This window comes from Rivularia sp. UHCC 0363 (assembly GCF_034931125.1).
Classification (GTDB): Bacteria; Cyanobacteriota; Cyanobacteriia; order Cyanobacteriales; family Nostocaceae; genus Rivularia.
Window position 1 is genome coordinate 1 of the sequence record NZ_JAYGHM010000033.1, and the last position, 57,671, is coordinate 57,671.

The 57,671-nt window shown below is 37.5% G+C and carries 53 protein-coding genes (1 of these 53 running past the window's edge); 18 read left to right on the forward strand and 35 right to left on the reverse strand.

Annotation, left to right across the window (positions count from 1 at the left end; all coding sequences use genetic code 11):
- Positions 1 to 165 precede the first annotated feature (165 nt).
- On the forward strand, positions 166 to 513 hold the full coding sequence (locus VB797_RS18925; protein WP_323239276.1) for an STAS-like domain-containing protein: 348 nt from the start codon (positions 166 to 168) through the stop codon (positions 511 to 513).
- Positions 513 to 1,115: a hypothetical protein gene (locus VB797_RS18930; protein WP_323239277.1), complete on the forward strand. Its 603-nt coding sequence runs from the start codon at positions 513 to 515 to the stop codon at positions 1,113 to 1,115. Before VB797_RS18925 ends, VB797_RS18930 begins: the two co-directional genes overlap by 1 nt.
- 20 nt (positions 1,116 to 1,135) lie before the next feature.
- Here the strand turns inward: VB797_RS18930 and VB797_RS18935 are convergent, their stop codons facing one another.
- From VB797_RS18935 to gloA, 8 genes are all read right to left on the reverse strand, one after another.
- Positions 1,136 to 1,750: a type II toxin-antitoxin system PemK/MazF family toxin gene (locus VB797_RS18935; protein ID WP_323239278.1), complete on the reverse strand. Its 615-nt coding sequence runs from the start codon at positions 1,748 to 1,750 to the stop codon at positions 1,136 to 1,138.
- A gap of 9 nt (positions 1,751 to 1,759) precedes the next feature.
- On the reverse strand, positions 1,760 to 2,242 hold the full coding sequence (locus VB797_RS18940; RefSeq protein ID WP_323239279.1) for a type II toxin-antitoxin system antitoxin SocA domain-containing protein: 483 nt from the start codon (positions 2,240 to 2,242) through the stop codon (positions 1,760 to 1,762).
- Positions 2,243 to 2,248: 6 nt separating this feature from the next.
- Entirely contained in the window at positions 2,249 to 2,590 is a 342-nt protein-coding gene (locus tag VB797_RS18945; RefSeq protein ID WP_323239280.1) for a hypothetical protein, read from the reverse strand.
- Positions 2,591 to 2,798: 208 nt separating this feature from the next.
- Positions 2,799 to 3,449: a glutathione S-transferase family protein gene (locus VB797_RS18950; protein WP_323239281.1), complete on the reverse strand. Its 651-nt coding sequence runs from the start codon at positions 3,447 to 3,449 to the stop codon at positions 2,799 to 2,801.
- A 36-nt stretch (positions 3,450 to 3,485) separates the two neighbouring features.
- Positions 3,486 to 4,238, reverse strand: a complete 753-nt coding sequence (locus VB797_RS18955) for a glutathione S-transferase family protein (protein ID WP_323239282.1) — start codon at positions 4,236 to 4,238, stop codon at positions 3,486 to 3,488.
- Positions 4,239 to 4,340: 102 nt separating this feature from the next.
- Positions 4,341 to 5,153 (reverse strand): alpha/beta hydrolase, encoded by an 813-nt coding sequence (locus VB797_RS18960; protein ID WP_323239283.1) that lies wholly within the window; start codon positions 5,151 to 5,153, stop codon positions 4,341 to 4,343.
- 94 nt (positions 5,154 to 5,247) lie between these two features.
- A complete protein-coding gene (locus VB797_RS18965) occupies positions 5,248 to 5,841 on the reverse strand; it encodes a TetR/AcrR family transcriptional regulator (protein WP_323239357.1) in 594 nt (197 codons plus the stop codon).
- Between the two features lie 230 nt (positions 5,842 to 6,071).
- Positions 6,072 to 6,512, reverse strand: a complete 441-nt coding sequence (gloA, locus tag VB797_RS18970) for a lactoylglutathione lyase (protein WP_323239284.1) — start codon at positions 6,510 to 6,512, stop codon at positions 6,072 to 6,074.
- A 178-nt stretch (positions 6,513 to 6,690) separates the two neighbouring features.
- Here gloA and VB797_RS18975 point away from each other — a divergent pair, with 178 nt between their 5' ends.
- Complete coding sequence (locus VB797_RS18975) at positions 6,691 to 7,302, forward strand: class I SAM-dependent methyltransferase (protein ID WP_323239285.1); 612 nt, start codon at positions 6,691 to 6,693, stop codon at positions 7,300 to 7,302.
- 247 nt (positions 7,303 to 7,549) lie between these two features.
- Here the strand turns inward: VB797_RS18975 and VB797_RS18980 are convergent, their stop codons facing one another.
- From VB797_RS18980 to VB797_RS19000, 5 genes are all read right to left on the reverse strand, one after another.
- The gene (locus VB797_RS18980; RefSeq protein WP_323239286.1) at positions 7,550 to 8,536 is read right to left on the reverse strand and encodes an endonuclease/exonuclease/phosphatase family protein; all 987 of its coding nucleotides are present in this window, start codon (positions 8,534 to 8,536) and stop codon (positions 7,550 to 7,552) included.
- A 36-nt stretch (positions 8,537 to 8,572) separates the two neighbouring features.
- Positions 8,573 to 9,493, reverse strand: a complete 921-nt coding sequence (locus tag VB797_RS18985) for an alpha/beta fold hydrolase (protein ID WP_323239287.1) — start codon at positions 9,491 to 9,493, stop codon at positions 8,573 to 8,575.
- A 10-nt stretch (positions 9,494 to 9,503) separates the two neighbouring features.
- Complete coding sequence (locus VB797_RS18990) at positions 9,504 to 10,328, reverse strand: SDR family oxidoreductase (RefSeq protein WP_323239288.1); 825 nt, start codon at positions 10,326 to 10,328, stop codon at positions 9,504 to 9,506.
- 29 nt (positions 10,329 to 10,357) lie between these two features.
- On the reverse strand, positions 10,358 to 10,843 hold the full coding sequence (locus VB797_RS18995; RefSeq protein WP_323239289.1) for a glutathione peroxidase: 486 nt from the start codon (positions 10,841 to 10,843) through the stop codon (positions 10,358 to 10,360).
- Between the two features lie 455 nt (positions 10,844 to 11,298).
- Positions 11,299 to 11,994 carry a pentapeptide repeat-containing protein gene (locus VB797_RS19000; RefSeq protein WP_323239290.1) on the reverse strand — a complete coding sequence of 232 codons (696 nt, stop codon included), beginning with the start codon at positions 11,992 to 11,994 and terminating at the stop codon, positions 11,299 to 11,301.
- 344 nt (positions 11,995 to 12,338) lie between these two features.
- On the opposite strand from VB797_RS19000, the gene psaC reads away from it, so the two are divergent.
- Together psaC and glmS are read left to right on the forward strand one after the other, a co-directional pair.
- Positions 12,339 to 12,584: a photosystem I iron-sulfur center protein PsaC gene (gene psaC, locus VB797_RS19005; RefSeq protein ID WP_323239292.1), complete on the forward strand. Its 246-nt coding sequence runs from the start codon at positions 12,339 to 12,341 to the stop codon at positions 12,582 to 12,584.
- A 325-nt stretch (positions 12,585 to 12,909) separates the two neighbouring features.
- A complete protein-coding gene (gene glmS / locus VB797_RS19010; RefSeq protein WP_323239293.1) occupies positions 12,910 to 14,808 on the forward strand; it encodes a glutamine--fructose-6-phosphate transaminase (isomerizing) in 1,899 nt (632 codons plus the stop codon).
- 103 nt (positions 14,809 to 14,911) lie between these two features.
- Here glmS and VB797_RS19015 read toward each other — a convergent pair whose 3' ends face one another.
- Positions 14,912 to 16,078, reverse strand: a complete 1,167-nt coding sequence (locus VB797_RS19015) for a Fic family protein (protein WP_323239294.1) — start codon at positions 16,076 to 16,078, stop codon at positions 14,912 to 14,914.
- 342 nt (positions 16,079 to 16,420) lie between these two features.
- Between VB797_RS19015 and VB797_RS19020 the strand changes: the two genes are divergently transcribed.
- Positions 16,421 to 17,296, forward strand: a complete 876-nt coding sequence (locus VB797_RS19020) for a trypsin-like serine peptidase (RefSeq protein WP_323239295.1) — start codon at positions 16,421 to 16,423, stop codon at positions 17,294 to 17,296.
- Positions 17,297 to 17,370: 74 nt separating this feature from the next.
- Here VB797_RS19020 and VB797_RS19025 read toward each other — a convergent pair whose 3' ends face one another.
- Positions 17,371 to 18,015: a Uma2 family endonuclease gene (locus VB797_RS19025; RefSeq protein ID WP_323239296.1), complete on the reverse strand. Its 645-nt coding sequence runs from the start codon at positions 18,013 to 18,015 to the stop codon at positions 17,371 to 17,373.
- Between the two features lie 325 nt (positions 18,016 to 18,340).
- On the opposite strand from VB797_RS19025, the gene VB797_RS19030 reads away from it, so the two are divergent.
- Positions 18,341 to 18,910, forward strand: coding sequence for a hypothetical protein (locus VB797_RS19030; RefSeq protein WP_323239297.1), 570 nt, complete (start codon positions 18,341 to 18,343; stop codon positions 18,908 to 18,910).
- Between the two features lie 115 nt (positions 18,911 to 19,025).
- On the forward strand, positions 19,026 to 19,712 hold the full coding sequence (locus tag VB797_RS19035; RefSeq protein WP_323239298.1) for an HAD family hydrolase: 687 nt from the start codon (positions 19,026 to 19,028) through the stop codon (positions 19,710 to 19,712).
- Positions 19,713 to 19,818: 106 nt separating this feature from the next.
- On the opposite strand, the gene VB797_RS19040 is transcribed toward VB797_RS19035, so the two are convergent.
- Positions 19,819 to 20,445: a CPP1-like family protein gene (locus VB797_RS19040; RefSeq protein ID WP_323239299.1), complete on the reverse strand. Its 627-nt coding sequence runs from the start codon at positions 20,443 to 20,445 to the stop codon at positions 19,819 to 19,821.
- Positions 20,446 to 21,161: 716 nt separating this feature from the next.
- Between VB797_RS19040 and VB797_RS19045 the strand changes: the two genes are divergently transcribed.
- A complete protein-coding gene (locus tag VB797_RS19045; RefSeq protein WP_323239300.1) occupies positions 21,162 to 21,884 on the forward strand; it encodes a response regulator transcription factor in 723 nt (240 codons plus the stop codon).
- Positions 21,885 to 22,479: 595 nt separating this feature from the next.
- Here the strand turns inward: VB797_RS19045 and VB797_RS19050 are convergent.
- Complete coding sequence (locus VB797_RS19050) at positions 22,480 to 22,677, reverse strand: DUF2811 domain-containing protein (protein WP_323239301.1); 198 nt, start codon at positions 22,675 to 22,677, stop codon at positions 22,480 to 22,482.
- Positions 22,678 to 23,155: 478 nt separating this feature from the next.
- On the opposite strand from VB797_RS19050, the gene VB797_RS19055 reads away from it, so the two are divergent.
- Positions 23,156 to 24,409, forward strand: coding sequence for an MFS transporter (locus VB797_RS19055; protein ID WP_323239302.1), 1,254 nt, complete (start codon positions 23,156 to 23,158; stop codon positions 24,407 to 24,409).
- Between the two features lie 277 nt (positions 24,410 to 24,686).
- Here VB797_RS19055 and hisIE read toward each other — a convergent pair whose 3' ends face one another.
- Positions 24,687 to 25,334, reverse strand: a complete 648-nt coding sequence (gene hisIE, locus VB797_RS19060) for a bifunctional phosphoribosyl-AMP cyclohydrolase/phosphoribosyl-ATP diphosphatase HisIE (protein ID WP_323239303.1) — start codon at positions 25,332 to 25,334, stop codon at positions 24,687 to 24,689.
- Positions 25,335 to 25,486: 152 nt separating this feature from the next.
- Positions 25,487 to 25,621 carry a hypothetical protein gene (locus VB797_RS19065; RefSeq protein WP_323239304.1) on the reverse strand — a complete coding sequence of 45 codons (135 nt, stop codon included), beginning with the start codon at positions 25,619 to 25,621 and terminating at the stop codon, positions 25,487 to 25,489.
- Between the two features lie 119 nt (positions 25,622 to 25,740).
- Here VB797_RS19065 and hemL point away from each other — a divergent pair, with 119 nt between their 5' ends.
- Positions 25,741 to 27,039: a glutamate-1-semialdehyde 2,1-aminomutase gene (gene hemL, locus VB797_RS19070; RefSeq protein ID WP_323239305.1), complete on the forward strand. Its 1,299-nt coding sequence runs from the start codon at positions 25,741 to 25,743 to the stop codon at positions 27,037 to 27,039.
- Between the two features lie 87 nt (positions 27,040 to 27,126).
- On the opposite strand, the gene VB797_RS19075 is transcribed toward hemL, so the two are convergent.
- Positions 27,127 to 27,294 carry a metallothionein gene (locus VB797_RS19075; protein ID WP_323239306.1) on the reverse strand — a complete coding sequence of 56 codons (168 nt, stop codon included), beginning with the start codon at positions 27,292 to 27,294 and terminating at the stop codon, positions 27,127 to 27,129.
- A 575-nt stretch (positions 27,295 to 27,869) separates the two neighbouring features.
- On the opposite strand from VB797_RS19075, the gene VB797_RS19080 reads away from it, so the two are divergent.
- Positions 27,870 to 29,486 carry a serine/threonine-protein kinase gene (locus VB797_RS19080; protein WP_323239307.1) on the forward strand — a complete coding sequence of 539 codons (1,617 nt, stop codon included), beginning with the start codon at positions 27,870 to 27,872 and terminating at the stop codon, positions 29,484 to 29,486.
- Positions 29,487 to 30,356: 870 nt separating this feature from the next.
- Positions 30,357 to 31,118: an FHA domain-containing protein gene (locus VB797_RS19085; RefSeq protein WP_323239308.1), complete on the forward strand. Its 762-nt coding sequence runs from the start codon at positions 30,357 to 30,359 to the stop codon at positions 31,116 to 31,118.
- Positions 31,119 to 31,552: 434 nt separating this feature from the next.
- On the opposite strand, the gene recA is transcribed toward VB797_RS19085, so the two are convergent.
- The gene (gene recA, locus VB797_RS19090) at positions 31,553 to 32,644 is read right to left on the reverse strand and encodes a recombinase RecA (RefSeq protein ID WP_323239309.1); all 1,092 of its coding nucleotides are present in this window, start codon (positions 32,642 to 32,644) and stop codon (positions 31,553 to 31,555) included.
- A 704-nt stretch (positions 32,645 to 33,348) separates the two neighbouring features.
- On the opposite strand from recA, the gene VB797_RS19095 reads away from it, so the two are divergent.
- Positions 33,349 to 33,885, forward strand: coding sequence for a P-loop NTPase family protein (locus VB797_RS19095; protein ID WP_323239310.1), 537 nt, complete (start codon positions 33,349 to 33,351; stop codon positions 33,883 to 33,885).
- Between the two features lie 175 nt (positions 33,886 to 34,060).
- Here VB797_RS19095 and VB797_RS19100 read toward each other — a convergent pair whose 3' ends face one another.
- The 4 genes from VB797_RS19100 to VB797_RS19115 all read right to left on the reverse strand — a co-directional run bounded on the left by VB797_RS19100 (position 34,061) and on the right by VB797_RS19115 (position 37,455).
- Positions 34,061 to 34,525 carry a nucleoside 2-deoxyribosyltransferase gene (locus tag VB797_RS19100; protein WP_323239311.1) on the reverse strand — a complete coding sequence of 155 codons (465 nt, stop codon included), beginning with the start codon at positions 34,523 to 34,525 and terminating at the stop codon, positions 34,061 to 34,063.
- Positions 34,526 to 34,655: 130 nt separating this feature from the next.
- A complete protein-coding gene (locus VB797_RS19105) occupies positions 34,656 to 35,393 on the reverse strand; it encodes a dCTP deaminase domain-containing protein (RefSeq protein ID WP_323239312.1) in 738 nt (245 codons plus the stop codon).
- Between the two features lie 11 nt (positions 35,394 to 35,404).
- Entirely contained in the window at positions 35,405 to 35,956 is a 552-nt protein-coding gene (locus VB797_RS19110; protein ID WP_323239313.1) for a dCMP deaminase family protein, read from the reverse strand.
- Positions 35,956 to 37,455, reverse strand: coding sequence for a thymidylate synthase (locus VB797_RS19115; protein WP_323239314.1), 1,500 nt, complete (start codon positions 37,453 to 37,455; stop codon positions 35,956 to 35,958). Before VB797_RS19115 ends, VB797_RS19110 begins: the two co-directional genes overlap by 1 nt.
- Positions 37,456 to 37,788: 333 nt before the next feature.
- Here VB797_RS19115 and VB797_RS19120 point away from each other — a divergent pair, with 333 nt between their 5' ends.
- Positions 37,789 to 38,370: a thioredoxin family protein gene (locus tag VB797_RS19120; RefSeq protein WP_323239315.1), complete on the forward strand. Its 582-nt coding sequence runs from the start codon at positions 37,789 to 37,791 to the stop codon at positions 38,368 to 38,370.
- A 73-nt stretch (positions 38,371 to 38,443) separates the two neighbouring features.
- Here VB797_RS19120 and VB797_RS19125 read toward each other — a convergent pair whose 3' ends face one another.
- Positions 38,444 to 38,956, reverse strand: a complete 513-nt coding sequence (locus tag VB797_RS19125; RefSeq protein ID WP_323239316.1) for a hypothetical protein — start codon at positions 38,954 to 38,956, stop codon at positions 38,444 to 38,446.
- A 153-nt stretch (positions 38,957 to 39,109) separates the two neighbouring features.
- On the opposite strand from VB797_RS19125, the gene aroA reads away from it, so the two are divergent.
- Complete coding sequence (aroA, locus tag VB797_RS19130; RefSeq protein WP_323239317.1) at positions 39,110 to 40,453, forward strand: 3-phosphoshikimate 1-carboxyvinyltransferase; 1,344 nt, start codon at positions 39,110 to 39,112, stop codon at positions 40,451 to 40,453.
- Between the two features lie 71 nt (positions 40,454 to 40,524).
- Here aroA and VB797_RS19135 read toward each other — a convergent pair whose 3' ends face one another.
- The 5 genes from VB797_RS19135 to VB797_RS19155 all read right to left on the reverse strand — a co-directional run bounded on the left by VB797_RS19135 (position 40,525) and on the right by VB797_RS19155 (position 47,031).
- Positions 40,525 to 40,905 carry an endonuclease domain-containing protein gene (locus VB797_RS19135; protein WP_323239318.1) on the reverse strand — a complete coding sequence of 127 codons (381 nt, stop codon included), beginning with the start codon at positions 40,903 to 40,905 and terminating at the stop codon, positions 40,525 to 40,527.
- Positions 40,906 to 41,131: 226 nt separating this feature from the next.
- Positions 41,132 to 42,451, reverse strand: a complete 1,320-nt coding sequence (locus tag VB797_RS19140) for a CO2 hydration protein (RefSeq protein ID WP_323239319.1) — start codon at positions 42,449 to 42,451, stop codon at positions 41,132 to 41,134.
- A gap of 207 nt (positions 42,452 to 42,658) precedes the next feature.
- Positions 42,659 to 44,164: an NADH-quinone oxidoreductase subunit M gene (locus VB797_RS19145; protein WP_323239320.1), complete on the reverse strand. Its 1,506-nt coding sequence runs from the start codon at positions 44,162 to 44,164 to the stop codon at positions 42,659 to 42,661.
- A gap of 85 nt (positions 44,165 to 44,249) precedes the next feature.
- On the reverse strand, positions 44,250 to 46,115 hold the full coding sequence (locus tag VB797_RS19150; RefSeq protein ID WP_323239321.1) for an NAD(P)H-quinone oxidoreductase subunit F: 1,866 nt from the start codon (positions 46,113 to 46,115) through the stop codon (positions 44,250 to 44,252).
- A gap of 238 nt (positions 46,116 to 46,353) precedes the next feature.
- Complete coding sequence (locus tag VB797_RS19155) at positions 46,354 to 47,031, reverse strand: class I SAM-dependent methyltransferase (protein WP_323239322.1); 678 nt, start codon at positions 47,029 to 47,031, stop codon at positions 46,354 to 46,356.
- Between the two features lie 299 nt (positions 47,032 to 47,330).
- On the opposite strand from VB797_RS19155, the gene VB797_RS19160 reads away from it, so the two are divergent.
- Complete coding sequence (locus tag VB797_RS19160; protein WP_323239323.1) at positions 47,331 to 48,368, forward strand: agmatinase family protein; 1,038 nt, start codon at positions 47,331 to 47,333, stop codon at positions 48,366 to 48,368.
- A 161-nt stretch (positions 48,369 to 48,529) separates the two neighbouring features.
- Complete coding sequence (locus tag VB797_RS19165; protein ID WP_323239324.1) at positions 48,530 to 49,126, forward strand: Uma2 family endonuclease; 597 nt, start codon at positions 48,530 to 48,532, stop codon at positions 49,124 to 49,126.
- Here the strand turns inward: VB797_RS19165 and VB797_RS19170 are convergent.
- The 4 genes from VB797_RS19170 to VB797_RS19185 all read right to left on the reverse strand — a co-directional run.
- Positions 49,123 to 49,959: a M90 family metallopeptidase gene (locus tag VB797_RS19170; RefSeq protein ID WP_323239325.1), complete on the reverse strand. Its 837-nt coding sequence runs from the start codon at positions 49,957 to 49,959 to the stop codon at positions 49,123 to 49,125. The genes VB797_RS19165 and VB797_RS19170 overlap by 4 nt on opposite strands.
- Positions 49,960 to 50,118: 159 nt before the next feature.
- A complete protein-coding gene (locus tag VB797_RS19175) occupies positions 50,119 to 53,160 on the reverse strand; it encodes a hypothetical protein (RefSeq protein WP_323239326.1) in 3,042 nt (1,013 codons plus the stop codon).
- A 26-nt stretch (positions 53,161 to 53,186) separates the two neighbouring features.
- Positions 53,187 to 55,922: a tubulin-like doman-containing protein gene (locus VB797_RS19180; RefSeq protein ID WP_323239327.1), complete on the reverse strand. Its 2,736-nt coding sequence runs from the start codon at positions 55,920 to 55,922 to the stop codon at positions 53,187 to 53,189.
- Positions 55,923 to 55,942: 20 nt separating this feature from the next.
- Positions 55,943 to 57,671 carry the 3' portion of a vWA domain-containing protein gene (locus tag VB797_RS19185; protein WP_323239328.1) on the reverse strand. The gene runs 50 nt beyond the window's last position, so only the last 1,729 of its 1,779 coding nucleotides appear in the window; its start codon lies beyond the right edge, outside the window — the gene reads right to left on this strand; it ends in the stop codon at positions 55,943 to 55,945.

The following is a 57,671-nucleotide window of genomic DNA, read 5'->3' on the forward strand; positions in this document are numbered from 1 at the left end:
CATGATGGATATGTCATAATTGATCAACAACAAGAAACTTATAATAATTTGTCCAGTTTCTTCGGAGGTACGCTGGTTAACATCACACTTTCATGTGATGAGTCTTATTATTCGTTAACCTTTGAGCCAGATGACGAGCCATTATTTTAAGGGAAGATTTAGACGATGAAATACGAAATCCTCACCCTAATAGGCAAAAACTGCATTATACCTGAAGACGGTCAAAAGGTGTATGAATTGGCTCATGCAGAATTGTTAGCAGAGCAACCTATAGAATTAGACTTTGCTGAAGTCAAGATTTTTGCTTCCCCATTCTTTAATTTTGCGATTGGACAACTTTTAAAAGATATTCAACCAGAAAGCCTTAATCGTCTTCTAAAAATTACCAACTTGAATCCAGTTGGTAAGCAAATACTCAGACGAGTTATCGAGAATTCAAAGCTATATTATTCGGACGAAAATAACCGCAAAGCAGTAGACGAAGCGTTGAGCGAACAAGCTGAGAGTGCTTAATGATAAGCTATACAGTCAGAGCGAAAGTAGTTGATATTCGTTCTGATACACCTAAAAAAGAAGATAATTTTCTAGTAGATACTAATGTCTGGTACTGGCTTACTTATACTAAAGCCAGCACTCCTGCTTTATTACCTAAAATAACCCATTATTCTTCATATGTTTCCAAAGCATTGAATGCTGAATCATTTCTTTTGTACAATGCTCTTTCTTTGGCAGAGTTAGCGCATAATATTGAGAAAACGGAACGAAGAATATTCTCTTCAACAATAAATCCGAAAGAATATCGTCACAATCATTCAGCAGAAAGAACTACGGTTTTTAACGAATTAGAAGCAGCTTGGAGTCAGGTTACATCAATTGCGGTATGTACTGACATTTTAGTTAATGAAGCTACAGCAAAACTGGCTCTTAAAAGATTTGAAACTCAATTACTTGATGGCTACGACTTGCTCATATTAGAAGGAATGGACAAAGCAGGAGTGAAGCAAATAATTACTGATGATGGTGATTATGTGAACGTTTCAGGGATTACAGTCTTTACAGCTAACAATAGTGCGATCGCAGCTGCAACAAGTCAAGGAAAGCTATTAGTAAGGTAAAACTTAATCGTTCATTTTAATCAAAACTCAACATCATCAATCAGTACTTCCAAAGCCGACTCTCGATTATCCGCCGACAAATTATCAAATACTTGATTTAAAACTTCTGGGGACGCATTTTTTACAAACCAATCATCATTGGGATTTTCTGTAATTTCTAAAAAATATTTGAAACGTTCTTCTATAGCTTGCTTATCAGGTTTGTCTATTTGTCCAATTCTAGTTAACCAATCTCCTTTTACATTTTTAAAACAACTTGCATCAACAGTAAAAATGTGGTGAACTAAAGCAAAAGATTGTTTATCAAGTCCATTACTCTTTGTGGGATTAATTGGATAAACTGTTGGTAAGCCTTTATTCTTTTCTAAAATACTGAAAATTAAAGGAATTGCAGTAAAAGTATCTATATAGTTGACACCATTTTTAAATTTATCAGATGTCCAAATAATATAAGGCTGTTCTTTACGAAACACCATACTATAATTAATTATTTGCCTGCAAGAAGCTGTTTTACAGGAAATTTTATCTGCTTCTTCCAAATTATAAATGTGAATATGACCGAGTTTACAACGAAGAAATACGCGGTAGGGATTTATAAAATATATCCAACCTTGTCTAGGTTTGTTTCCAGCCACTTGATAATCCTAATCTAGTTCCTTTATTAATTTTTCTCTTTCTAGCTGTAGATTAAGCTTAACCTTTTCTTCTGGTTTATATTTCTCTTTAACTTCAACCATTGGAGCAGTACTATACACATAATCTAGCAACTGGTTAGTTTTATCTTGCCCAGAACCAGCCCATTCTCTTCTAATATTATCAAGCATTAATCTTAAGCTAACAGGTAATTGTAAATCATCGATATTTTCTACTTTGACACCAAGTTTAATAAACGTTGTACTACTTTCGTTTTCGATACTTATTTCTTTCCCATTCATCTTATCTAAAGTAGCATCTATATCCTCACGCCAAGGACTATATCTGTAATAGTACCAATTTAATTCTGTAAGTTGTTTGTCAGTCCATTTCACAGAATAAAGGTCAGCTAAATACAAAAACTTAATTAATTGCGTTTTAGTAATATACCCTTTTGTCCCGTAGACAAAGTATTTTATGAGTTTATCCAACATTGCTTTTTAATCTTCATCTTCTACGTTACGCTCTGCTCGGAGGTTATCAGCAATTTCAGCAAAATCTGCATCATCCTGAAACACACCTGCAAATTTTTTCCAGGGATTTTCTGTTTCAGCTTGAGGTAATTTAATTTCTACCGGAATAATTTCTGTTTTCTCAAAACGAGTTGATAAAAGTTTTTTCAATTCTTCTATAGCTTGCTCTTGAGTAGGTGCTTCAACCCGAATATTCGGAAATTCCACAACAGAAGCTATTATATTGCCTTGATTGCTATGTTCTAATAGGAAATGTAAATTCAAGTTTTCTAACTGAGGTTGGTTTGTGGTGGAGAAATTGAGAACCATAGCTTTCACTTGATCGGCTGTACTTTATAATATACTGCAATGCGACTCTTTACTTCTCCTCATCGGCTTTTCAATGGAGCATTTGCGAGACAAGCGATCGCTAATTCCATTTTAGATTTTAGATTTTAGATTTTGCGTTATTCCCTTAAATCTAGAGACGCGATATATCGCGTCTCTACACAGTATTCCGAACATAACTGGGGTTGGGTTATGGTTTTATTTTGCGCTTACGCATTATCATTAAAACCCGTCTGAATTGTTCAAATTCTTCTGCACTAAGTTCCGTTTTTTGCCATGATGGACGTTGTGTTAAACGTTGAAACCAGTTATTCAAATTGGGATAACTACTAAAATTAATTCCCAAATAGGGTAAAAATGAAATATCTGTCCCAGCAATAATATCTGCCAAGCTTAAATTATCGCCACCAAAGTAAGAATTATTTTTTAAGTTATCGGCGAAAAATTCTAATATTTTTTCTACCTGTTGTTTGGCTTCAAGAAATGAAGGTGAATTTTGATTTTCTAAAATAAGAGGTAGCACTTTCGGAACCAATTCATTTGTCGAAACCATTTGCACCATTCTTACCGTCGCTAAAGCTTGAGTTTCTTTTGGTAATAGTGGGGGATGCGGATATTTTGTTTCTAAATATTCTAAAATAGCGATGGATTCTACCATCCGAAAACCATCATCAACTATCACTGGAACGTGATGAAAAGGATTTATTTCTAAATAATCTGGCTGAAATTGGTCGCCATTTAAATTCATTAGAACAGGTTCAAATGGTATATCCTTTTCTAACAAACCTCGCCATACACGACGAGCCATAGGGGAACGAGGATTATAATAAAATTGAAGCATAATATTTATTCTTCTCTAAAGCTTTGTAGTTGCGCTTTAACGCCAATTTTTATACAAATTCAACACGAATTTACCCGCAGCGGTTTCTTGAATTTTCTTCATTTTAGATAACATTTCTGCCGGTAATTCTTCCGAATCTGAATTAATCGGATGTTGTGGTGGTTGTAAAATTGGTGCAGCTAGGGAAGCAAAGGTAATATCGGCAGCAGAAATTTTATCTCCGACTAAATAATTGCGTCCATCTGCTAATAAACCGTTTACTTTTGCAAAAATACTCTCGATTTGCGCGTAAGCTTGTGCTGCCGACTCCTCATTAATATGATATTTATTTTTAACACCTGAACGCATTATCGGATAAAATACTGGAAATAATAGCTTCTCGAAAAAAGGTACGTCGTGAGTCCATTTTGATTTAATAATTTGGGAATTATCTACTATATAGAAGTAAGCCCAATCTCTGACAGCAACCGCTAGTTTTTTATCAAATAATTCTTCCAATTTCTCTACTTCTTGAAGCTGTTGAGAATCTACAGGATATAGTTTTGCGTCATCGGGTGCAATTGAATCAAGGTATTTCAAAATATCAGTTGAATCAGTCAAAACCTGGTCTTCAGTTACAAGTACGGGAACAGATTCACCACCAACTTTAGTTGTCGCAAATCGATAAAAAGGTGGCATATGTGGTTCTTCAACATATGGTAATTTCAATATATCAAGCGTCCATCTGACTTTCTCGCAATAATGACTGACTGGAATAGTAATTAAGCGGAATGGTTTTTGTTTTTGCATTTTTAGTACCCTATGTAATAGTTTTAAATTGAGAATATTTTTTAGTGGCTTTAATGATATTTACATTACATTTGTAATTCACCATTTATATGATTACTTTTTTTATTTGTCTTGCTTATCAGCAATAAAGTTCACCGTTTGTTGAATGACTTGTTCGTTGTTCAGAATTCGTCGATGTCCAAGTCTAGAAGTCAGAATTAATTGACTATCTTGCCATGATTCGTTAATTGCAACACTCTCTTGATAAGATATTTCTCGGTCATTGCGATCGTGAAATAACAAAGTTGGAATTTTGAGATTATTAATTTTATCTAATGAAAATCTTTGCCAGGTATCTTTGCCCAATTTATCTTCTATCAAAACACGTAATTCTTGTTCTAATTCTGGAGTAAGTTTTGCCGATTTTGAAAAGATTGTAAATGTAATTGATAAGTGACAAACAGCCCCTAAAAACACTATTTTACGAGCCGTGATCCCTTCATTCAAAGCAACTGCTGTACTTGTGCTTCCAAAAGAGTGAGCAATAATGCTATCTATTGAACCTTCTTTTTTAACAACAGTTTTAATCGCTTCAACAAACTCCAACCCATTAGTTTGTCTACCTGCTGTTTTACCATGTGCGGGTGCATCAAAAGCAAGAACCCGGTATCCTAATTCTACCAACGGCTCGACGAAAGAACCTAGTTGTGTCGCACGTCCTCCCCATCCATGAACCAGTAAAATAGTTGCACCTTTACCCCAAGAATACGCTGTCAGGTCTACTGGTTTTGCAGGAATTGTAAAAATATCTGCTTGTTCTTCTAGCTTTTGCTCTTGTTCTGTTGGTGACTTCTTAGGTGGAGTAAAAAATTTATCAAAGGCTTGATCAGCGCTAAGACTATCGTTAGTTGAAGCTGTGTTTTCTTGCTGTATCATATTTTGCTTTAGTTATTATCAAGGTTGAAAAATAATCAGACCGAATGGTTTGTTTTTTATCAAAAAAATATACGGCTTTTGTCGTACCCGATCTTTAAGGTTGCAATTCTACTTTAATATAATTATCCAAATGCTCGATCGCTCTTTCAAGGTGAATTGAATCATCATACAATTTGCTCATCATTACCGCACCTTCGAGTAAAGAAATCATCACGCTTGCAACTTCATCGGGGTTTACATGGGGACGAATTTCACCCCTAGCAATTCCTTTTTGAATAACCTTACAAACCATATCTCGCCAAGAATCCATCACCATTTGAGCGCGTTGTCGTAATATCGGATGAGCATCATCGCTTTCCACAGCAGTATTTAATAACGGACATCCTCCCTCAATTGCCGGATTATCGATGTTAGCCCGAAATACGCCAATAATTCCTTGCAAACGTTCAACTGCATGACGTTTATTTTTCAACGCACCTCGATAACGCTGCTTAATTAAGTCAACTGCATAATCAAAAGCTTGCAGTGCTAATTCATCCTTGCTTTGAAAATGGTTATAAATTCCCCCCTTCTTTAATCCCGTCACCCGCATGATGTCCGAAATAGACGCACCAGCATAGCCCTGTGTATTAAACAGCGCGGCAGCTTTGTGTAATATTTTTTCCTTTGTTTCTTCGCCTTTAGACATCATATATCAGACCGATTGGTCGTTTTTACATTATCAGATTAAGAGTCACGAGTCAATTAAATAGTGAGGGGGGAGAGGGGGTAGAAGCAATTTCAAATTACTCCTAACTCCTAATTCCTAACTCTTTCCCCTTGTCCCCTTGTCTCCCCCTTCGGGTTCACCACTTCTCTCAACGGTCGTGTTCCTCCGCACGAGAGTGGGTTCACCATCTCCCCATCCCCCCATCTCTTCTACCAGTTTCCAGTATTTTCCATAGAAGCCCAAGGTTCCTGCTGTGGTAGTGATTGTCCCTTTTGTAGGAGTTCTATTGAAATACCGTCTGGCGATCGCACAAAAGCCATGTGTCCGTCGCGGGGGGGACGGTTGATGGTAACACCACCCGATTTAAGGCGATCGCAAGTTTCGTAAATGTTGTCAACTCGATAAGCGAGGTGTCCAAAATTGCGCCCACCGTCGTAGTCTTCGGAGTCCCAGTTGTAAGTAAGTTCCACTAGGGGAGATGTTGATGATTTTACTTTATCTACATCTTGGGGTGCAGCGAGAAAGACCAAGGTAAAACGTCCTTTTTCGCTTTCTTTTCTGCTAACTTCAACTAATCCCAGCTTGTTGCAATAAAAGTCTAGCGATGTATCTAAATCGCTGACGCGAATCATTGTGTGCAGGTATTCCATGTCAATTATCAATTAGTTTTCAATTATTAATTATTACTCATCACAGGTTAGATAGGCATATAACTTAATTTTGTTAAGAAATCACAATCATTATTTCTGAACTAAAATTAGAAAATACAGCTTTTAGTAAAGACTTCAGTTTGTAAAATGTTTTCAGGATAAATTTTAGGATAAACATATGGGATTCTATTCGCAAAAAATATTTCCTTATCTTCTTGATTGGTCGCTATCCGATTCTACTTTTAGTAAATATCGTCAAGAAGTTTTAGCAGAAGTGGAAGGAGATGTATTAGAAATTGGCTTTGGTACGGGTTTAAATCTTTCCTATTATCCAGATGATATTCATAAAATTATCACCGTTGATAATAATCCGGGAGTTCATCAACTTGCTCAAAAGCGAATCGAAAAATCTTCTATAACTGTAGACCATCGGATTTTAAGCGGCGAAAATCTCCCAATGGCAGATAATACGTTTGATAGCGTTGTCAGTACTTGGACTTTATGCAGTATTGAAAAAGTTGAACAAGCCGTTAAGGAAATCCATCGAGTGTTGAAACCATCTGGAAAATTCTTTTTTATCGAACATGGTTTAAGTAATGAACCATCAATTCAAATCTGGCAAAATAGATTAACTCCAGTACAGAAAATAATTGCTGATGGTTGTCATTTAAATCGTAACATTCGCTCTATTGTAGAACAACAATTTGGTCGGGTAGATTTAGAAGAATTTTATGTAGATAAAACCCCTAAATTTTTGGGTTATATGTATAAAGGTGTAGCGATTAAATAGGTTAACTAATAACCCTATCGCAGTGAGCAAAATATTTTTTAACTCGTTTCTATAATGTAGTCCCAGACTTAAAGTCTGTGGGCTTTTTACCTACATTCTAGATGTTATCACCAGATATTTTTAGTTTCTCAAAAATATCAATAATATTTTTCATTACTTAAATGAGACGATGTTTATAAATTTTTTCAGCGTATACTACTCAATCTAAAACCGCTACAGCGTTCTTTAAAAAACAATCCAGAATCCCTTAATTTAATCTCAATTCTACAAATAAAGGCAAATGGTCTGAGCCAATATTAGAACCAATAAAACGACGTACAGTAGTTAATGATTTGCTATGCAAGCAGTTATCTATGGGAATTCTAAATATCGGCGGATAAGTGGAATGCCAAGTAGTTTGTATACCGAATCCGCGTTGAGAGTTTATCAAACCACTCTTATTTAATAATTGGCGAAATGGTCCATACCAAGGAGTACTATTAAAATCACCAATTACGATTAAATCTTGTTTGCTTTTTTGCAAAATTTGACTCCAGTTAGCAAGAGCATCGAATTCTATCTCTTGATATGTTACTGTTTCAGCATTGCGGGGACTAATTACATGGAAGCAAAGTAGAGTTATTTCTCTCCCTTTATAGGAAATTGTGGCTTTCAATAGCGCCCGATTGTTATAAATTGGTAAAGTAATAAACTCTACCGTTCTTAATTCAATTGACTTTGTTTTTTCTTGAGGTATAAACCAAGCGATTCCATGACTGTTGTATTCCGGTAGGGTGGCAATTAGACGGTAATTTGTCAATCCTCTATTTAGTTGGGTTAAGGATTGGGGAGTGACTTCTAATAGAAATAAAATATCTGTTTCTTGTTTGTTTAGATACTCTATTGCTTTCGTTACATCTGGTTGTTTACTATCAAGAGTTGCATGAATTACACGAATAGTTTGTGGAGCAGTATTTACAGCTTGAGTTGAAGTTTGGTTTGGATGTATAAATAAAGGTAAAATTAAGATTAAATTTATTAATAAAGTAATCGTACATAAAAAATTCCAAATATTAATTCGCTTTTTTGAAGTTAATAAACTAACAAACAGCGCAATAACTAAAATTAGCGAATATTGAACTCTGGGATGTTCCATTAAAGCAAACACCCACCATTTTCTGCCAGCAAGACTTAATATTGTGGCGATCGCCGCAAATCCTGCTAAGATATTTGTCCAGAATTTAATTAACCACAAAGTTTTTCAGGTCAAAGGTAAAATAACTCATAACTCCTAACTCCTAACTGCTAACTGATTCACAAAAGGTGTTATGGCTTCTACAAATTCTGCTGTTGATTCGTAAGGTAATACGTTTCTACCGGGAATTGCGATCGCGCTTCCTTGAGGTAGATACAAATTATAATCAGCTAAACGTTTTTCCGTAGTATCTTTTTTACCCGATTGACTGATACTCGATGCTGCTTCGCCAAAAACTGCTAGTGTTGGCTGCATTATAGATTCTATGTCTTTTTGATAATCTTTTCGCCAAAATCCAGCTAAAAACGAAAAAACCGCATAGCGACTTGCCAGATTTTTCGCACCTTCACGTAAGGTATCCAACCATTCATCATCAACGTCTACTTTTGAATCAAATAGCTGCTTGACCGAAAAATCGGCTAAAAATTTCTTGCGTCTTGCGTAACGATAAAAAAGATTTCCTGAAGGTGAATCAAATAACAGATTCCACAGCAATTTTTGTTGCCATTTTGGTGCTGCTTTGGTCATTACGCTCCAAGCAGGAGGTCCGGATAAGATAATTCCAGCGATTAAATCTGGTTGTTTTTTGACTAATTCTATAGCTACGGGAAATAATGCACCCTGCACTACTAAAATTACGGGTTTTTGAACTACGGTTTCGATAAAGTATTGTAATTGCTCTGCCCAATCAATAGGATAATAAGCATAGTGAGGCATATCGCTTTCACCACAACCTAATAAATCGGGATTATATATTAAATTGCCATGACTTTTATACCATTCATCACAAAATCTTTGCCAAAAGTGTCGCGATAAACCAACACCAATGGGATGAATTAATAATAAGGGTATACTATCAGATGTTGAATTTTTAGGAGTATAAACTTCGTAGGCACAACGGAAGTTTTTCCAGGTGTAGAATTGATTTGTATTTACTGTTTTATCTTGAGCAATCATTTAGTGTAAATCAAAAAATCATCTGTGGATAAATCAATTTGTATCCCGCTTGTTTAATCTTCTCGTTGGATACCTTGGAATTGTAAGCGCGGGTTTTTGGTTGAGAAGAATCCCATGTAACTTTTGGTTTATCGTACTTTTGAGATAAATTATCGATTAATTCTCTACTGGGAAGATGTGCATCATCAACTAAATTATAAATGCCTTGCAGTTGTTTTTTACGGGCAAACTCAATCGCAGCCACAATATCATCTAGGTGAATCCAATTTGTGACATCTTCGCCATTCCCAGGACGAGTTTCACCAAAGGCTCTACTAAATATTTTAACTAATTCTCTACCCTCACCGTAAATTCCGCCCAATCGCAGGATACAAACGCGCAGGTTTTCGCTATTCGCTGAAAGCAAAATTTGCTCGGTTCGACCCAAAATTTTCCCATTGGGATTATTTGGTGCAGTTGGTGTTTCTTCATCTACCCAAGCACCATTTGTATCACCGTAAACCGAATAACTCGCTGTGTATATTAACTGTTTTACCGAGGGAATCTGTGGTAGAACCGAAACTATACTTTCAGCAGTTTTTACATAAGTCTCTTCATAAGTATCGCGACTTTTTGGACCAACACTCAAAAGGACAATATCTTGATTTTGCAATACTAATTTTAAAGCTTGTGTATCCGAACCTTGGAGAATTTCTACTTTTCCTGCGACTTCTTGTAATTTTGGTAAACGGGTCGGAGTTGTTGTAGTTGCAGTTACAACTAAGTCATCATTTTGCTTCCAGTATTTAGCTACTGCATAACCTACATATCCACAACCAATAATTGCAATATTCATAAAATTAAAGCACCCCTAACTATCAATTATTATTGCATTAATTCTCTTTCAATAGCTCCAATCAATTCTGGTGAATTTGGCTTAACGCTGCTTTTAAACCGAGCGACTACTTCACCGTGCTTGTTAATTAAAAACTTTTCAAAGTTCCAAGCTATTGGTCCTTTCGGTTCAATTGAAGTTGTTAACCGAGCATAAAGTTGATGCTGCTCTTCACCTTTAGCATGGAGTTTATCAAATAATTCAAAAGTTGTACCGTAATTCCTGGTACAGAAATCTAAAATTTCCTCATTGCTTCCAGGTTCTTGTTCTCCGAAGTCATTGGATGGGAAAGCCAAAATTCTTAAACCTGCTTCTTTGTAATTCTGATACAGCTTTTCTAATCCCGCGTATTGTGAAGTATAACCGCATTGCGAAGCCACATTCACAATTAAGAGTACTTTACCAACATACTCGCCTAATTTCCGATCTTTCCCATCCATAGTTTTCACTATTACGTCAGATACTGTATTGTTCATTTTGATTTTTATGTAATATAGACTTAGCCCAAGTTTCTCACATTGGAGGCACTTAATCGCAGAATCAAGCTCTTGGTGATTTTGTTTACAGATCTTACAAATCTGTGGTTTACGTGTTTATCTTAATATGTTTGTAATTAATATATCTGTCTTTTCTAATCCAAATATTCACAAAAAAATATCTCTTTAACCCTTAAAATAAAAGTTACGAGAGAAATTTTTACATCCAATAATTGAAAATGAAGGTATGCTTCAAATCTTTATTTTTGAGTCCAACAGCAAAATTTCAACAATTTAAAATTAATAACATTCAGCTAAAAACCACAAATATCAGTAGACGATATGTTGATTTAATTACTACTTAAAGCAATATAATTACTTAATTAATTTAAGAAAGTGAGTTTGGGAAACAAGTCAATTTAGACAGAGAACAAACTTTGAACAAACTCTAACTTTTATTCATGAATCGAACCATCGGGCATAATTGCTCCAGATAAGTTAGCTCCGATGAGTTTAACAAGTAGGCGATCGCCAGAACGAATTCTCGCTCCTCTCAAATCAGCACCTCGTAAATCAGCACCGCTTAAGTCAGCACCGATTAAGTCAGCACCTTGAAGATTAGCTTCTTTCATATCGGCTAAAAGTAAGTTTGCTCTGAATAAATTAGCATTGCTCAGATCGGCACCTCGCAAGATTATTTTATGCATAAAAGCATCGCTGAGGTTTGCGCCGTTTAATTTAGCATAACTGAGATTCCTGCCAGACAAATCCCTTCCCTTGAGATTAGCGCGACGAAAATCTTGTCCGCTTAAATCGGAATTTTGTGCAGGAGGTTGATTTCTGTGAGGTGTAGGACTTTCCCTTGCTTTTTCTTGATAAGGTGCATAGGAATTAGAGCGATCGCGAGGTTCAGCAGGCGCGTAGGTTGTAGAGTTAGATTTGTACTTCGCCTTAATAGAGCGCAACTTTTCCCGAGCTTCATTAAGTTCCTGTAGCTTTCTACGTGCCTTTTCTTGCAGCCGTTCCTTTTCTTGAGGAATTCGATCCGGGTGCCAAATAAAAGCCAAGTCACGATAAGCCTGGTTAACTTCTTCAAGCGACGCTCCAGGCTCCAACTCTAAAATTCTATAGTACCGCTCCAGTTCTTTCATAAGGTGAATTGAATGGCAAATATACTGCCATTATGAGTTATTCAATCGTGTATCTGCTTAATTCTTTGTCAAATTTTGCGATCGCGCTGCCATCTTAGCTACAAGTAAGGATTTAAGATATCGGGATAAAGGGGGGATGGGGAGACAAGGGGAAGAAAAATTGAAATTGTTCCTTGTACTCTTTTTCCTATACCCAATCCCCAATCCCCAATTTTCCAAACAAGTTATTACGTTCTTTAAAGTTATATAGCCTTTTGAATACAATGGTTCAGACACTGGGGTAAACTAAGCTTTGATTATTATTCTTTCAATAGACTTGAACACTCGGAAAGGAGCCTTTTAAAATGTCTCATACCGTTAAAATTTACGATACCTGCATTGGCTGCACTCAGTGCGTTCGGGCTTGCCCTACTGACGTACTAGAAATGGTGCCTTGGGATGGCTGTAAAGCTCAGCAAGTAGCCGCTTCTCCCCGTATTGAAGACTGTGTTGGCTGCAAACGCTGTGAAACCGCTTGTCCTACTGACTTTTTAAGCATCCGGGTTTATCTAGGTGCTGAAACTACTCGCAGTATGGGTTTAGCCTACTAATTAACATTGGGAATTGGGAATTGGGAATTGGGAATTGGTTAAAAGTTAGGAGTTAGAAGTGAAGAGTTAGGAATTTTCTCCCTATCTCCCTATCTCCCTATCTCCCCATCTCCCCATCTCCCCATCTCCCCATCTCCCCATCTCCCCATCTCCCCATCTCCCCATCTCCCCATCTCCCCTATTACTGATTACCGATTACCAATTACCCATTACCAATGTGTAAAGCAAAGTCTTAATTTACTCCTTTTATCCTTGGCTAAACCTTGAAGGATATGTTAACTACTATAACCAGTTAAGTCATCCTGAAAAGGGAGTGGTGTAAATTATGTGCGGAATCGTTGGCTATATCGGCACGCAGACGGCGACGGAAATTTTACTCGCAGGGTTGGAAAAGCTGGAGTATCGGGGCTATGATTCCGCTGGAATCGCCACAATATCGGAAGGTGAAATTAGTTGCGTTAGGGCTAAGGGTAAATTACATAATTTGCGTTCTAAGTTAGAAAACGTAGAAAATTCAGCGCGTGTTGGTATTGGACACACCCGATGGGCTACGCACGGTAAGCCTGAAGAATACAACGCTCATCCCCATATGGATACAGCGATGCGAGTGGCAGTGGTGCAAAATGGTATTGTTGAAAATTACCGCGAGTTGCGTGAAGAGTTAAAAGCTCAAGGTCATGAGTTTCGTTCGGATACCGATACTGAGGTTATTCCTCATTTAATTGCTCAGTTTCTTAAGGAAGAAGTCGCGCTACAAGAAACTTATCCGGATTTAATATTTTTTGAAGCAGTACGCAAAGCAGTAAACCAATTGAGCGGTGCGTTTGCGGTTGCAGTAATTTGTGCTGATTTCCCCGATGAAATTATCTTGATGCGTCAGCAAGCACCTTTGGTAATTGGGTTCGGACAAGGTGAGTTTTTCTGTGCTTCGGATACTCCAGCAATTATTTCACATACCCGTGCAGTGCTAAACCTTGATAATGGAGAAATGGCACGTTTAACACCTCTGGGTGTCGAGGTTTATAACTTCGCTGGGGAAAGGTTGAAGAAACAACCTAGATTACTTAACATGAATCCCGTGATGTTAGATAAGCAGGGATTCAAGCACTTTATGCTCAAGGAAATCTACGAGCAACCTGGTGTAGTAAGAACTTGTTTGGATGCTTATTTTAGCCATCAAGACACTCTTGATTATACAAATTCCCCAGTAAATCTTGGTTTACCAGACGAACTTTATGCCGATTTAGAACAAATACAGATAGTTGCTTGCGGTACTAGTTGGCACGCTGCATTAGTAGGGAAATACTTGTTAGAACAGTTTGCGGGGATTCCTACTCAGGTACATTATGCTTCCGAATTTCGCTATTCACCTACGCCTTTAACCCCTAATACGTTAATAATTGGCGTAACTCAATCTGGTGAGACTGCGGATACTTTAGCAGCTTTATCTATGGAAAAACAACGTCGCGAAGGAAAAGAGCTTAAGTATCAAGCGAGACTTTTAGGTATAACTAATCGCCCGGAAAGTAGTTTGGGATTACTGGTACCGCATATAATTAATACCTTTGCCGGAATTGAAATTGGGGTAGCAGCGACAAAAACTTTTGTTGCTCAATTAATGGCGTTTTATGCGTTAACCTTAGATTTAGCTTATCGGTGTAAAACTGTTTCCAGCGAAAGAATCAACGAGATTATTGCCGGATTGCGGATGATTCCTAAAGAAATTGAAGAAAATCTGCAAAAACAAGAAGAATTAACCGAGCAGCTAGCCCACGAGTTTACCGAAACCAGAGACTTTATCTTTTTAGGAAGAGGAATTAATTTTCCCATCGCTTTAGAAGGAGCTTTAAAATTAAAAGAAATCAGCTACATTCATGCCGAAGGATATCCCGCTGGGGAAATGAAACACGGACCGATCGCCCTTTTAGATGAGAAAGTTCCAGTAGTTGCGATCGCCATGCCAGGTAGCGTACATGAAAAGGTTATTTCTAACGCTCAAGAAGCCAAAGCCCGCGATTCAAGGCTAATTGGAATTGCACCTGGTGACGATGAATCAGCAGCAGAGATATTCAACGATTTGATTCCCGTTTCTACAGTAGATGAATTATTTTCGCCGATTTTGACCGTGATTCCTTTACAGCTATTGGCTTATCACATTGCAGCCCGTCGCGGTTTGGATGTCGATCAACCGAGGAATTTGGCTAAATCTGTAACTGTTGAGTAAGTGTAATTACTTACAAAAGTCAGTTTGTCGAAAAACAATAAAGTTGTACAATTTCTCCTATCGGTGAAGCTCACTACACCTGTAGGAGATTTTATTTATGGCTTTAAGTATCGGTTTGTAATGGTAGGTTTGTTTTAAGCGGTTGAAAAAGAGCAAGATATGGTTCATACCGATATATTTTATTTCTTTGCCAACCTGTTATTTCTTTAAGAAATCCAAGCTCAACAAACTGCTCTACCGTTTTGCTAGCTGTAACATAAGCACACTGAAGATACTCTTCGACTAACCTAACAGTCACCATAGGTTGTTGAAAGAGAAAGTCTAATAAACGCAAGCCATAATTACTACTAGAACTTTTCTGACCGATAATTTCGCGATGAGCCTCGCGTAGGTTGAGAATTGAGCGAGTTGTTGCAGTTGCTGACTGACTAACCTCAAAAATACCTCGCAGAAAAAATTTTAACCATCCTTCCCAATCTCCATGTGTACGGATAGCCATAAGTCGATCGTAATATTCCATTCGATGGGCTTTTAGGTAATAGCTTAAGTATAAAAGAGGACGCTGTAAAATACCTCGCTCGCAGAGTAAGAAGGTAATTAGTAAGCGTCCTATACGACCATTACCATCTAGAAACGGGTGGATAGTCTCAAATTGTGCATGAGCTAGTCCACAAACAATGAGTACGGGAAAAGATTTTGTATCATGCAAAAATTTCTCTAGGTTATCTAAAGATTGATGCATCTCCGTAATTGGTGGTGGAATAAATGAAGCCGTCGCTATACTACAACCAGCTGCACCAATCCAGTTCTGAGTTGTACGAAACTCCCCAGGAGTTCTATCCCCACCCCTTACTCCGTCAACTAAATAGGCGTGGATTTCCCGAATCAAACGCATACAAAGCGGAAATTCTTTGAGACGTTCTAATCCATAATTCATCGCTTGAATATAATTAACTACCTCTTTTACATCTTTGGGAATTTCCTGACCTTTAACATCGATTTCAAACTGTAGTACATCTTCTAAGGTACTTTGAGTCCCTTCTATTTGCGAACTTAGTACCGCTTCTTGACGGACATACATTGCTACAAATAAGTCAGGATTGGGAAGAATGTAAGTAGAACCATCAAGTCTGCCCACAGCGCGATCGGCATCTGATAGCAGACGGATAAGTTCTGGATCGTTCATTTGGATTGGCGGATCTGGAGGTAAGGGAGCCGGGATAAATGAACTATAGCCTTCGACTTGTTTTACATATCGACCACTTCGCATAATAAAACCGGATTAAGATGAATCTTATTTTAGTACCGTGAAACAAGACAGCAAATTTTCAGTCTTATTTTATTTATAACCTACTTTGTAAAATAAGATTTAGATTTGCTTACCGTTTTTACAATCGCTCCTTATTGATAAAAATGGCAATTCCTCGGTGATTGCGCCTTACACGATGTATTTTTTAAGCTGAACAGAAGTAAACCAAGTCTTGATTATCAAAATCAGATTTACCGAAAAATACAGTAAATATGTAATTTTAATCACTATAGAAAAATCACTTGAAGTAATAAATTATGAGCAAAAAAGATCACCATGTTCGAGTTTTAACGCATCGCGCTTTTGCTGTATTTTTGTGCGATCGCCATAAGTTCGTCGGTACAAGCACAAAATAATCCCAAACCTGTTAAATTCATCAAATCTCAGGAGCGAGGTAATTTTGAGTTCCCAGGTAAGGGAAAACCTTTTATTCCAAATGATGTAGAACAATCAATCAAACCAAATGAAAGTATAAGTCGAGGAATACCTGATGGTTATGACGATCGCATTCTCATGACTAGCAATAAATACCCTTGGTCAACAATTGGTAGGGTTGAGGGAACAACTGCTAATGCTAAAAGCTATCACTGCACGGGAACTTTAATTCACGATAATCTCGTTCTTACAAATTCTCACTGCGTTATTGACCCAGAAACGGATGTATTAAGTAAGGAAATTAAATTTTTGCCGAATTTTATCAACGGTAGAGTCAGTAATCCTAGAGATATTGCTTCAGTTGAAAAAGTTGTTTACGGTACTGATTTCAAAAATGGAAATCAAGACAATGCTAAAGACTGGGCTATTTTGGTATTAGATAAACCTTTGGGTCGTAAATATGGTTATTTAGGATGGAAATCTATACCACCTAATATTCTTGTTCGCAATAAAAATGCTTTCTTTTTTGTCGGATATTCCGGTGATTTCCCCAAATTCAATCCAGGAATGATCGCAGGATTTGAAAAAGGTTGCAGCATCACCGGGGAAGAAGCTGGTCTTTTGTTACATGATTGCGATACTGCTGGTGGTTCTTCCGGTGATCCCATCATCGCTACTATTGATTCACAATACTATATTGTCGGCGTAAATAATATGGAATTTAAAAATCGTCGTACCGGACAAGATATTATTAATGCTGCGGTGAAAATTTCCACAATTGAGGCTGCATTAGCTGATAAATAGCTTATTTTCAAGTATGGGTTGCGTTGCTTATAATATTTCCATCTTGACAAATGTTCTATAGCATCGTAACTCATTTAATTTTGTATTTGTTTTCTCACCCAACGTCTAAAAGCTCTAATTACAGAATTTCGACCTGCTGTTTTGCTCTGCTCAAGATATTGAGGTAAAATTTCAGCTAAAGGTAAATTGGGAAAGTTTTTGCTTTGTTCGGATACTATATAAGACCCATTTTGTAATAAATTTATTTGTAATTTACCTTTTTCAAATCGCCAAAGTTCGGGAACTTTTAAAGCCGCGTAAATACTTGGATGAGTTCGGGAAGTAACATCAATTTCTAAGGCTAGATCGGGTGGTGGGTCTTGTGTTAAATCAAGTCGCTTTTTGCCGCGAATTTTACTTTCATTTTCAATATAGAAACATTGGTCTGGTTCAATTCCTTGGAGCATTATTTGATTTTTAAAAGTGGTAGAACCAAGGCTTCTAAATTCAATTTCTAATTCTTCTAAAAGTGCCTTTATTAAGTCACCAATAATTTCTTTATCGTCTTCATGTTCTGGTAATGGAGCCATAATTTCTAGCACTCCTTGGTCATAAGCAATACGTGCAGCCCGATGTTCTCCGAGTTCATCAACAATTGTTTCAAATTCTTGCCAGGTGACATCACGTAATAGTACCCTTTGCCCTGGTGGAACATGAATACGTCTAATGTTTAAGAGCATATTACCACTCCCAGTCTTTTTGCGATTACTATTAGCTTAATTCGGTTGATGTCTTATTGCTATAATTCTTGCAAATTGTAATTTACGCTCGTTGCTACACAAATATAACCCCCGATTGCAGTTTTACTGAACGCGAAAGGGTTCATTACTCCCCTGAATGCTAGTTAATAATTGATTGATTATACGCAGGGTTTGTTATTATAATTAATATAAATTATACTAAGTTGTTTTTTGATGTGGCTTAGTTAGTGACAAAGCTAATGTTGAAAAATTTTTTAATTCAGGGTGTAAAAACAAGTTTGCAACAAAAATTGCTGCTTTAGGATTGCCAAGTTTAATTTTACTGTTTGCGATCGCAATTACTAATGATGATGTTGCGATTACTGCTGCTTTAACTTTCTTAAATGGTTCTACGGAAATTTTGGGAGGGATTGCGTTTTTAATTGTTATTGGATTGCTTACCGATAATTACCTTAAATGCAAACCAAAACAGATAATTATAAACAAGTATAAATGCCACCAGGAATATAAGTCTCATCTCTCAGAAAATATTATAAGAAAAATAATCGCAATCCTAGAGAAAGTACTGGGAACAACCAGCGCACGTGCAACCGTAGTCGAGACTAATGCAACAGATATCAGCTTAGATGCGATCGCCATATTAGAAAATGTACCGGGAATCACTCGCGCACATCACCGAGATTTTAATAGTTCCCAACCGATTATGCGACTCAGAAATGGTGCAACTCTAAGAACTTGGAAAAATCTCTTTGGTGTTGACCATGTTTTTATTGCCGATCAAAACGACAAAATGATTTACGCTGGTTTCGTGGGTTGGATTCACAGTGAAGGATTGAATACAGCGCTGGTTCAAATTCGACGCGACTATACATAGAAAATTGTCATCATCAAATTATTTAGTGTACAAAATATGACTTCTACTTATTAAATCTTTACAATTTGAATATGAGGATAAGATAATCTGTAAATAAACTTTACAATTATTAGCAATGATTAGGCTAATCTCGGATTTTGATGGACCCATTTGCGATGTTTCCGAACGTTATTACCAGGTGTACCTGTTTTGTTTAAAGAAAAACCACTATCAAAATCAACAATTGCGGATACTTTCCAAAGATGAATTTTGGCGGTTAAAACGCTCGCGTGTGCCAGAAACAGAAATAGCCATTATGTCCGGTTTAGAATCAGCGCAAGCAGAAGATTTTGCTCAATTACGAAAGCAAACTGTACATACGCAGCCTTATTTCGAGTATGATACCTTAGCACCTGGCGCTGTAGAAGCTTTGCTAAAAGTTCAACAAGCTGGAATTGATTTAGCGGTAATGACTATGCGTAGAGTTAGGGAATTAGAATACGCATTACAAAAATTTGATTTATACCAGTTTTTTCCTGAAAACCGTTGTTACTGCCTTAGTAATGATTACGTAAAAACCCGCGATATAGATGATAAACCGTTACTTATGGCGCTGGCTTTGAAAGAACTACCCCCCGTAGAAGATATTTGGATGGTTGGAGATACTGAAGCGGATATAGCTGCTGCTAAAAAGCATGGTGTAAAGTCAATAGCTGTGGAATGTGGTATTCGCGATCGCGCTCAACTCGAAGCCCATCATCCAGATATCTTTGTTAAAAATTTAACAGAAGCTGTGAATTTTGTACTCAAAGGTTCAGCGTAATTAGTTGGTGTAAAAATCAACAAAAAAAGAATGGGTCTAAGGGAATTTATGGTTATTGATCGGCGATCGCCGCTTATTTCCTATTCCCTATCTTCCCAAATTAAACTTACTTCAGAAAACTGCAAATTAGCCACAACAGTGCAAACGTCAACACCGTGGCAAACTGATTCGTTGTAAAATTAGCCGATCCTAATGGTTCTGTAAGAGAAGTAGCTATAAGTCCTCCAATAATTAAACCAACTATCAAACCTACTAAAGTAAATAAAACCGCTCTACCAAATTTATTTTCTTTGCGGTTCAGAAAATAAATGCTTACTCCAACTCCAAGTATCAACATCAACTGTAAAACCTGGTCGCCTCCAGTTCTATAAAATAAACTGTTGGCACTCAAGCCAAGATACCAAACACCAGGCACAACGATGTCAAGGGTGCTGGGTTTATCTACCATGCGTTGCAGCCATGCGGGTGACTGCTTCTTGGAAACTGGACTTAAATCAGGAGTTACCTGTACTTTTGATTCAGGGAAGCGAATACGTTCGGGTACTTTGATTTTTCCTTCCTGACGCATCCGCAAGCGGTTCATCAGTACGGCATCATAAGCAGCTTCAATGATTTCAAGACGCGATGTATCGCCGCTATACTGTTCTACTAGGCGATTGCGTGTATCTTGAATTTCTTCAAAGCTAGCGTCTTCCGATACCCCAAGTTTTTCGTAGGGATTTTGGTCGCTCATGGGAGTTAATTACTGATAGCGAGGTCGGCAGCAGTTTATTGCTTAATAAAAACTATTTTATGATTTTTTTTGGTAGAAACCAATATTATTATAGTCAATTTTAATCATCTTACTTAGATTAAAGTATGATATGAACGCAATTAACACAAGTAGTTTTCACTAAAAGTAACTTTAACATATCGCAATAACTCCGTGTATCCCCTCATGCCGTTGGCAGTCAGGGGCTTTACTCTAGAATTTGAGATAAAAACACAAAAAGTGAACAACTTTTATGAAAAAATTAAACTTTGTGTTTTATGTAAAGCTGCCGTATTTCTCCGGAGGGAGGTTTTAAGCCATAATCCTTTTTGTTTATTTTGTGCTATTTAAACGCATATAGATTTAAAATTAATAGCGTTTAAGTACTTGGTAACTTGAAGTAAACTATTTTCTAGTTTAATCTTCAATTAACACGGTGGCATATCAGATTATCTATCTATAATTGTTAGATACTCTTGTAAACCAAGAAGAGCGTTATTGCTTTATCCCCAGGGTTGCATAAAAAAGGAAATTTACGCTCTTATTACCGAATCCAAGGCATTACACTAGTATGTATTTGGAACAACGGCTTAGAGCGTTCTAGCCTTCTAGATTATTATTGCCCAAAAACGGATATCCGCGTTTTTAAAACACAATCCGTCTGTAAATCCTATGAATTTTTTTGCAAAGTGATGGTCATGGCTCCTGCTGCCAAGATTCTTGTAGTTGACGACGACCCTGCCGTTAGAAATTTAATTCAACGCTTCTTGATGAAGCAGAGCTATCAAGTGGAAGCTGCCGAAGATGGCAAAACCGCATTAGCTTTGTTCGAGCAATTTAACCCGGATTTGGTAGTTTTAGACGTTAATTTACCAGACGTAATCGGGTTTAATCTTTGCCAAGAAATGCAGAGTCGTAACGGTGTTTTTGTTCTCATGCTGACTAGTCGTGCGGATGAAGCCGATAAAATTCGCGGCTTTTCCAAAGGTGCTGATGACTATCTTACCAAGCCTTTTGGTTTGGGAGAGTTAGAAGTCAGAGTCGCAGCCATTCTGCGTCGTCAGCGCGTTGTAACCACAGCGGAACAAAAACGTTTGGTTTTTGAAAGATTGATGATAGATCCTGTGCGAAGAGAAGTTGCGCTCAATAACCTACCAGTTCCTTTAACTGCGTTGGAGTTTGACTTACTGCATTTCTTAGCCAGTCATCCTGGTAGAGTTTGGCGACGTGCCGAACTTATCCAAGAGGTATGGGATTATGAATATGTTGGCGACCAAAGGGTTGTAGACGTACATATTGGTCAAATTCGTAAGAAGATTGAAGCTGATGCTGCCCAGCCTGCATTGATTCAGACAGTGCGCGGTGTTGGCTATAAATTTGAGTGTCCGGCTCCAACTCAGCAGCCAGAAAAAGTCGTTTAATGTAACGGGAGGTCAAACCTCCTTTTACGCATTTTTAGCTCTTAATCGGTTTATAAATCCCATTTTAAATCAGATTAAGTGTTCAGAATAAAATCAAAATGTATTTTTAACAAATCTATTGAGTCTACATTATTTTTTAACTTAACTAAAGTTAATAACTTTCTATTTTAAATTTAAATTCTAAATTCTTACGATTAATCCTCTTTTCAGAGGATATTTTTTTGTTTTTAATTGGACTGTTTTTACCCTTTGATCTTAGCGCATCGTAGCTAAGACAATATTTTTTCGCGGTTGATTGTATTGAATTCCATAATTATTTATGCCTTGCTAGTACAACTCGGTGCAAATAGCACTATATATTATTTAAAATTTCACAAAACACTATAAAATAAGCTTTTTTATGAATGCCTTTTGACTTCTACCTTATTGCAATAATCAATATTTTTGCATTCAGGCTTTTCTGTAAATAATTAATATAATCCCTTGATATTAGCACCCAACTATGATGAAGATAAATTTTATTCAGTATCTACCTTTAGTTGCGTGCCATGAAGGGATATATAGTCAGTTACTTACTTACTTCCGCCTTCACGTACTAGAAATGTTGAAACAAAGTTTCTAAATAAACACGAGCCGCATGGCGATCGCTATCTCCATTTTGAAGAATAAATAAAGAAAGCGCGGCTGTAAGTACTCGATCCTGATCCCAATCTGGGTGTGTTTCTAAATAATTCTTCAAGGATTCGTGAAGTGCTTCAGGGACTTGTGCTGCGAGACTAATTGTAGCGTTCATAATTCTTCTCCTAAAAATCGGGCTATCAAAGGGGATTTCGAGCGGACGAAGACCTTTATCATCACCATATAAAGCCTAAAGAGCAATGCTGTATAGCTGTATAAAGGTATCGGGATGTAATATTACATTCAATACTTGGGTTAACAAAAAAATCTTGTCGCATCATTTTGCGCTAAAAGGGGGTAGGTTTGTCAATGCTGCGAAATGTTACAAAGCATGGTATAAAATTTTCCTCTTCACGGAATAATCAAGCTTAGATGCTCTATATTGTTACAATATTTAATGATAACTCAGTCTTTATAAACCACTGTTGTTGCTGTCTAAGAATCCTCAGCAATGTGTTCTAAAGCCTATCCAAACGTAAAAAAGCTGTGGAAAACCCCTTGAGAGTCTGTGGAAATCATGTGGAATCAATGAGGAAAATTCCAGTTAATAATAAGAATTACAAAAAAAATACCCCTATTTTGCTTACTCGCCCATGAAATCCTTTCTCCGCAAGCATTTGCCAACTCTTGATACTCAAATTTGGATTTTAGCTATCGGTAGATTGCTAAGTGAATTGGGTACGGGTTTTACTTTGTTCTATGCTCCTATTTACTTTGTTAATCAAATTGGTTTATCGGCAACTACCGTTGGTATAGCTTTGGGTAGTAGTTCACTTTCAGGGATTGTCGGGCGGATTTTGGGAGGTTCTTTAGCTGATTCTCCGTTTTGGGGTCGTCGTCGCACTTTACTACTTTCAGCAGCGATTTGTGCAGTTGGTTCTTTAGTTTTAGCCGCTACTAATAATTTTGTCAGCCTTATTATTGGTAATTTGATCGGTGGGTTGGGTGCAGGTCTGTATTGGCCAGCTACTGAAGCCGTAGTTGCCGATTTAACTAATAATAAAAATCGTCGCGAAGCTTTCGCTATTACTCGATTTGCAGACAATATTGGTTTGGGTTTGGGAATTGTTTTAGCAGGAGCATTGGTAGCTACTACTGCTAGTTATCGCTTGTTATTTATTATTGATGGTGTATCATTTATTATATTTTTCGCTGTTATTTATGCAGCAATTAAAAAAACTCCTCATCACGTAACTACACCCTCAGATACAAATTCGCAACAAATAGCTTCTTGGATCGCAGCATTAAGCGATCATCGTTTGCTTATATTTGTTTTAGTTAATATTATTTTTACCACCTATATTTCTCAGTTGCACAGTACTCTTCCTTTGTATTTCAAGAATTTTATTCAGGTAGATGAAATAAATAAAGGATTTACTCAGACAACTATCAGCGCTCTTTTTACCTGGCATTTGATAGTCGCGATAATTGCCCAATTGCCCGTTGCTCGCTTGATGAAGGGCTTATCACACTCATTATCGCTCACGATTTCTGCCGTATTATGGGCAATTGGATTTGTTTGTATTTGGATAACAGGTGTTTCATCTGCTTACTCAATAGTTTGGGCAGCCTTTGCATTGTTTTTATTTGCTTTAGCTATAGTTTCCTATACACCATCGGCCGCAGCTTTTGTTAGCGATATTGCTCCAGCAGATAAACGCGGTATTTATTTCTCGATTAATTCTCTTTGCTGGGCTATTGGCTATTTTATTGGTCCCCCTTTAGGTGGTTGGGCATTAGACCAATCCCAATTTGCAATTAATACTTTTTGGTTAAGTTTGTCTGTAAGCGTTTTTTTCGCGATCGCCATTTTACGCTACCTATATCGTTTGGTTTCTGTGCAATGACTTTTCGCTTTGTAATATGCGAGTTTTTCAAAAAAATTAATTGTATATGTTGAACTGATGGCGCGATTCGTGATATTATTCTTTTTATAATGGAAATATGTCTTAAAATAATATTTTTGTTAATATTCCGATTATAAAAATATTGTACCATTGAAAGTGCAGCGAAATTTACTCCGCAAAAAAATAATTTTTCCAGCCTACAAAACAATTAAATAAAATCCTATAGCTTTGAACTATTGATAAATAAACATTCAAAGCTATAGAACTTCAAAAAAAATTATTTACGGCGCTCTTGTAACTTGCGATAAACAGATTTTAAATCAACATTGTGATGAGCTAAAGCGACTAAAGTGTGATATAGCAAATCAGCAACTTCTCCAGCAATAGCATCTGCATCATCGTCCTTGCAGGCCATAACGACTTCAGCCGATTCTTCGCCAATCTTTTTCAAAATCTTATTGTCACCACCTTGAAATAACTTGCAAGTGTAAGAATCCTCCGTGGGATGATCGCGTCGGTGAGATATGACGTTAAATAATTGTGACAAAGTATCCGCAGGAGGTGGAACAATCTGACTATCAACCTGATGAAAACAACTTCTTTCGCCAGTATGACAAGCAATATCGCCCACTTGTTCTACACCAAATAAAAGAGCATCACTATCACAGTCGTAGCGAAGACTATGCACCATTTGAATATGTCCGCTGGTTGCACCCTTATGCCACAATTGCTGCCGCGAACGGCTCCAAAACCAAGTTTCACCAGTATCCAAAGTCTTTGTTAAAGATTCTTTGTTCATCCACGCCATCATTAAAACAGTGCCATCTAAATAATCTTGGACTATAGCTGGCACCAAACCTCGTTCATCGTAGCGAATTTTGTCAACGGGGATGTCGTTTTGCGAATCGGTTACAGAAAAAAACATACCAGCTAGATACCGCCCATTAATAAGAATGATTCATAAATTCACGATATCATTCTGTATGGTGTATCTAAATGGGATGTTTTTCCTTTATGCTAACTAAATAGCTCAAATAACAACGTTTCTTTGCATCGCTGAATGCATTCTCAATGCACTTAAAGTAAATTGATGCGCTTTAGAAGCTTCACCGTAGCAATGATGTGCCGAGTTAAAAGCCGCCCGATAGATATTCTTAACAGCCTACCTTTTGGCGATCGCCTCAATACGGCAAATCCTGATTTGACTTGCATAACATATTGTTATTTTCCAGAAAACGCTAATTCAGCTTATTTATTAAGATATAAGTTTGAAACAGTATTAGCCCTTATCAAAAAATAGACCCTTATTAATCACACTCTAGGAGACAGCCTTGGTAAATACAACGATTAAAACTACCAAATCGCAAGAAATCTTTGCAGCGGCTCAAAACTTGATGCCGGGAGGAGTAAATTCTCCCGTGCGTGCGTTTAAATCTGTAGGCGGACAACCGATTGTTTTTGACCGAGTAAAAGGCGCGTACATTTGGGATGTTGATGGCAATGAATATATCGACTATGTAGGTACTTGGGGTCCGGCAATTTGCGGTCATGCTAATCCTGAAGTAATTACTGCGCTCCATTCTGCTCTAGAAAAAGGTACCAGCTTTGGCGCTCCTTCGGTTTTGGAAAATGTCTTGGCGGAAATGGTTATCGATGCTGTACCCAGTATTGAAATGGTAAGATTTGTTAATTCTGGTACAGAAGCCTGTATGGCCGTGTTAAGGCTGATGCGAGCTTTTACTAAACGAGACAAAATTATCAAATTTGAAGGCTGTTACCACGGTCACGCGGATATGTTTTTGGTGAAAGCAGGTTCTGGGGTCGCTACCTTGGGTTTACCTGACTCTCCAGGGGTTCCGAAATCTGTTACCAGGGACACTCTAACCGCGCCCTTCAACGACCTCGAAGCCGTAAAATTGCTATTTGAAGAAAACCGCGACCAAATTGCTGGGGTAATTTTAGAGCCTGTAGTCGGAAATGCTGGTTTTGTTACTCCTGATGCTGGATTTTTGGAAGGATTGCGCGAAATCACTCACGAACACGGCGCATTGTTGGTATTTGATGAAGTTATGACGGGTTTCCGTATTTCCTACGGTGGCGCTCAAGAGAAGTTTGGTGTAACTCCAGACTTAACCACTTTGGGTAAAATTATCGGCGGTGGTTTACCTGTCGGAGCCTATGGTGGTCGTAAAGATATCATGTCTATGGTCGCACCCGCAGGTCCAATGTATCAAGCCGGAACTTTAAGCGGCAATCCTTTAGCAATGACTGCTGGAATTAAAACTCTGGAATTGTTGCAAAAGCCCGGTACCTACGACTATTTAGAACGAATTACTAAAAAGTTAGCCGATGGGTTATTACAAGTTGCGCTCGATACTGGTCATGCAGCTTGTGGGGGTAATATCAGCGGGATGTTTGGAATGTTCTTTACAAGCGGTCCTGTTCACAACTATGAAGATGCAAAAGCTTCGGATACTGCGAAATTTGGACGTTTCCATCGAGGAATGCTAGAACATGGTATTTACTTAGCACCTTCTCAATTTGAAGCTGGGTTTACCTCCATAGCTCACACTGAAGAAGATATTGAACGAACTTTGCAAGCTGCACGAGATGTAATGTCTGGTCTGTAAGCAGCAATTGGAGTAATTCCCATATATTCGTCAATCCCGTCTCAAATATAAGGCGGGATTAAACATTTCAAAAACAGTTCAAGTTAATTAATTGCAACCGCAGCCACTATGTCCGCAACCCGTCATGGTTTTATGACCCTCAGCACAAGCTTTGGAGCAATAGTATTGACCGTCTTTATTAACTGCACTTTCGACATTGACAATACATAAACATTTTTCACAAGCACATTTCATTAATTCTACTGTAGCTGTCATTTTTCCTTAGCCTCCGGAAAATACTTTTTACAAACACGATAGAACATATGAACATATATTCATATATATAATAGCATACTTTTATTTTTATATAGGATTACTCCGCAGAATTTTGTTAGCGGAGCGTGTCCGGAGGGCATAAAAGACTGAGTACATTTTCTGTTCCCCATTCCCCCCAACCCTAACTCCTGCAAGTTATTCAGACAAAACGGATTCCTATATATCAATTACCGATGCGAATTAATAATTAAGTAGGTCAGCGTTAAAAATCACACTTATGAAAAGGGAATAGGGGAAGGGTTTTGTTGACGCGCAAGCGTCTTCTCTTTGAGAGCTTAATTTACATTCTGTTATATAGTTTGATTTATTTCTACCAACCTACTTAAATAGTTAAAAAATAAGCAGAAAAAGCAGAAAATACCGTATATCTACTGATAATTAATCAAATATCTATCTAACTTTAGAAACTCTTCAAAACTAATCCAGCAATTTGCACCTAGCATCTTGGAATTCATCTCTCAATAATAGAAATAGAGTAATTGCTCCCCGTTATATTTGTAGCGAGTTGACAGTGCATGAGCTACTGTTTAAATCCGAACTGTCTCAATCCTGAAAACCTGCCTTTTAGTGAAAGATGTCAATCTTGTGGAGCGCGAATTATGTTGCGCGATCGCTACCGAGTTACCAAATCTTTGGGTCAAGGTGGCTTTGGAGCGACTTTTCTTGCACAAGATGAAGCCTTACCGGGGGAACCCAGTTGCGTAATCAAGCAGCTACGTCCTTCGGGAACTGCACCTCATGTTTTACAAATGGCACGGGAATTATTTGAGCGAGAAGCCACGACCCTAGGCAAGATTGGGAATCATCCCCAAGTTCCGCGTTTACTAGATTATTTTGAAGACCACGAACATTTCTATTTAATTCAGGAATATGTTCACGGTTCAACTATACAGCAGGAGGTGAAACACAACGGAGTATTAGGCGAACTAGGAGTCAAGCAGTTTTTGAGTGAAATTTTACCATTACTGCAATACATCCATTCCCAAAAAGTTATTCACCGCGATATTAAACCGGCTAACTTGATTCGTCGCGCTCAGGATTCCAGATTAGTGATGATTGATTTTGGTGCTGTGAAAAATCAAGTTAGTCAGACAGCAGCAATGCAATCGGGACAAACAGCATTAACTGCCTATGCTATTGGGACTCCCGGTTTTGCTCCTCCCGAGCAAATGGCAATGCGTCCGGTTTACAGTAGCGACATTTATGCTTTGGGGATTACTTGTATATATCTACTAACTGGTAAATCTCCCAAGGACTTGGAATATAATCCTGCGACGGGTGAGGTGATGTGGCAACATCTCGTACACGTAAGCGATCATTTTGCACAAGTATTAGCAAAGATGATGGATGTTTCAGTCCGCAATCGTTACCAGTCAGCGGATGAAGTTCTTAGAGCAATGGAGATGGAGCCTTACCTTGATAGTTTAACTTCTGGTTTATCTGCTCCTTCAAATCCTGTTAGCAGTCAGAAAACTTCGACAGGTTTTGGGGATTCCAATACAAATGCGAACAATTCTTCTACTAGTTTTTCTAGTGCAGGAGTAGCTCAAGTTGCAGCAGCTATTAGAGCCAGAAAAGCTAAAGCGGCTTCCGGCAATGCTTTCCGTATGGGAACAGCTAACAATCGCGTTCTAACATCAAGAGCAGCAGCTTCTACATCAGATTCGACTAAATCTTCCGTTTATAAATCGAATCCAGATCGCCGCTTAAGTTCTGAAAGCTTACTAACAGCTTATTTGAAGGGAAGACGGGATTTTGCTTCACACAATTTAAGTTTGCTAAACCTACAAGGCTCAGATCTATCAGAAACAAATTTTCATTCTTCTAAGCTTGAAAAAGCTAACCTGCAAGGCACAAATCTTTATAATAGCGACTTTGGACGAGCTAATTTAAACAAGGCTAATCTCAGAGATGCCAATCTAAGTAAAGCTTATTTTAATCATGCTGACCTTGAATTAGCAGACCTGCGAGGTGCCGATCTTAGTTATGCTCACCTAAGTAATGCCAACCTTCGCGGAACTAATTTGTGTGGTGCGAATCTTACCGGAGCTAAAATCTCTCCAGAAGAGTTAGCGTTAGCTAAAACCAACTGGATGACTATACGTCCTAACGGTAGAAGAGGTTTATTGTGATTTAAGAAAAAACTAGCAAAATATTTAGTTTTAATAAGTTTTATTTAAGCTTTAATCATCGTAAACCTTGATATATTAGCTTTTAATAAAGCAGGCGAAAAGTTTAGCACTGAGATAGAACCCCGAAAGATAAGGAAAACAGTCTCGATATTGTGACTGCACATGGCTTGTTGAAAAATTTGTCAAGGATTTTCTATAAATAAATAGACGCTCCATAAATAGTAAACTTTATAACATAAGTAGATTTCCTCTATAGTTCCTTTCGTTTTAGGATTACTATAGAGGATTTTGTTTAAATTTAATACTGAATTAACTATCTAAATAAGAAAATTTCCTAATAAACTACAATTTATTTTACACCATCGGTTTTTCAATTATAAAAAAGGCAGAGGGCAGAAGGTTAGAAACATAAATAAAAAATGCGCTTTCTGAGTTTTGAACTTCAGATGTAAATAAGTAATTTTACTGGCATTCCCTGCAATAAGTTAGAAAATTTTCATTATTTAATCTCACTATAAATAAAGGCGAATAACATACAAGCCTGCTAGTTTGTTTATTCAGGAACTTATAGATCGCGGTCGATCTTGTGCAAAAAAAATTAAGACATTTTTAATAAAAAATGAGCTTATTATATGCATAAAAAATGTAAAATATAAGACTAAGTAAAGAAAAGTTAACCTTATTAAATAAAAGTTTCATAATGTCAGGCAAAAATACAGGTATAAATGTAAGCAAGAGTATTCGTTTTGCAAGTGAGATGGAGGTAATAAATTATGTGCCGACAAAACCCATTCTGCCCCAGATTTCAGTAGAGATATATTTGTAAACCTGTATAATTAGCTGTGTCTGGCCCTAAGCTGAGACTAGATTATGAGCAATATTAGCGAGTTGAATTTTTTACCAGTGAAAGGCTCACATATAACGCCTGAATCTTTATCAGAAGAACTACAGCAGCGATTAACTCTGTATAGAGTTTTTGTTAAGCTGTATGAAAATCATGGCAGTCTTCTAGAACAGATTCTCAAATTAGAAAACTTATCCGAATCTTCGTTGGAGATAAGGCGATCGCATTACATACAGGCTGTTGTTGATGGTGAGATAGTTTATGTAACAACAAATCTATGTGATGGTAAAAGCCAAAGTTTACGACAGCCTCAGCATACTTGGACTATAGGGCGCGATCGCAACAGCGGAATTTATATTAATAGCAAATACGTATCTCGTCGCCACGCTGCTATTCGATACACTGAGCAAGGATTTTATTTAATAGATTTTAACAGTACTAACGGTACTTATATCAATGGCGAACAGATTTATCAACCGACAAAACTTGAGGAGGGGGATGTTGTTCGGGTAGGTAATATTACTTTTTCATTTTTCGACAATAATAGTTGCCGTATTTTGCCTACAGTAGCAGTAGAATTGCTAATGCAGTTGGGGCTTAAAACAGGTAATGAAAAATTAGACAACTTAGCATACTACAGAAGTAGAAATAAAACTCGAAAGCTTTTGGATAACGAATGCACCCAAGGAGAAAATTTTGTTGATGAAATAGCTCAGATGCAAACTTTCGAGGAACAGCTAAGCCAACAATGGAAATCCGATATTTTAGACACCTTTTATAGTAAGTAATAGAAACTTATTTTAATCATAAATAGGCAGGCGTAGGCAGTAGGGATAAGGCGAAGACAGCCAATTTACCCAAACGTTGCATAGTCGGTTTTATTTGTGCCGACTTACTTATAACTTATCTAATGCAGTAAGTAATAGCCGCTTTCAAAAGGTATTAAAAAATGAATACTTAATTTCTCCAAAAAATGTTGGTGAAAAATATTAGTTACAAATATGGGTAAAGACGGCTAATATCTATTAGCCGCCTTAATTTATAAAATACAAACTAAAATTCATTTGATAACACCAAGTCCGGCTAATCACTGACTATATAGCTGGTATTTTATAGACCTCTTCGACTATAAAATATTGTAATAGGTAATCTGGATTTACATTACCTATTAGCTATCATTCACCTTCATAGATAAGATAAGTATTTATGACGGAGTTAAACGTTATTCTTCTTCAAATTCTTCTTCAGATTCATTCTCCTCGTCGCTTTGCTGTACTACGGAATTCGCAGAAACAACAGCACCTAATTCTAATTTTTCAAGAACTTTTAGCCTAATTTCTTCGAGCATTTCCGGCTTTTCTTCAAAAAATTTGATGGCATTGTCCCTGCCTTGGGAAATATTATCACCATTATAACTGTACCAAGCTCCCTTACGGCTAATTACGCCGGTTTCTTCCGCGAGATCAACAATACAGCCTAATGTTGAAATGCCTTTACCGAAAATAACGTCAAACTCGGCAATCCTAAAAGGTGGTGCAACTTTATTTTTAGCGACTTTGACTTTAACGCGGATACCAAATTCTTCTGTACCTTTTTTCAAGGTTTGAATGCGTCTAATATCTAACCGCACGGAAGAGTAATATTTTAAAGCGTTACCACCAGTAGTAGTTTCTGGATTACCGTAGCTGACACCAATTTTCATCCGCAATTGGTTAATAAACATTACTGTGCAGCCAGATTTACCAATGTTACCAGTAATTTTACGCAAGGCTTGGCTCATCAATCGCGCTTGGAGACCGACGTGAGTATCGCCCATATCGCCTTCAATTTCTGCGCGGGGAACTAATGCAGCTACTGAGTCAATGACCACGATATCAACCGCAGCAGAACGTACTAACTGGTCTACGATTTCTAAAGCTGATTCTCCGGTGTCTGGTTGGGAGATTAAGAGGTTTTCAATATCTACACCCAATGCAGCTGCATAAGTCGGGTCAAGAGCGTGTTCTGCGTCTACATAAGCGGCTATTCCGCCTTGTTTTTGCACTTCAGCCACTGCGTGCAGCGCTACTGTTGTTTTACCAGAGCTTTCCGGTCCGTAAATTTCAACTACTCGTCCCTTTGGTAAGCCACCACCTAATGCTAAATCCAAGGTAAGTGCGCCGCTGGAAATCGTCTCAACACGCATCTGGGTTGCATCCCCAAGACGCATGATTGTACCTTTACCAAAAGTCCGCTCTATCTGGCTCAGTACCATATCGAGAGCTTTTTTCTTACCTGCATTCTCTTTGCTTGAGTTGTCTGTGTTAACCGCCATTTGAGCCTCTAAAATATATGGATCTGGGATGTTGGTTTGATATTAATAAAACAGATGTACTATTGTGCCATCTTAGCACTACCGAACGTTATATAGTAAAGCTTGGGTATTCTTAAGGAATATTAAACATGAAAATTCATAATTAGTTTTCTTTTGGGCATGAGACGATACGCATTTGTTTAGTTTCACTAAGCGCGATCGCAAGCAAGAAAACATTAATTATACATATATTTAAACAGGGATGGTTTAGTCTATTTATTTGTAGAACAATTTAAGCCGACGTTGCACATCTAGTTAGTCATCGGCTTGTGATATAACTTTTGTATAGGCTACGCTTATCATATCTAGACATACTTAACATTCCAATCAGTTATTTGATGAGTTTTCGGTCTAATAGCAATGCTCTATAATTAAGATTTTACTGAATATTACAACTATTTTTTAAACTTTATTCAAAAATTTCGTAAATTTGACTCTAAGATAAAATATGTCTTTATTTTTACCATATATTGCTTTTTTGACAATACAAATATAAATTTTGATAACTATTGACTTAAGCGTAAGTGTAGTGGTTGACTAAGAATGCAGATGGCTTTTAAATAATATATTATATCCTAATCAATCTTAATTAATTAATAAGTAAGTTTGCTAAATAACGTATAAGCGCGAACACTTAATCTATAGTCCTTTTGTTACATTAAATTATGGTTGCTCAGCTAGAAACTCCAAGTCTAAATTCGACAGTTAGTCGATCGCATACAATCAAAGGATTAGTAAAGGTTTTCACTAGTTCTTACCGTAGCTTTTTTACTGACGTGATGGCGCAAGCACTGAGAATAGCAGGTCAAGGTACACCAGTATTGATAGTGCAATTTCTCAAGGGTGGTATTCGTCAGGGACAAGATAATCCCATTGTATTGGGACAAAATTTGCATTGGATTCGCTGTGATTTACCGCGTTGCATCGATACACCTCACTTAGATGATACTGAAAGCGAGTCATTACATTTGTTGTGGCAACATACGTTAAGTGTAGTTAATAAAGGTAATTATGCTCTCGTTGTATTAGATGAATTAAGTTTAGCTATGAACTTTGGTTTAATTCCCGAAGCAGAAGTTTTAGAATTTTTGACCAACCGTCCCCAAAGTGTTGATATTATTCTTACTGGTGCGGAAATGCCTAAAGCTATCTTGGACTTAGCAGACGAAATTACCGAAATTCGTCGTCCTAATCGGCTGTAAGTTGAGGATGGGGAGGGGGAGGTGAGGAAAGGGAGTAGATTAAAAAATAATTTGTAATTCTTAACTTTTAACTCGTAACCCCTAGTTTTCTGTTCGTAGCTAAGCTGTTTCACGGTATGCTGTTAGATTGATTTGAATTAAATTTACTTATGATTAAAAACGATTTGGCAGCAGCTTAGGACGAGGTGGATGATTTAATATAATTTATTTTCCACTCTTCTAAAATTGGTTCAAGTTTATTTAAAGCATTTTGATAGTCGTTAAATTTGATTTCAGAGAATACAGTGGGGATGCCGCGTGGAAATCTAGAAATGCTTTTATTTGTTTCGTATAGAAGAATAACAGAAATATTTTTAGTTTCTGCATAAGCTAGCTCCATACCTACACCAAAAGAGGGAAAACCAAGATAAGCAATTACCAAATCCGATAAACTTACTTGGTGCTTATCAGTTTGAAAAACTTGTCTAGGATTAATATTAGGATGATTGATAGGGTCAGTGTTTAAATGTGGGACATAACTGTCAAACCCCATACTTTTGCAAAGTGAGCTAATATCCTCATAAAATGATTTGATGGCTTCTAAATTCTCTATTCCTGTCAACGCTCCAGATATATAAATGCGGATATTTTCTGTATTCATATTTTTTTACTATCAAGTCATATTAGTAAATTTTTATATTTATCAATACACAATTACAGGCATAAAGCTCCGTTTTATTTTTTCTTATATCAAATGTAGTAATCTTAAATTAAGATATACCATACTTGGTTTAATCGTCAGTGTTTTTAAATGGCTTTAATCGTTCGTTGATAATTGGACTGAACGCAGCGATAAATGTCGCAAAGGCAGCACCTAAAGTAGGGTTTTTGAAAGAAATTAGGAAGCCTAGAGAAATAACTAATAATATAAAAATAACTAACAAGCTGATACGAATTCTAACCTCTTTTTTGCTCTTTTCTTTTTTTCTATCTAGTTCTCTTGCTTGTCTATCTTTTTCTTCTTTTGCTTTATCCAAAAGTTGTCGCCATAAATCATCTCTATCAACTGGTCTTCCCAAAGATACTTTTGATTCTGATTCAACTTTATGAAAACACACCGTACAAAAAGAATCTCTAAATTCAAGTTCTACAGAACAATCCCGGAAGTTGTGAATTGAGATTAATAACTTACCCGTCCACCCAGGGTCTATAGTAGTAGAAATGTGAGATAAACCTTGAGAAACTGTTTGTGAAACCATTGAATGTATGGTACCTGCAATTTCTTTAGAAAGACTCACAGATTCCAAGGTTTCAATTACTACTGTATCTTTGGGTTCAATTTCAATTCGTTTTTCCTGTTCTATCTCAATTACACGTTTGTTATTCCACGAAAATCCTTTAATTCCGATTCTTAGATCGTAACCAACAGGAGTCAAATATTTATTGTCAAATGGTTCTATAGATATTCCCTTCGTAGAATCGTTTGTTCTTATTTCTATTTGCTCTCTAATATCTGTATCGCTCAACATATTATCTCAATTTACAGATTATGTATTAAGTTATCGCTCTTAACAGATGTCGGAGACAATAAAAAGTTTGCTGCTTTTTGAGTGATTTCTTGTGACAAATGAATCTGCTTTAAAGTTACTAAACCCTCTTGAATAAATGAATCTCGAACGAGGGCTTTTTCTCCACTATTAAAGGTCGTTTCGTAAAAAACTTCCTTAATTCCGGCAGAAATTACTAACTTTAAACAAGACAAACAAGGTTCTAAAGTAACGTAAATACTGGCACCTTCTGTAGAAATACCATGTTTCGCGGCTTGAGCAATGGCGTTTGCCTCTGCGTGTACGGCGCGTGATGGTAAAGTTTTACTAGCATCGCAGCTACTCAGGTCTTTATAGCAGTATCCTTGAGCGCTACAGTGACTCGAACCTGATGGAGAGCCATTATAGCCCGTTGCTACAACTTGCTTATTTTTAACAATTACTGCACCCACGGGAAATGCAAGACAAGTTGAACGAGTCGCGGCTAATTTAGCTAACATGAGAAAATATTCATCCCATGTAGGGCGTTGCTCATTAAAACTCATTATTTACTATCCTGAATATATTGCTTATCTGTTTTTAAACGCTCGACCGCTTTCTGTAATTCAATTCCCAAGTAAGCGGCATGATCGGGACGTATTGCTGGTGAAGCGGTGCAAATTTCTCGAACCAACTTCAAAGCATTTTTACCTTTATATTGAGCTACAACTTCACCGCTACCTGGTGTTGTTTGAGTCACAACAATTTTATCTTCTACAATTTCAATTAAGAAGTTTCCAGCGCGATCGCAATAATCTATGTTTTTAGAAATTCTTGCATATTGTTGTTGAATCAGTCTATCTGCTGAATCCCAAGTATCATCATAAATATGCGCTGATTGACTAATGGTAATCAGCGGTCCCATTTTTAACACACACTGAGAACGTGCCTGTATTTCATCTCTAATATGTTGTTGTAAAGCCCGTAAACCCATTGCATTTGCAACCCAAGCAGAAAACATATCATTACTTCTAAGGGTTGCTGTCAATGAAAGTTCTTTATCAACCACTCGCAACCAAATATGATTTAAACAAGGACTTCCACCTTTTTCATGGTCTTTTACATCCCATAAATTCATCACTGCTGAAGCCGCGTCAATTTCTTTAATAAGTTTATTAATTACTTGCTCAATTTGGTCGCGTCCAAACCAGGAACGCAAACGCTGACCATATGTATATTTTACTCCTTCACGATAGGGAACATCATCTAAAATTTGTGAAAGATATTCTTGAATAAAATTGCGATCTACTGGTAAATAATTAGGTTCTGGAAAATAAAATTTTGAAGGTTCATCGGTAATCACAGCCATTAAATCAATCAATTCTTGCCATTTCCCATCGTAGCCAGTTGGTCTAATAACCCCTGTAGTTTTTATACGATGAATAATTTTAACCCAAGTTTCTGCAATTGTTTTACCTTCAATTCTATGTCCATAACGGTTTCCAGGTAAAACTGTAGGCTGATTCACCAACATGGGAAATTGTAGCGGAGAACCCCATATTTTATTCTCCTTTGTAAGGGCAATAGAGCCAAAATTTCGCGTTTCTTGTACTGCTTCTTCTATTGAATCTACTTCTTTGCATTCAATAGATTCTCGCAGTTTTTCTAAGGCTGTATCTTCAACTTCTATGTCAATATATCCGGTTGTAGAAGAATTAATTTTCCAAGCATTATGTCCGGTATCAGTTACGCTTTGAACAAAACCGTTGCGAAAAAAATCTAACAAACATTCACAGGCTCCTGCATTTTTATCTTCTTTTGTGGCATTTAGGACAATTAAGTATGCTACGTGAGGGTTGAATAGCAAATTACGTATTAGTAAATTTATCCCTCTTGTAGGTGAGTATAACTGTCCAATTACAGCATACTCTTGAGGCTGAAGCCGTTTTTGCAGATTGCTTTTTACAGTCCATCCAGTAACTATTGCTACTTGTCCCGAACCGTAAGCTAATTGATTAGGCTTGTAAAGTGGCTTGTATTGAAATTTAGATGCTGTTGCTGTCATGTTTATAGGTACGAACTCTATAGCTTACAATACACCAGCACTTTACCAATAAATCTTGTCTTCAACTTTAACTTTTTTTACAATTTACAGAGATAATAGTGATGATTAACTGCTTATAACGAGCTTTATGCAGTCTGTAAAAGCCGTGTGATTGATTTATTGGAAGTTGTTAATAAAGCGTCTATTACCAATTAGCGCTAATTAATAATTTCGTAACTTACGATTTAAATGAACTAAATCTTGCGTATAATTCATCAAAAGTTGACAATTTAAAAATCCGCACGCAATATTTGACAATATTTTTTATCCTGAACTTTATTCTTGGTACAAATTATGGTTTTAACTGCTTCAACAATGTTGTCTTTGGGAACAAAGGCTCCGGATTTTCAACTACCCGATGTAGTATCGGGGGAAACTATTTCTCTTTCTACATTTACGGGTAAAAAAGCAATACTCGTGATGTTTATTTGTCGTCACTGTCCATTTGTAAAGCACCTAGAGGAAGAATTAGCTCGGTTAGGAAAAGATTATTTTCAGAGCGATTTGGGGATTGTTGCTATTAGTGCTAATGATGTTAAAAATTATCCAGATGATGCACCTGATTTACTAAAAACAATGGCGATGGAATTGGATTTCAAATTTCCTTTATGTTATGACGAAACTCAGGAGACTGCAAAAAATTATACTGCGGCTTGTACACCTGATTTCTTCCTATTTGATAAGAGTCTCAAACTTTTTTATCGCGGACAACTAGATGATAGTCGTCCGAGCAATGGTAAACCCTTAACGGGTAAAGATTTACGTAATGCGATAGATGCTGTTCTAACAGGTAAATCCTTAACAGAAGAACAAAAGCCGAGTATCGGTTGCAATATTAAGTGGAAACCAGGAAATGAACCGAATTATTTTGGATAGTTGATAGAAGTGAGACAAGGGGAAAGATAATTCATAATTCTTAACTCCTCATTCTTAACTTCTAACTCTTAAGTTAATGCTGAATTTCTAAGTTGAGGATGTAATGTCCTAATTGAACTTTTCCACCCCATAATTCGTATTCTACCCGCAGGTGTTCTGGTAAAGGATGCCCGCTCAAGGTAAGATTACGAGTAAAATTTCTCAGACGGATTGGTTGGTTATTTTGCAAGGATTCGCTAGGTAGCCAGTAGCGACTTATACCGTAAACCCCTTTTTCCCAGAAGTGACGGTAACTTAGGTGTGGATTGCCTTGCATTGTCATGGTAACTCTATAAGGTGATATTTCTAACCATAAAATCCTGGGGCTTACTGAAACACGAGCATTAGTTTGGGCTGGTGTTGCAAGGGTATTTGGTGATTGGGCTTCAGCTTCTTGCCAACTTTTGATCGGTGGTGCGTTTAATAACAGGTGAAAGCGCTCGCTATCTTTTTGGTATAAAGTAGCAGCAGTTTCTACAACAGATTCAACTGGTAAATCTGTTGAAATTAATGATAAGTGAACGGGTTTACGTTGATGAGTCAGCATGGGAGGGATAAATTGAGAAGCTATTGGATAAATAAATTTAATGTAGGGTAAGGTGTGCGGTGTTTAACGGTAGGATAAAGGGCGAAGAAGTTTACACATTAAGCTTTTTCTTTGGTATAACTTTCTCGTACAGTTACACGCCAGTTTATCCTAATGTCGGCTCCTGTCATAACCGTAGAAATTAAACAAGACCTCCTTCAATTGGTTGTTCGACGACCTACTCAAGGACTATCTTTAAATGGTAGAATTCGAGTCCCCGGTGATAAATCTATTTCCCATCGAGCGTTGATGCTGGGCGCACTCGCGGTCGGTGAAACCCGTATAGAAGGATTGCTTCTAGGAGAAGACCCCCGTAGTACAGCCAGTTGTTTCCAAGCAATGGGGGCAGAAGTAACAGAATTGAACACAGAATTGGTCAGGGTTAAAGGTATTGGTCTGGGCAATTTACTCGAACCCGTTGATGTTTTAGATGCTGGCAATTCTGGTACTACTTTGCGATTGATGTTAGGAATTTTGGCATCCCATGCGGGACGTTTTTTTTCCGTAACAGGAGATAATTCCTTGCGATCGCGTCCGATGTCTCGTGTTGTTAAACCTCTACAACAAATGGGAGCGCAAATTTGGGGAAGAGATCATAATTCTAAAGCACCCTTGGCAGTTTGCGGGCAAAACCTCAAACCGATTCACTACCATTCTCCCATAGCTTCCGCCCAAGTTAAATCTTGTATTTTGCTGGCTGGTTTGTCGGTTGAGGGTAAAACTACCGTTACCGAACCCGCGCTGTCTCGCGATCATAGCGAACGAATGTTACAAGCATTTGGCGCAAAATTGGATATTGATCACCAAACTCATAGCGTTAGTGTTAATGGCCCAGTGCAGCTATACGGACAAACCGTAATTGTACCGGGAGATATAAGTTCGGCTGCTTTTTGGTTGGTAGCTGGTGCAATTGTATCAGATTCGGAGTTGCTGATCGAAAATGTTGGCGTTAATCCGACTCGTACTGGTGTTTTGGAGGCTTTGGAGATGATGGGGGCTGATATTACGCGAGAAAACGAGAGGGAAGTTGCAGGGGAACCTGTAGCCGATCTAAGGGTTCGTTCGAGCAAGCTTAAAGGCTGTACTATCGAAGGAGACATTATACCAAGATTGATTGATGAAATTCCCATTTTAGCCGTAGCAGCAGTGTTTGCCGAAGGTACCACCATAATTAAAGATGCCGCAGAATTGCGAGTTAAGGAGAGCGATCGCATTACTGCAATGGCAGACCAACTCAACGCAATGGGAGCTAAGGTAAATGAATTAGCCGACGGTATGGAAATTACTGGCGGTACTCCCCTCACTGGTGCCGAACTTGACAGCTTTACCGACCATCGCATTGCCATGAGTTTGGCGATCGCTGCTCTGAATGCATCGGGTTCGACTACTATTGACCGTGCGGAAGCTGCATCAGTTTCTTATCCCGATTTTTTTGATACCCTTAAGGCAATTATTTAATTAAATGTAATAATTCTTATCCTCAGTATTGTCTCAGGGTAGGAATTATTTTGGGGATTCAAAGCAAATACTTAATTAATTAAATTTTCTATAGACTCACACACACCTTCAAAGTTATTTAACACATCTTCATTAGTAAATCTAATCACTTGAAGTCCATAACCTTGTAATATTAATTTTCTTTGTGAATCGTAAATTTTTGCTTCATCTGTAAAATGGGTTTCTCCATCAATTTCAGTTACTAATTTTAACTTTGCACAATAAAAGTCTACTATAAAATTATCAATAGGTTTTTGTCGTAGAAATCGAATTTTTAATGTTTTTAAATAGTTATTCCACAGCTTTTTCTCGGCTGGAGTCATGTTTTTTCGTAGTTCTTTTGCTTTTTCTATAAGTTTTGGATTATAGGGTAAATGGTAAGCTGTTTTAATAAATTTTGGTTGTTTAGTCATTATCAATTCTCGGTACGATCCCCCCTAACCCCCCTTAAGAAGGGGGGGGAATGGAATGTTTTTTATAAACACAATATAAATATGTATTTTTTTTATCACCACAGTAGATTTACTATTTATAAAAAGCCCCCCTTCAATAAGGGGGGTTGGGGGGATCTGACCATAATCCGTTCTACAATAAATTTACTAAAAAAAGCCCCCCTTCAATAAGGGGGGTTGGGGGGATCTACCGATAATCTGATTGCTGAATATCTCTTAACTTCGCTGCATTTCTCATACCATAATCGGAGCGAGTAAATCGATTTAACTGCATTTCATAAAAGTCTCGATTTGCCTGTAAATGTTCGGGGTTTTCATCATCTAAAGGATATAAAAGTGCCGTGCGTAAAGCCTGAATTACTGCTGATGTGACGTTATACATCGAACGTTGAAAAGTAACTCCTAATTGAATTAAAATGTCTTCTTCACCACGACAATGTTCTTGATAATAATCAACTAAATATTGTGGTAAAAAATGCAGCATATCCTGCATTAATAATGTTGGAGGGATTCCTGCGGTACCTACGGGAAAGACATCAGCGTAAAGAATTCCATAGTGAAAGTCTTTTTGTTCTGAAGGTATTTGTTTGGCTTGAGCGTTATAAGATTTTGTACCTCGGAAAGGTGCAGTCCGATAAAAAACTGCTTCTACATAAGGTAGTGCGGCTTCATATAACCAGACAAAACCTTTGGATTTGGGAACAATTTCGTAACATTCTTTGCCAACATAAAGGTTATGGTAAATAGGACGACCTGCAACTGCAAAAATACCATTCACCAAGAAATCCATTGCTTGGGGTACGGTTGTCATTGTTCCTTCGTCAAACAGATCTGACATCTCAAAGAACACTGGTGCCATGACTTCCCAAAATAAACCTAAGTTGGAATAATAAGAAGCTTGACGACACTGTTCTAAAAACATATCTGGGAACAGTTTATAGAGCAACTGCATTACTGGATTACCTTTAAAGTAAGCTTTAATTGCTCTATCCGCATTTTGCTTATATTCTTCGGTATCTAGATATTCATCAAACTTACCTAAACCCATGTCTTTACCGTGCCACAGCATTGCTCGCATACAGGCTTCGGCAAATTCCATGTTAATTCGGTCGTGAAATAAATGATGCCACAATTTTGGCATTTTAATAGTTTCACCTTTCTCAATAAATGCCAAAAGTTCTGGATGCGCTGTTGCTTCACCGCGCCAAACTCTTAAATCGGCATCATCTCCTGCATAGTGATTATGTCTTTGTAAATACTCTTTTGGTAGAAAATATTTAAAGAAGGGAAAAGGATTTAAAAATTCTTTTTCGGCAATGTAAAGTAAATCGCGCCAGTAGAAATCCATCGGTACGGCGTATGCTTTATAAATACCGATAATTTGCATTAAGTTTTCCGGGGTATCCGGTAACATTGAGCCACCAGCTTCTAAGCGGTGAATTATTTCGGCAAATTCGTGATTTGATGGTGGTAATTTTGCTGTTTTTTGCTCTGATGTTTGTACCATTTTAGTTATTAGTTAGGGAGTAGGGAGTAGGCAATAGGGAATAGAGAACGGGGTAAGAAGCAAGAAGTGAATAATTATTTATTGCTATTCCTATAACTTGCTTCTTTTATTAACGATTAAAAAAACCGATGCTTGACGCAGAGAGCGCAAAGGAAAGAAATAGAGAAAGATATAGGTAATTTTTATTCTTCCCTATTCCCTATTCACTTAATTTTGATTCAGCGCTACTTGTGGAGTTAGAGTTTTTTCAATTGCGGGAATATGTGCAACCATTGCGGAGGTTGTAGGTTCGCTCCAACGTACTAACCAAGTGGGTTGGATTCCTAAAAATACGATCAAAGCTGCTAATATTAGCGCTGGCATTTTCTCGTTCCACAATACTTTGGGGTAATAAGCTAAGTTATTGTCAAGTTTGCCAAAACAGGTACGATTTAACAGAATTACAAAGTAAACTGCCGTTAAGCCTGTAGCAACAATGCACAACAATGTTTCAATCGGAAAAACGCTAAAGCTACCTTGAAATGCCAGAAATTCTGCAATAAAACCCGTCATACCGGGAATACCAGCGCTAGCCATACCGCTTAATACAAGTAAAGCGCTAATCAGCGGTAATCCTCGTACCGGACTCATTAAACCGTTGAGCTTATCTAACTCACGAGTTCCAACTTTGCTTTCCACAATTCCCACCAAATGGAACAGGATGGCTAAAATTAGACCGTGACTGAACATTTGGGAAACAGCACCCACTAACGCTAAACGTGTACTAGCAGCAGCTGCTATAAGTATGTAGCCCATGTGAGCGATGGAACTATATGCTACCATCCGCTTGATGTCTTTTTGAGCGATCGCCGTTACTGCTCCATAGATGGCACTAATTGCTCCCCAAATTGCTAAGGTCGGTGCAAAGGTACTCCAAGTTTCGGGAAATAAGCTCAATCCAAATCTTAAAATGCCATAGGTTCCCAACTTTGCCAGCACTCCACCCAACATAATTGCCACAGGTGTGTTTGCTTCTACATAAGCATCGGGCAACCATGTATGTAAAGGCACTAAGGGTATTTTAATTCCAAAGCCTAAGACTATTCCTGCAAGTAAAATTATTTGCAGCGTTGCAGATAAGTTTTGCGTAGAAATCGCATCGTAATTGAAACTAGAAGCACCCGTTAGCCAAACTATACCTAAGAAACTAGCTAAAATTAAGATTCCAGAAACAGCGGTATAGATCAGGAATTTGATACCCGCATAACTGCGTTTTTCTCCACCCCAAATCGAAATTAATAGATAAAAAGGAATTAATTCGAGTTCGTAAAATAGGAAAAATAGCAACAAATTCTGGGCTGCAAATGCACCGGCAACACCACCACTGACTAATAAAATCAAAGAATAGAAAAGTCGGGGACGTTGAGTATCTTTGCTGCTGCTGTAAATAGCAATCCAGGTAAGTAGACTATTTAACAACAACATTAAAATTGAAATTCCATCAACTCCCAATTGATAGCTTAAACCGAGAGTTTCATTCCAAGGAAGATATTCCTGTAACTGGATGCTGGGATTGTTAATGTCAAATCTGAATAGTAAAAACAGATTCCAAATAAAAGTGATTATTGCCAGCAATCCAGCACCTAAACGAATTCGCTCCGCAGAAATTTTTCCGGGCAATAACGCGATGATTGCCGCTCCCCAAATAGGTATCCAAATTAAAGAACTTATCATTATTAGTTATTAGTTGTTAGATGTTAATTGTGACTGGAGATTGGGCATAGAGCATTGATAAATGATAATTCTTCAGTGTTGACTGCTAACTGCCCATTGTTAAGTGTAAAAACTGATTTCCCCAAAATTGCCAGGTAATAATCATTCCCAAGATACCGACTCCTAAAAGTACGGTAAACATATAAAATTGAGTTTGTCCGGAGTTGCTGTACTTTAAATTTTCGCCACCACCAAGGGAGACTAACCCAACCAAATTAACGATGCCATCAACAACGGAACGGTCAAGCATATCTGTTAATTTTGAGAGTGAATCAATACCTAAAACAATGCTCAATTTATATAGCTTAGCTGTGTAAAAATCATTAGCAAATAAAGCTTGAAAACCTTTCCAGGGGAAGCGTACAGGTTTAGGAATATTGCCTAAGTAAATTACTCCGCTGATACTACAACCGAAAATACTCGACCAAATTAATAACAATGCAACATCTTTATTCAAAGTTTCCCAATTTGGTAAAATCGATAAGTTTTGTAATAGCAAAGGTAGATGCAGTACAAAACCAAACAAAATCATCATTGGTAGAATCATTTGCCAGCTAACTTCCGGAGAACGGACGCTCATGGGTTTACTTTTACCACCCCAAACTAAGCCAAATTCCCTGGTTAAACTTACCGCTGTCAAAGCATTGACGATGATAATTACTCCTACTAACCAAGGTTTAGTCGTCCACAGTTGCGAACCTAGTTGTAATAATGCCCAAAAGCTACCTAAAGGAGGAAAGCCAATTAAACCCAAAAAGCCTGCTATATAAGCGATTGCCGATATGGGACGACGCGACCACAATCCCCCTAACTGGGTGATATCTTGAGTAATACTGTTCCAGACGATTGTCCCCGTACTCATGACTAACAAAGCCGCAGCACAAGCATGGGTAAGTACTAATAACAACGCAGTTTCATCATGTTGCGTTCCTACAGCGATGAATACTAAACCCATGTAGGTACTAACCGAATAGGATAAACAGCGCTTGATGTCAATTTGCGCGATCGCAATTAACGAACCACCCACCGCACTGATTACACCAATAGCCACCATTACACTACAAGCTATCGGTGATAAGCTTAAAACTGGCTGTAGCTTAATTAATACCCAAGCACCGCTAGCCACAACTACCGAATTCCGTAAAATGGTACTGGGAACAGGTCCTTCCATCGCTTCATCCAACCACAAATGCAGAGGAAACTGAGCGCATTTACCCATCGGACCAGCAATTAAGGCTAAACATACCAAAAACATTAATTTCGGATCGACGTTAGCTGTTGCAGCCCATTGTGCTAAATCATTGTAATTCCAAGTTCCAGCCAGAGGATATATTGCTAATACCCCCATCAACAGAAATAAATCTCCTACCCTTTTTGTTAAGAAAGCATCTCTAGCACCCGTTACTACCAGAGGTTGACTAAACCACAAACCTACTAATAAGTAAGTTCCTAAAGTCAGAACTTCCAGAATTACATAGCTAAAAAATAAGTTATTACACAAAGCCAACGCACACAAACCAGCTTCAAACATTCCCAATAAAGAATAGAAGCGTCCCCAACCCCAATCCATCTCCATGTAACCAATAGAATAAATCTGAGCTAACAAATTTAAACCACTAATTACAGTCATTGCGGCAACGCTAATCCCAGATATTTCTAACTCGATGGATAGCTTCAGACCAGCAGTTTCTAACCAAGGTATAAATACTTGATATGCTGGTTGATTCCAAATCGCGGATAATGCGATCGCGCTATGAAGAAAAGCCAAAAATGTCATGATTAGATTGACATAGCCAGCAGGTCTTGGTCCAGTTTTCCTAATTATTCCTGGAGACCAAGGGACAGCTAAAAGCCCACCAACCAAGGCATATATAGGCACCAACCAAACTGTTCCTAGCAGATATTGCGCCATCAATTCACCTCTAAATAAAGCAGCATAAAATACGGCTATAGAGTTACAACCGATTATTGAAAGTAATACTTATAATTTTCCATAAGATTAAACTAATTAATCTCAATTACATATAGATTACCTTTATATCCAGCAAAAAGGAATGGGTTTGCTAGATAATTAAGCGATATTAAGTGTAATTAATTCTTATATATTAGTTTCCGATTATATGTATAGAGTTTCATCTATGTTTAATAAATTACTTTATAATACGAATAAACATATCTGTAGCGTCGGAAAAGATTTTCTCTTCCATAATAGTGAATGTAATATTTTCAAATTTATCTAAGATCGATTCGAGAACCTGTTTAGAAAAGGTTGTAGAGTGACCGACCTGTATATAATTGATATAGTTTTCCGCAGAAATATCAACTTCGCTAATCAAGTTGAATAAGACTTGTCTGGAACTACATCTCAGCATTTTATCAATAAAATATTCCACATATTCTGTATAATTTCGGACGCGGGAAACCAGAACACCTAAAGCTACAACAATATCAAAAGGTTCATCGAGGAAAAATTTATTCGAGGCAAAATTCTGTAGTTGAAACTGATAATGCGGATAATGATTCCGTGCGAAATCAATAAAGGGAGCAACAATATCAAGTCCTAAATATTTATCAATTTGTGCTTCGGGATAATGATGATTAAGAAAAGTTAATAATTCTCCTTTACCGCATCCAATATCTAAAATAGAGGAATTATCGTTAAGAGTAATACCTTGAAAAAGCTTAGAGTGAAATAAAAAATCTTTTTTATTACTTCTCTCACCAAGACTTTTCGCCGAATCCATTCCATCTGCCGCTATTTTATCTTCATAGCGAGAACTTATGATTAGACCGTCTTCTTGCCAAGCTTTAATAAAATTAGATTGCATTTAATTTTACACGGTTATTTTAGTAACATTTAGGTTTGTCAGATAGTCAAATATTCTTAATTATTTATTCGTCTGCTATCTTTTTAACATTCCTACCCAGTTTATAATGGAGTTTGCATAATCGCCTTCTTTACTATTAGGACTTAGCAAAAAGGCATATTCTGCTCGTAGGGTGCTGTGACACTATGTTTGATTTTTAACGCAATAATAAGGTTTTAGTGTCACGCACCAACCGGGGTTTTGTGACAATTGCGGCCATTTCTGACTATTTATATTCCTATTTATAATTACCATTGACCATGAACAACCCAATCTCCAACTACAACCCCAGCGATGTCGGACAAATCAACGGTAACATCTTCGGTTTACCCTTCGATTACGATTCGGCAAATTTAATTATCATCCCCGTACCTTGGGAAGTAACGGTTTCCTATGGTGCGGGTACAGCTAACGCACCACAAAGAATTCTTGATGCTTCACCACAGTTAGATTTATTTGATTTTGATAATCCCGAAGGTTGGAAGCAGGGACTTTTTATGATGGAAATTCCCCAGGATATGTTAGATAAAAATAAATATTACCGACAGCAAGCAGCAACAATTATTCAACGGTTGGAACAAGGTAAACCTTTAACAGATGCACCAAATTTAACATCTTTACTCACGGAAATTAACCAAGTTTGCGAGAATGTGAATCAGTGGTTATTTGATAAATCTCAGCAAGCAATTAACGACGGTAAGCACGTTGCAGTTATTGGTGGCGACCATAGTTCACCTTTGGGCTATATGCAAGCCTTAGTAGAAAAATACTCCAGCTATGGTATTTTACACATCGATGCTCACGCTGATTTACGTAATGCTTATGAAGGATTTGAGTATTCTCATGCTTCAATTATGTACAACGCGATGAAACTACCGCAGATATCTAAATTAGTTCAAGTCGGTTTGCGAGATATTTGTCATGATGAAGTAGAAATGATTAATCAATCTAATAATAGAATTATTGCTTATTACGATTCAATCACTAAGCAAAAGCTTTATTCTGGAGTTACTTGGATAGATCTATGTAAGGAAATTGTTAGTCATTTACCCGAATATGTTTATGTTAGCTTTGATGCTGATGGTTTAGACCCCAAACTATGTTCAAATACCGGAACTCCGGTTCCTGGAGGTTTGGAATTAGAGCAAGCTTATTGTTTGATTCGAGAAGTAGTAAACAGCGGCAGAAAAATTATTGGTTTTGATGTTTGTGAAGTTGGTGATGCAGAATGGGATGGAAATGTTGGTGCGAGAGTGGTTTTGAAATTGGCGAATTTGATGGGTTTATCTAATAGTTAGTTGTAAAAGTTAAATTATATCAAATTCTGTGAGCATCGCTTTTGAATATTTTTTTAACGCAGAGTCACGAATGAGGTAAGCGCAAAGGAACGCAAAGTTTTTAGAGCTATATGTAGAATAGTTTTGTCAACGCTATCTAAAGCTTTGGGAGTTAACATATTATGGCACAAGCACAAGAGAAAAAACTTTACACGCCGTCAGAATACCTCGAATTCGAGGTAAACTCTGAAGAGCGCCATGAATACATTAATGGTGAGGTTATTTGCGTGACTGGTGGAACTCCAAATCATAATCAAATTACAGGGAATTTCTACGCTTCGCTTAATTTTGGATTAAAGCGTCAACCTTATCGTGTTTTTGTTGCAGACCAAAGGATTTGGATTCCTCAAAGACGTATTTATACTTATCCCGATGTCATGGTTGTTCAGGGTGATTTGCAACTGCAACAGGGAAGAAAAGATACAATTCTTAACCCATTAATGATTGTTGAGGTGTTATCAAAATCTACTAGAAGTTACGATAAAGATGAAAAATTTTCAGTTTATCGCACGATTCCAACTTTTCAAGAATATATTTTAATTGACCAGTATACAATGCAGGTTGAGCAATATTTTAAGACTGGTAAAAATAGCTGGACTTTTTCTGAATATTATGATGCAAATGAAACTGTTTCTTTAAACTCAATTAATTTTGAAATTAGCCTTGAAGATATTTATGATAAAGTTGAATTTGAAAATATAGAAGTAAAAGATAGTTAATTATGTTTAATATCCCACTGCACTGGGTCTAGTTTATAATAATTTTGCAATAATTGATAAAGTTCCGGATGCTTTTTTTGTAACTGCTGCGGCTTTTCAAAAAACGTTTCGGTTGCTACGGAGAAGAATTCAGCAGGATTAGTTGCACCATAACTATACATTACAGTTTTTCTTTGTTGTTCTACATTGTTACACAATTGATTGTATTCTTGTGTCATTACTTTTGACCAATTAGAATATTCAGATTGTTTTTGTAAAATCGGAACACCCTCAGCTTTTCCGTCCTCTTGATCCAACTGATGGGCAAATTCATGCAATACAACATTCTGTCCATCTTGCCAATTTTGAGTATCTCGTTTTACCTGTTGCCAAGATAATACTAATTGGTCTCTACTCCAAGATTCACCTAGTCTAATAACTCGTTTTTCTTCAACTATATAATTACCGCTGACCGTGGTTTCGTTAGCAAAATAAGCTGTAGGATAAATTAAAATAGAACGCAATTTGGGAAAATATTTTCCGCGTTCGTTGAGTAGAAGTAAGCAAGCGATAGCGGCAATAATAACCTTGATTTCTTCTGTTATTTGTAAACCGTTGCAACCAATAAATTGTTTTTCAGCTAGGAATACTTGAATATGTCCTTGTAGTCGTCTTCTTTCGGGGGGGGAAAGATGAGGATAAAGAGGAAGATTATTTTCAATGATAGAATTCCAGAGTGGCGAAAATGGACGGCGTTTTATATGATTTCTTTGTTGTTTAATTAAAACGGGGCTGAATAAAATTGTGATGACAATTAGTCCAGTGATCACTAAAAAAATAATTGCTGGAAGCATTGATGAAATAATATGAATTAAGATGAGCTATGGTAGATATCTATACGGTAGCTCACCGTGATAAAAGATGAGATAATTTAGTGCGTGAAGAGAAGCAAAACCTCCACAAGGATAGGTAATAAAGCCCGATCATAAAGCCTATTTGTATTGGTTAAGCTTTTAATTCAAAGGATTATAGTCTGAGAGAAGATTATCTAAAAGTTTACGTTCGTAACTAGTCAAATCTTTGATATCTGTTCCTAATTTTTGTAATTTTTGGTAAATCAGATCGTGTTCAAATGTTTCGATGCTTTGTCTAATTTCTTCATATATTTCTTCAAGGCTAAATTCATTTACCAAAGCTTGGCTAATTTCTTCTCTATCTTTACCAATTAACCCACCGTTGAACTGATAATCTTCTTGAGTATTTTGAGATACTAACCCAAGTGCGATCGCCAAAAATAAGTTTTGATACGCTAGCTTCAATTGTTTATTTGAGCCTATTTCATCTGGAATTAAATCGGGAATCTCATCTGGCTCGTTTTGCGTGCGTTCGTAGCAGTCGCGGTAAAATTCAATTTGACCGAGAAAGTAAGCTGGAAAGCCCAAGGAACGGGTTAATATGCACAATCTATCTTTATCCTCAGCAACTACAGGGGTTAAACTGCGGCTGAAGCGACTGTATGTTTCAAACATTTCTTCTTTGTCTTCAGCACACACCCACAGAGTAGTCTCTTTTTGAGAAGTTGGGTTTAAGTTAGCATCAATATCTTGAATTCGTAGCAATAGGTTAGAGCTATCATAAAGCTGATTCAAGCGGATATTTGCAGTGTTTTCCGCAATTAAATCAGTTTGCTTTAATACTTGAGCAACAGACAAGTTACTTAATTGCTCAAACTGCTGACGAGCAAAAGGAATAAGTTTATTTTGAAATTCTTCGGCTGAAATTTTCCACGATTTAGAGCGACTTACTATGAGAGTAGTAAATTTATCGGTAGGGAATTTTGCCAAGAAATTTTGATAGTAAATATCAACATCTGTATCGGTTAAAACTGCAAGGCGATTTTCAGAAAACTTCGTTGTAGATTGTTCGCGCTCTTGGACTAATTTATGATATATTCCTGAAATTTCAGCAAGAGATTGACGTAAATTAACTGCTTTTTGTTTAACCGTTTTTATTAAATGGTTCAACGCTTCAACGCGAAGTTTTTGGACGTAGAGGTCATATTCTAATTTTAATTGTTCGTTATAGCTGCGACGTAATTCGACAGCGTTTGCTTTTAAACTACTTTCTAATTGTTTAATTTGTTTCTGAACCTTGATCAGACGATGGCGAATTTTACTATTGTATTTAAGCAAAACTATGCCTAAGTAAATCAAAACGTTCACCGCAGTTCCTAATAAGTAAGGAGCTAGATTACTCCAAAAGTTTCGTAATAATAGCCATAATATTGATTGATTAAAAATCCCGATAACAATCAATATACTAATTATGCCTACAGCAACAATCCCAGGAAAAATAATTAGATACTGCTTGCGAAATAGGTTTTCTTCTTCTATTATTTCATTCCTTTTATCTGTAGCTGTTTCAAGGTGATTCTCAGCACTATTAAGGTGCTTTATATTAGCATCAATCGCTTTTTGTGCTTCTTCGCGAGCCTGAGTAATTGCCACAAAACGGATTTGGCGAGTTTGTTCAATTTCCGAGTTCAAAGCTTGATGATATTCATCTATAACAGTTTTTAATTGTTCCTGAATTGTTTTAATTTCTTGCCGTAGTTCTTCTGATTCTCCTTGAGCTAAATTATCTTGGATTTGCTGACGCTGTAATCTTAAGTAATAAACTTGATTGAGTAGCTTTTGAGTAGTTTCCCGATTGATTTTTATTTCTAATTGTGAGTCAATAAATGCTTCTGCGGCATGCAGTTCGGTAATCAAATTTTGAGGTTGCTCGTTGATAGACTCTGCTTGCAGTTCTATATATAAATAAGTTAATAGATTTAATAACGTAACTGCTTCATGTAAACCTGTAGGTGTTGCATCGGCATAATAATTAATTCTGCGATCTAAATAGGTATTTAGGGCTAACTGTACCTGTTGACAAGAATTTTCTAAAGTCCGTTTGTAGGAAAGTAATTCTTTCTTTTCAAACTGTTTATAAGCACGCTGCAACTCCATCCCATATTCCCGTGCCATTCCAGCCTGTAGATTAATGCGCGGGTTGAAATCTTGCCAAACTGGTTTACCGTTGTCTCTTTCTAATTCGAGAAAAGCGTTGCTAAAATCTTCGTTGAGGATGAATTCTTTAGTATCTAAGAGCCATTTACGATTTACCTCTAAAGTAGATTTTGCTTGCGGTAAAAATTGGCGATCAAGAATATCGGCAGCTAAGGAAGCACTTAAACGGTTGATAATAATTTCGCTGGGAAAAAATAATTCTCCGTAGCCAAAAGCACTGTAAGCAGGAAGTTTTCCTCGGACTTTTTGCGTACCAATTAATAAACCGTTTGTCTCGGCTTCTAATGTGAGAAAACCGGCAAAAGCATCAGCATAGCTGGTTAAATTATCTTTTAATCCGCCAATTCGTTCATCGCATAGCCAGCAGTTATGAAAAGGTGGGAGGTTTGGAGTTACTGTTTTTGCTACTCCACTACTCATCTTATAATCCAACTCCCGGAGCAAGGTATAAGCTTCACTATAATCAGCAGTTGTAACTTGAGAAAATAACCCCGGTAGTAGTAATAAACCTTCCAAACTATAAGGAACATCTGTAAAATATTTATTAAATAACCAGCGAATCAAACGCACTAGTTCAAAAACTATCCCCCTAACTTCAGGGTTGCCGATTGATAGCATCAGATAAATTCGATGGGTACTGCTAATTTCTACTCCTTGACGTTTCAAAGCAATTGCTGATTCGGATTGAGTAGCAGTTTTGATTAGATCGATCAGTTCGGTTTGTAGGGTGTTAATAGTTTGATTAAATTGAGCGTTGATTTGGGAAACAAATTTCTGTTTACCATCACTTTCTAACTCAAAACTCCAGTCTGCGAACTTATCTAACTCCGAATTAAAGCTAAAAGCTTGATTTTCTCCCACCAAAGTATAAATCTGAATCAAACGACTTTGAACAGTATTTAATTCTTGAAGTTGAGTTTTAATGGCGTTACAAAAAGCAGCACTATGAGAATCTAGTGCAATTAATATAGTTGGTTTTGGCATGATGACACTAAGGTAGATTATTCCCGCTAAATAATTACATCTAAATCTTCCAGGTATGTTTCAATTTCTTGGATTTCCATCTCTACCTGTTCTTTGATTTGGGAATCCACCTTACCCCCGCTTAAAACCTTGTTTAAATAACGGACATAATCTTCTAAACTCAATCTGGTCCTGTCTCGATCGCTATGGGTAATATCCTCAACTTTTTCGGCAATTTCCTTGATTAACGGTGAATTACCTTTGAAAGCTTTAAATGCGGCTTTGCGATCGCTACCTAAAAGCAATAGTCCGTTTTCTAGTTTTCGCGCTTGGTCTGTATATACAAAATATTGCCTTCTATGATTGACGATTAATTTATACGGATCGGGTGCTAAGGCTAAAGCAAACCAGCGTAATGCTCCACCGTCATCTTCTGGAGGAATTAAATTAGGAAAACTTGTCCAATTCCGGTCTAGATGCTTAAACACTTTATTGGGATCTAAGTAAGCCAATTCCATTTCTTTCATACCGTTGAAAGCGAACAGAGGTACGCCTACTTCCACCCGAAACAAGGTAACTTTATGATGTTCACCCGTAGGAACGAAAGAAGGATTTTCTCTTCCTTTGGGTAATCGACTCGAAAGCGGAGGACTACTAAAAACTGTATTGCTGCTCTCAACTCCGTAGTAATAAAACTCATTAATGACGTGCTGCTGTTGAGTGGGAATTTCCGATTCTTCATATTGCCACAGCGGAACTGCGAGTTTACCCAACTGTTCTAAATCTGTTCCTGCATCTTCTGGATTGCTATTTGCCAAAACCTCTTCAACGCTCATGCTGGTGAGAGGACGATAAATCTCCATTAAAAAGGCAATGATTTCGTTTCTGACATCTTCAACTTTTTTATCCGACCAGCTTGTCAAGGTTTGAGACTTTTCTCGATACCAACGGATAAAGTCTTCCCCGGTAAATGACGGACGTTTCGATTCCAGATTAGCCCGTTGAATTGTGTGAATAAAAGGGTTATCGTTGGGTGCTTGACCGTTTCGAGAACTGTAAATCTGCTGGATATCGCGATCGACCTTATCTAAATTGCTATGAATCGAACGGCTCTTTTCCTGAATTTCTTCTACTTTCGTTCGCAATACACCATAGAGTTCAGCCGCTTTATCACAACGCTTCCAATGCAAATACATCTTCCACTTTTGGTCAACTCGTTCCTTGTATCTTTGACAAGCAGCTTGAATAGCTTTCTTATTTGGAAATAAACTTTCTGCGGCTTGTTTAATCTTTTCTTCTTGTGACTCTAATTTCAAAACATTAAAGCTAGACTCCGCTTCTTTGGACTTACGCTGGACGCTTTGCTGCAATTCATCGAGTTGTGAAGAAAGTTTGCTCAAAAATTTTAGAGCATAATTTATCCCATTGGGACGGTTAAGACCGCGTTCCCACCAAGTAGATATAGCAGCAGTTGCAGTCTGTTCTAAATTAGCAAAATTTAATCCAATTTCCCTAACGGTCTGTTGCTCAATTTTATCCAACTGGCGCTTATATAATTCTTGTATAGTCGTCAAAGCTGTACGCTCGAAGCGCATTTCCCCAATTCTAAATTCGGGTTTGATCTGTCCTCCACCTTTGCTTTCTGTCAAAGTATTCAGGACATTATTCACTTCTCCTAACTTGCATTCTTGCAAAAACCGCTCGATTTCGCTGTCAACATCCATTGCTGTAGATGCCATCAACTGATGCTTAAGCAATTTACAAGCATCCTCTAGCATCATCCGTTCGTACTGGTGTACGGGTAAAGCCAAGGTAGCAAAACCAAAGCTACAGTAGTTAATATTACGTCCTCTAACTTTCTCTCCAGTCGCTAGATAAGCACGAATATTATCGGCAACGTTAGCAGCATCAAGTCCGATTTGAGAGCCGATTTGAATATATAAGCCATCTGCAACTAAATTCTGCAAATCGTCGGGACGGCTGACTACAGTACCTTTTTTATTAATACCATCAATTAAAAATACCGCATCAAAAGGAGGGCGATCGACTTTGAGCTTGGAAATACCGTAATCAATTTCCAGGGCATTGGACGGTGATAAATTCCAAAAGTGTTCGATCTCTTTGAGAGCGCCATAGGCATTAGATTTTACCATATGAGTTTGAGCTAGGTTAGAAAACACTCTCGGTAAAACAAAGACTCCCGTAATATTGGAAAAACTATTAAGATATTGCCGTGCTAAAAATGCCGTATCTAAAAAAGTGCCGCTACCAGTTCCACCGGCTAAACTACCCACAATAAAAATTTCTACACCATCGCGATTGGAAACTTGAAAGTTATCGGAAAAGGCTTGTTTGCTAGTGCGGATTCCCCGGACTTTATTGACTGCTTGTCCGATCAGACTGCTGATATCCCCAACTTTGGCAAATAATGCTAACCTTCCGCGAGCGCGAATCTGTCCGGCACCGTTGATAATACCGTGTGAAGGAATTTGTTTGGGCCACCATTCATCAATGTGTTCGTTACGTCCTCCCACTAAACCGCTGGGATTAGCGACAGATATAGCATAAAGTTCGTTGGGTTCTAGATAAACAGTATTACCATCGGGAGATTTTTCCCGTTCTTGGATATTTTCGGTGGTATCAATAGAAAGAAACTGAATAATTTCCGGTACTGAACCATAAACATCGATGAATCTTTTTTTGAGCTTGAGTACAACTTCATAGCCCGTACCGCCTAATCCAATGACGACGGTAGGACGAAATACAACTGTGGGACGTGACATGAATTCTCCTTTGACATCATTTAATTTATTCGTTGATGCTCAATCCAGTTAAATTGCAGCTTAACGTTACCAATTTCGATTATGTCCTCATCGTAAATTTCATCTGTAGTTACCTCCTTGTCATTGATGCAAATATTACCTTTGCGACAACGTAACTCAATATTCTTTTTACCCGATTGCCTGACGGTAACTAACTCAGCATCAGAATTAGCTGCATCAATTGCGGGTATTAAATCACTTAAGTATACTTTGGTCTTATGCAGGTTCGCCAAACTAATCTCTTCATCTACTGAGGATTGTGGCGGTGGTTCTAAGATTAGCAGCGCTCCTTCTAAATGTTTGCGGGTGCGGATATCTTGAAGCAATTCCAGAGGTGTTTGACGCTGAATGAAACAAATTACTATCAGGGCAATTAACAGTAATAATAGTATTAATAACGACCAAGTAATAATTTTTCGCCAGAGTGGGATTAAAATATTTAGTTGAATAGAAGCAGCAATCGGACTTGCGATCGCATCCGGGACTAATTGCAAAGTGAAAGTGCGATCGCCTTCAGAACTATTGTCAGCAACCTGCAACTGTACGGGAATTTTAGTTTCTCCAATTTGCAAAGATACGGGTGAGTCCGGTTGTACGAGGGAAATACCTTGAGAATTACCCTGTAGCTGCAATTTCGCGTTTCCAGAGATGTTGCTGCGAACTACTATTTGAGTCGCAGTTGTTTCCCCTACTTCCACGGAGCCAAGATCTATCAAGGTCGGTTGAAGCAGCAGTTTCGCTTTGATAGTTACGGGTAAGTCAACGGTGATGGGGGCGATCGCCTTATTTTCGCTTGCTAATACCAACCGCAACCCACTAACACCTCCTTGGACATCATCTGGAATTTGCAAACCCACGGGAATAGATGTTAGTTTATTCGCGGCTAAAACGATTCTGCTGTTGGGTGATAAGCGAATACCAGTTTTATTCGGGTCTTGTAATTGCAAACTTACCGTATTGTTAATATTACTAATGCCATTAATTTTGAATTCGGCAGTTCCTGGAGATACTGGCTGCAATTTTAAATCAGGTATACTGATATCAATTTTGGGTTTTATTACTACTGGTCGGATATTTTGAGCCAGTCGATTTAACTCAACTCCTCCAGGGTCGCGCAATACCCGTCCTTTTCCGCACAGCGCTGGATTATTCGCGAAATCATTCAGCTGCTTTTCGTGTTCTTTTTGTCCGAGAGATACAAAAAATATATAGGGTTTGCATTGTTGCTCGCGCAAAAATTGCGTATTACTGGGAATGGGAACCGGGTTCGGAATACCACTTACGTCTTCCACTCCATCTGTCAAAAATACGATGCTAACAGTACGACCGAGAGCATCACTACGCTGATTTAATACGGCGGAATGTTGCAGCGCTTCTTGCACGGCTTTACCCGTATGAGTACGCAGACCATTCGCTTCTAGTGAGGTAATTATTTGCTTGAGTTCACCCCTGTCTAAATTGTTAGCAATAGGACTATTTTTTGTCTGTAAAGTTACATCTTTATCGAAACTGTAAATAGTGACTGTATCGCCTAATCTAGCAGTATTAACAAATTCAGTAATCGATTTTTTTACTTGATTAAATATATTTTTTGTTCCTCCAGCACCGCGCATAGAAGCAGAAGTATCTACTACCACAATCCAGTCAATTCCTCCTTTGGAAGCATCTTGAGCAAATGCAGTAGATAAAGAAATCGGCGCTAAAGTTAAA

Bases quoted from the DNA above. Each gene is read 5' to 3' on its own strand.
- VB797_RS19105 (WP_323239312.1), bottom strand. From the start codon at position 35,393: ATGTTGAGCGATACAGATATTAGAGAGCAAATAGAAATAAGAACAAAC.
- VB797_RS18965 (WP_323239357.1), bottom strand. From the start codon at position 5,841: ATGTCTAAAGGCGAAGAAACAAAGGAAAAAATATTACACAAAGCTGCC.
- VB797_RS18955 (WP_323239282.1), bottom strand. From the start codon at position 4,238: ATGCAAAAACAAAAACCATTCCGCTTAATTACTATTCCAGTCAGTCAT.
- VB797_RS19110 (WP_323239313.1), bottom strand. From the start codon at position 35,956: ATGAGTTTTAATGAGCAACGCCCTACATGGGATGAATATTTTCTCATG.
- VB797_RS19040 (WP_323239299.1), bottom strand. From the start codon at position 20,445: ATGAGCGACCAAAATCCCTACGAAAAACTTGGGGTATCGGAAGACGCT.
- VB797_RS19065 (WP_323239304.1), bottom strand. From the start codon at position 25,621: ATGCAAGTCAAATCAGGATTTGCCGTATTGAGGCGATCGCCAAAAGGT.
- VB797_RS18925 (WP_323239276.1), top strand. From the start codon at position 166: ATGAAATACGAAATCCTCACCCTAATAGGCAAAAACTGCATTATACCT.
- VB797_RS19180 (WP_323239327.1), bottom strand. From the start codon at position 55,922: ATGTCACGTCCCACAGTTGTATTTCGTCCTACCGTCGTCATTGGATTA.
- VB797_RS19160 (WP_323239323.1), top strand. From the start codon at position 47,331: ATGAACAACCCAATCTCCAACTACAACCCCAGCGATGTCGGACAAATC.
- VB797_RS18985 (WP_323239287.1), bottom strand. From the start codon at position 9,493: ATGATTGCTCAAGATAAAACAGTAAATACAAATCAATTCTACACCTGG.
- VB797_RS18990 (WP_323239288.1), bottom strand. From the start codon at position 10,328: ATGAATATTGCAATTATTGGTTGTGGATATGTAGGTTATGCAGTAGCT.
- recA (WP_323239309.1), bottom strand. From the start codon at position 32,644: ATGGCGGTTAACACAGACAACTCAAGCAAAGAGAATGCAGGTAAGAAA.
- glmS (WP_323239293.1), top strand. From the start codon at position 12,910: ATGTGCGGAATCGTTGGCTATATCGGCACGCAGACGGCGACGGAAATT.
- VB797_RS18930 (WP_323239277.1), top strand. From the start codon at position 513: ATGATAAGCTATACAGTCAGAGCGAAAGTAGTTGATATTCGTTCTGAT.
- VB797_RS18940 (WP_323239279.1), bottom strand. From the start codon at position 2,242: ATGTTGGATAAACTCATAAAATACTTTGTCTACGGGACAAAAGGGTAT.
- VB797_RS18945 (WP_323239280.1), bottom strand. From the start codon at position 2,590: ATGGTTCTCAATTTCTCCACCACAAACCAACCTCAGTTAGAAAACTTG.
- psaC (WP_323239292.1), top strand. From the start codon at position 12,339: ATGTCTCATACCGTTAAAATTTACGATACCTGCATTGGCTGCACTCAG.
- VB797_RS19015 (WP_323239294.1), bottom strand. From the start codon at position 16,078: ATGCGAAGTGGTCGATATGTAAAACAAGTCGAAGGCTATAGTTCATTT.
- gloA (WP_323239284.1), bottom strand. From the start codon at position 6,512: ATGGAATACCTGCACACAATGATTCGCGTCAGCGATTTAGATACATCG.
- VB797_RS18975 (WP_323239285.1), top strand. From the start codon at position 6,691: ATGGGATTCTATTCGCAAAAAATATTTCCTTATCTTCTTGATTGGTCG.
- VB797_RS18960 (WP_323239283.1), bottom strand. From the start codon at position 5,153: ATGATACAGCAAGAAAACACAGCTTCAACTAACGATAGTCTTAGCGCT.
- hisIE (WP_323239303.1), bottom strand. From the start codon at position 25,334: ATGTTTTTTTCTGTAACCGATTCGCAAAACGACATCCCCGTTGACAAA.
- VB797_RS19050 (WP_323239301.1), bottom strand. From the start codon at position 22,677: ATGAACGCTACAATTAGTCTCGCAGCACAAGTCCCTGAAGCACTTCAC.
- VB797_RS19025 (WP_323239296.1), bottom strand. From the start codon at position 18,015: ATGCTCTTAAACATTAGACGTATTCATGTTCCACCAGGGCAAAGGGTA.
- VB797_RS19135 (WP_323239318.1), bottom strand. From the start codon at position 40,905: ATGACTAAACAACCAAAATTTATTAAAACAGCTTACCATTTACCCTAT.
- VB797_RS19045 (WP_323239300.1), top strand. From the start codon at position 21,162: ATGGCTCCTGCTGCCAAGATTCTTGTAGTTGACGACGACCCTGCCGTT.
- aroA (WP_323239317.1), top strand. From the start codon at position 39,110: ATGTCGGCTCCTGTCATAACCGTAGAAATTAAACAAGACCTCCTTCAA.
- VB797_RS19100 (WP_323239311.1), bottom strand. From the start codon at position 34,525: ATGAATACAGAAAATATCCGCATTTATATATCTGGAGCGTTGACAGGA.
- VB797_RS19140 (WP_323239319.1), bottom strand. From the start codon at position 42,451: ATGGTACAAACATCAGAGCAAAAAACAGCAAAATTACCACCATCAAAT.
- VB797_RS19155 (WP_323239322.1), bottom strand. From the start codon at position 47,031: ATGCAATCTAATTTTATTAAAGCTTGGCAAGAAGACGGTCTAATCATA.
- VB797_RS19115 (WP_323239314.1), bottom strand. From the start codon at position 37,455: ATGACAGCAACAGCATCTAAATTTCAATACAAGCCACTTTACAAGCCT.
- VB797_RS19145 (WP_323239320.1), bottom strand. From the start codon at position 44,164: ATGATAAGTTCTTTAATTTGGATACCTATTTGGGGAGCGGCAATCATC.
- VB797_RS19055 (WP_323239302.1), top strand. From the start codon at position 23,156: ATGAAATCCTTTCTCCGCAAGCATTTGCCAACTCTTGATACTCAAATT.
- VB797_RS19125 (WP_323239316.1), bottom strand. From the start codon at position 38,956: ATGCTGACTCATCAACGTAAACCCGTTCACTTATCATTAATTTCAACA.
- VB797_RS19035 (WP_323239298.1), top strand. From the start codon at position 19,026: ATGATTAGGCTAATCTCGGATTTTGATGGACCCATTTGCGATGTTTCC.
- VB797_RS19095 (WP_323239310.1), top strand. From the start codon at position 33,349: ATGGTTGCTCAGCTAGAAACTCCAAGTCTAAATTCGACAGTTAGTCGA.
- VB797_RS19175 (WP_323239326.1), bottom strand. From the start codon at position 53,160: ATGCCAAAACCAACTATATTAATTGCACTAGATTCTCATAGTGCTGCT.
- VB797_RS19170 (WP_323239325.1), bottom strand. From the start codon at position 49,959: ATGCTTCCAGCAATTATTTTTTTAGTGATCACTGGACTAATTGTCATC.
- VB797_RS18950 (WP_323239281.1), bottom strand. From the start codon at position 3,449: ATGCTTCAATTTTATTATAATCCTCGTTCCCCTATGGCTCGTCGTGTA.
- VB797_RS18995 (WP_323239289.1), bottom strand. From the start codon at position 10,843: ATGAACAATACAGTATCTGACGTAATAGTGAAAACTATGGATGGGAAA.
- VB797_RS19080 (WP_323239307.1), top strand. From the start codon at position 27,870: ATGAGCTACTGTTTAAATCCGAACTGTCTCAATCCTGAAAACCTGCCT.
- VB797_RS19120 (WP_323239315.1), top strand. From the start codon at position 37,789: ATGGTTTTAACTGCTTCAACAATGTTGTCTTTGGGAACAAAGGCTCCG.
- VB797_RS19000 (WP_323239290.1), bottom strand. From the start codon at position 11,994: ATGAAAGAACTGGAGCGGTACTATAGAATTTTAGAGTTGGAGCCTGGA.
- VB797_RS19165 (WP_323239324.1), top strand. From the start codon at position 48,530: ATGGCACAAGCACAAGAGAAAAAACTTTACACGCCGTCAGAATACCTC.
- VB797_RS19085 (WP_323239308.1), top strand. From the start codon at position 30,357: ATGAGCAATATTAGCGAGTTGAATTTTTTACCAGTGAAAGGCTCACAT.
- VB797_RS19075 (WP_323239306.1), bottom strand. From the start codon at position 27,294: ATGACAGCTACAGTAGAATTAATGAAATGTGCTTGTGAAAAATGTTTA.
- VB797_RS19150 (WP_323239321.1), bottom strand. From the start codon at position 46,115: ATGGCGCAATATCTGCTAGGAACAGTTTGGTTGGTGCCTATATATGCC.